The organism is Streptococcus suis, from assembly GCF_019856455.1.
In the GTDB taxonomy this organism is placed as follows: Bacteria; Bacillota; Bacilli; order Lactobacillales; family Streptococcaceae; genus Streptococcus; species Streptococcus suis_AE.
The window spans coordinates 748297-805967 of record NZ_CP082205.1; the positions used below are offsets into that span (position 1 = coordinate 748297).

Annotated in this window: 53 protein-coding genes and 2 pseudogenes (2 of these 55 only partly in view); 47 read left to right on the plus strand and 8 right to left on the minus strand. The window is 41.1% G+C overall.

The features are described from left to right. The 9 genes and pseudogenes from pbp2b to K6969_RS03805 form a co-directional block, all read left to right on the plus strand. On the plus strand, positions 1 to 300 hold the end of the coding sequence (gene pbp2b, locus K6969_RS03765; protein WP_171942726.1) for a penicillin-binding protein PBP2B. Its footprint begins 1773 nt before the window's first position; 300 of the gene's 2073 nt are visible here — the last part of the coding sequence; the start codon falls outside the window, past its left edge; the stop codon is at positions 298 to 300. Between the two features lie 8 nt (positions 301 to 308). Further along, positions 309 to 905 (plus strand): recombination mediator RecR, encoded by a 597-nt coding sequence (gene recR / locus K6969_RS03770; protein ID WP_002935848.1) that lies wholly within the window; start codon positions 309 to 311, stop codon positions 903 to 905. 104 nt (positions 906 to 1009) lie between these two features. Further along, on the plus strand, positions 1010 to 2056 hold the full coding sequence (locus tag K6969_RS03775) for a D-alanine--D-alanine ligase (protein ID WP_171942727.1): 1047 nt from the start codon (positions 1010 to 1012) through the stop codon (positions 2054 to 2056). Positions 2057 to 2143: 87 nt separating this feature from the next. Then, positions 2144 to 2524 (plus strand): OsmC family protein, encoded by a 381-nt coding sequence (locus tag K6969_RS03780; RefSeq protein WP_099807347.1) that lies wholly within the window; start codon positions 2144 to 2146, stop codon positions 2522 to 2524. A 1-nt stretch (position 2525) separates the two neighbouring features. Then, positions 2526 to 3602, plus strand: coding sequence for an ABC transporter permease (locus tag K6969_RS03785; RefSeq protein WP_099807348.1), 1077 nt, complete (start codon positions 2526 to 2528; stop codon positions 3600 to 3602). A gap of 9 nt (positions 3603 to 3611) precedes the next feature. Further along, the gene (locus K6969_RS03790; RefSeq protein ID WP_004298871.1) at positions 3612 to 4280 is read left to right on the plus strand and encodes an ABC transporter ATP-binding protein; all 669 of its coding nucleotides are present in this window, start codon (positions 3612 to 3614) and stop codon (positions 4278 to 4280) included. 368 nt (positions 4281 to 4648) lie between these two features. After that, positions 4649 to 6010, plus strand: a complete 1362-nt coding sequence (locus tag K6969_RS03795) for a UDP-N-acetylmuramoyl-tripeptide--D-alanyl-D-alanine ligase (protein WP_024376696.1) — start codon at positions 4649 to 4651, stop codon at positions 6008 to 6010. A gap of 276 nt (positions 6011 to 6286) precedes the next feature. After that, a pseudogene (locus tag K6969_RS03800) lies at positions 6287 to 7145 on the plus strand (IS630 family transposase); the annotation flags it as partial. A 60-nt stretch (positions 7146 to 7205) separates the two neighbouring features. Continuing rightward, positions 7206 to 7904 carry a TIGR02206 family membrane protein gene (locus K6969_RS03805; protein WP_024376697.1) on the plus strand — a complete coding sequence of 233 codons (699 nt, stop codon included), beginning with the start codon at positions 7206 to 7208 and terminating at the stop codon, positions 7902 to 7904. Between the two features lie 290 nt (positions 7905 to 8194). Here K6969_RS03805 and K6969_RS03810 read toward each other — a convergent pair whose 3' ends face one another. Continuing rightward, positions 8195 to 10531, minus strand: coding sequence for a cation-translocating P-type ATPase (locus tag K6969_RS03810; RefSeq protein ID WP_171942636.1), 2337 nt, complete (start codon positions 10529 to 10531; stop codon positions 8195 to 8197). A gap of 236 nt (positions 10532 to 10767) precedes the next feature. Here K6969_RS03810 and K6969_RS03815 point away from each other — a divergent pair, with 236 nt between their 5' ends. From K6969_RS03815 to K6969_RS03850, 8 genes are all read left to right on the plus strand, one after another. Continuing rightward, a complete protein-coding gene (locus K6969_RS03815; RefSeq protein WP_171942637.1) occupies positions 10768 to 12312 on the plus strand; it encodes a peptide chain release factor 3 in 1545 nt (514 codons plus the stop codon). Between the two features lie 375 nt (positions 12313 to 12687). Beyond that, positions 12688 to 14283, plus strand: coding sequence for an ATP-binding cassette domain-containing protein (locus K6969_RS03820; RefSeq protein ID WP_171942638.1), 1596 nt, complete (start codon positions 12688 to 12690; stop codon positions 14281 to 14283). Positions 14284 to 14351: 68 nt separating this feature from the next. Continuing rightward, the gene (locus tag K6969_RS03825; protein ID WP_171942639.1) at positions 14352 to 14735 is read left to right on the plus strand and encodes a PH domain-containing protein; all 384 of its coding nucleotides are present in this window, start codon (positions 14352 to 14354) and stop codon (positions 14733 to 14735) included. Between the two features lie 345 nt (positions 14736 to 15080). Next, a complete protein-coding gene (locus tag K6969_RS03830; RefSeq protein ID WP_171942640.1) occupies positions 15081 to 16652 on the plus strand; it encodes a DEAD/DEAH box helicase in 1572 nt (523 codons plus the stop codon). Between the two features lie 143 nt (positions 16653 to 16795). Then, on the plus strand, positions 16796 to 17074 hold the full coding sequence (locus K6969_RS03835) for an autorepressor SdpR family transcription factor (protein WP_171942641.1): 279 nt from the start codon (positions 16796 to 16798) through the stop codon (positions 17072 to 17074). Then, positions 17061 to 17660, plus strand: coding sequence for a DUF1648 domain-containing protein (locus tag K6969_RS03840; RefSeq protein ID WP_171942642.1), 600 nt, complete (start codon positions 17061 to 17063; stop codon positions 17658 to 17660). Before K6969_RS03835 ends, K6969_RS03840 begins: the two co-directional genes overlap by 14 nt. A 112-nt stretch (positions 17661 to 17772) precedes the next feature. Further along, positions 17773 to 18180 carry a GNAT family N-acetyltransferase gene (locus K6969_RS03845; RefSeq protein ID WP_171942643.1) on the plus strand — a complete coding sequence of 136 codons (408 nt, stop codon included), beginning with the start codon at positions 17773 to 17775 and terminating at the stop codon, positions 18178 to 18180. A gap of 133 nt (positions 18181 to 18313) precedes the next feature. Beyond that, a complete protein-coding gene (locus tag K6969_RS03850) occupies positions 18314 to 18925 on the plus strand; it encodes an FMN-dependent NADH-azoreductase (protein WP_171942644.1) in 612 nt (203 codons plus the stop codon). A 15-nt stretch (positions 18926 to 18940) separates the two neighbouring features. Here the strand turns inward: K6969_RS03850 and K6969_RS03855 are convergent, their stop codons facing one another. The 5 genes from K6969_RS03855 to K6969_RS03875 form a co-directional block, all read right to left on the minus strand. Continuing rightward, positions 18941 to 19213 (minus strand): GIY-YIG nuclease family protein, encoded by a 273-nt coding sequence (locus K6969_RS03855; protein WP_171942645.1) that lies wholly within the window; start codon positions 19211 to 19213, stop codon positions 18941 to 18943. After that, on the minus strand, positions 19203 to 19952 hold the full coding sequence (locus tag K6969_RS03860) for a tRNA1(Val) (adenine(37)-N6)-methyltransferase (RefSeq protein WP_171942646.1): 750 nt from the start codon (positions 19950 to 19952) through the stop codon (positions 19203 to 19205). The genes K6969_RS03855 and K6969_RS03860 overlap by 11 nt, the downstream gene beginning before the upstream one ends. Before the next feature lie 79 nt (positions 19953 to 20031). Further along, positions 20032 to 20283, minus strand: a complete 252-nt coding sequence (locus tag K6969_RS03865) for a hypothetical protein (RefSeq protein WP_024395032.1) — start codon at positions 20281 to 20283, stop codon at positions 20032 to 20034. 9 nt (positions 20284 to 20292) lie between these two features. After that, positions 20293 to 20547 (minus strand): hypothetical protein, encoded by a 255-nt coding sequence (locus tag K6969_RS03870; protein ID WP_171942647.1) that lies wholly within the window; start codon positions 20545 to 20547, stop codon positions 20293 to 20295. A 13-nt stretch (positions 20548 to 20560) separates the two neighbouring features. Further along, positions 20561 to 20692: a hypothetical protein gene (locus K6969_RS03875; RefSeq protein ID WP_255196807.1), complete on the minus strand. Its 132-nt coding sequence runs from the start codon at positions 20690 to 20692 to the stop codon at positions 20561 to 20563. Positions 20693 to 21029: 337 nt separating this feature from the next. Between K6969_RS03875 and K6969_RS03880 the strand changes: the two genes are divergently transcribed. Further along, on the plus strand, positions 21030 to 22121 hold the full coding sequence (locus K6969_RS03880) for a cystathionine gamma-synthase (RefSeq protein ID WP_029173561.1): 1092 nt from the start codon (positions 21030 to 21032) through the stop codon (positions 22119 to 22121). A gap of 1 nt (position 22122) precedes the next feature. Then, positions 22123 to 23283, plus strand: coding sequence for a MalY/PatB family protein (locus K6969_RS03885; RefSeq protein WP_171942648.1), 1161 nt, complete (start codon positions 22123 to 22125; stop codon positions 23281 to 23283). 31 nt (positions 23284 to 23314) lie between these two features. Here the strand turns inward: K6969_RS03885 and K6969_RS03890 are convergent, their stop codons facing one another. Further along, the gene (locus K6969_RS03890) at positions 23315 to 24154 is read right to left on the minus strand and encodes an AraC family transcriptional regulator (protein ID WP_029173563.1); all 840 of its coding nucleotides are present in this window, start codon (positions 24152 to 24154) and stop codon (positions 23315 to 23317) included. Positions 24155 to 24259: 105 nt separating this feature from the next. Here K6969_RS03890 and K6969_RS03895 point away from each other — a divergent pair, with 105 nt between their 5' ends. The 18 genes from K6969_RS03895 (at position 24260) to K6969_RS03980 (ending at position 43787) form a co-directional block, all read left to right on the plus strand. After that, positions 24260 to 26434 (plus strand): alpha-galactosidase, encoded by a 2175-nt coding sequence (locus tag K6969_RS03895; RefSeq protein WP_009910494.1) that lies wholly within the window; start codon positions 24260 to 24262, stop codon positions 26432 to 26434. A 13-nt stretch (positions 26435 to 26447) separates the two neighbouring features. After that, on the plus strand, positions 26448 to 27683 hold the full coding sequence (locus tag K6969_RS03900; RefSeq protein WP_024395034.1) for an extracellular solute-binding protein: 1236 nt from the start codon (positions 26448 to 26450) through the stop codon (positions 27681 to 27683). A 137-nt stretch (positions 27684 to 27820) separates the two neighbouring features. After that, complete coding sequence (locus tag K6969_RS03905; RefSeq protein ID WP_002937313.1) at positions 27821 to 28693, plus strand: carbohydrate ABC transporter permease; 873 nt, start codon at positions 27821 to 27823, stop codon at positions 28691 to 28693. A gap of 10 nt (positions 28694 to 28703) precedes the next feature. Beyond that, entirely contained in the window at positions 28704 to 29534 is an 831-nt protein-coding gene (locus tag K6969_RS03910; RefSeq protein WP_002937312.1) for a carbohydrate ABC transporter permease, read from the plus strand. Positions 29535 to 29603: 69 nt separating this feature from the next. Next, the gene (gene gtfA / locus K6969_RS03915; protein ID WP_171942649.1) at positions 29604 to 31052 is read left to right on the plus strand and encodes a sucrose phosphorylase; all 1449 of its coding nucleotides are present in this window, start codon (positions 29604 to 29606) and stop codon (positions 31050 to 31052) included. Between the two features lie 72 nt (positions 31053 to 31124). Further along, positions 31125 to 32741, plus strand: a complete 1617-nt coding sequence (locus K6969_RS03920) for a glycoside hydrolase family 13 protein (RefSeq protein WP_171942650.1) — start codon at positions 31125 to 31127, stop codon at positions 32739 to 32741. Positions 32742 to 32822: 81 nt separating this feature from the next. Continuing rightward, positions 32823 to 33452, plus strand: coding sequence for a uracil phosphoribosyltransferase (gene upp, locus K6969_RS03925; protein ID WP_002937309.1), 630 nt, complete (start codon positions 32823 to 32825; stop codon positions 33450 to 33452). Positions 33453 to 33578: 126 nt separating this feature from the next. Then, the gene (locus K6969_RS03930; protein WP_014638366.1) at positions 33579 to 34169 is read left to right on the plus strand and encodes an ATP-dependent Clp protease proteolytic subunit; all 591 of its coding nucleotides are present in this window, start codon (positions 33579 to 33581) and stop codon (positions 34167 to 34169) included. 126 nt (positions 34170 to 34295) lie between these two features. Then, a complete protein-coding gene (locus tag K6969_RS03935) occupies positions 34296 to 34568 on the plus strand; it encodes a YlbG family protein (protein ID WP_002937299.1) in 273 nt (90 codons plus the stop codon). 131 nt (positions 34569 to 34699) lie between these two features. Next, on the plus strand, positions 34700 to 35872 hold the full coding sequence (locus K6969_RS03940) for an ABC transporter substrate-binding protein (protein ID WP_171942651.1): 1173 nt from the start codon (positions 34700 to 34702) through the stop codon (positions 35870 to 35872). Between the two features lie 162 nt (positions 35873 to 36034). Next, positions 36035 to 36922, plus strand: coding sequence for a branched-chain amino acid ABC transporter permease (locus K6969_RS03945; RefSeq protein ID WP_029173565.1), 888 nt, complete (start codon positions 36035 to 36037; stop codon positions 36920 to 36922). 2 nt (positions 36923 to 36924) lie between these two features. After that, positions 36925 to 37872, plus strand: a complete 948-nt coding sequence (locus K6969_RS03950; protein ID WP_029175313.1) for a branched-chain amino acid ABC transporter permease — start codon at positions 36925 to 36927, stop codon at positions 37870 to 37872. Then, on the plus strand, positions 37872 to 38636 hold the full coding sequence (locus K6969_RS03955; protein WP_029175312.1) for an ABC transporter ATP-binding protein: 765 nt from the start codon (positions 37872 to 37874) through the stop codon (positions 38634 to 38636). Before K6969_RS03950 ends, K6969_RS03955 begins: the two co-directional genes overlap by 1 nt. Beyond that, positions 38636 to 39346, plus strand: coding sequence for an ABC transporter ATP-binding protein (locus K6969_RS03960; RefSeq protein WP_002937288.1), 711 nt, complete (start codon positions 38636 to 38638; stop codon positions 39344 to 39346). Before K6969_RS03955 ends, K6969_RS03960 begins: the two co-directional genes overlap by 1 nt. Positions 39347 to 40093: 747 nt before the next feature. Beyond that, a complete protein-coding gene (locus tag K6969_RS03965) occupies positions 40094 to 40849 on the plus strand; it encodes an epoxyqueuosine reductase QueH (protein ID WP_024376798.1) in 756 nt (251 codons plus the stop codon). An 83-nt stretch (positions 40850 to 40932) separates the two neighbouring features. Next, on the plus strand, positions 40933 to 41589 hold the full coding sequence (locus K6969_RS03970) for a CBS domain-containing protein (RefSeq protein WP_171942652.1): 657 nt from the start codon (positions 40933 to 40935) through the stop codon (positions 41587 to 41589). A gap of 93 nt (positions 41590 to 41682) precedes the next feature. After that, positions 41683 to 42510, plus strand: coding sequence for a hypothetical protein (locus tag K6969_RS03975; RefSeq protein ID WP_044777194.1), 828 nt, complete (start codon positions 41683 to 41685; stop codon positions 42508 to 42510). A gap of 5 nt (positions 42511 to 42515) precedes the next feature. Continuing rightward, positions 42516 to 43787 (plus strand): toxic anion resistance protein, encoded by a 1272-nt coding sequence (locus K6969_RS03980; RefSeq protein WP_044777195.1) that lies wholly within the window; start codon positions 42516 to 42518, stop codon positions 43785 to 43787. Between the two features lie 36 nt (positions 43788 to 43823). Here K6969_RS03980 and K6969_RS03985 read toward each other — a convergent pair whose 3' ends face one another. Continuing rightward, the gene (locus K6969_RS03985; protein ID WP_024377196.1) at positions 43824 to 44690 is read right to left on the minus strand and encodes a YitT family protein; all 867 of its coding nucleotides are present in this window, start codon (positions 44688 to 44690) and stop codon (positions 43824 to 43826) included. A gap of 174 nt (positions 44691 to 44864) precedes the next feature. On the opposite strand from K6969_RS03985, the gene tmk reads away from it, so the two are divergent. From tmk to K6969_RS04035, 10 genes and pseudogenes are all read left to right on the plus strand, one after another. Next, on the plus strand, positions 44865 to 45503 hold the full coding sequence (tmk, locus tag K6969_RS03990) for a dTMP kinase (protein WP_024418527.1): 639 nt from the start codon (positions 44865 to 44867) through the stop codon (positions 45501 to 45503). Next, positions 45500 to 46384, plus strand: a complete 885-nt coding sequence (locus K6969_RS03995) for a DNA polymerase III subunit delta' (protein ID WP_024418526.1) — start codon at positions 45500 to 45502, stop codon at positions 46382 to 46384. The genes tmk and K6969_RS03995 overlap by 4 nt, the downstream gene beginning before the upstream one ends. 19 nt (positions 46385 to 46403) lie before the next feature. Next, the gene (gene yabA / locus K6969_RS04000; RefSeq protein ID WP_004298942.1) at positions 46404 to 46721 is read left to right on the plus strand and encodes a DNA replication initiation control protein YabA; all 318 of its coding nucleotides are present in this window, start codon (positions 46404 to 46406) and stop codon (positions 46719 to 46721) included. A gap of 1 nt (position 46722) precedes the next feature. Next, a complete protein-coding gene (rsmI, locus tag K6969_RS04005; protein WP_029173572.1) occupies positions 46723 to 47586 on the plus strand; it encodes a 16S rRNA (cytidine(1402)-2'-O)-methyltransferase in 864 nt (287 codons plus the stop codon). A 119-nt stretch (positions 47587 to 47705) separates the two neighbouring features. Continuing rightward, positions 47706 to 48797 carry a 3-phosphoserine/phosphohydroxythreonine transaminase gene (serC, locus tag K6969_RS04010; RefSeq protein ID WP_029173573.1) on the plus strand — a complete coding sequence of 364 codons (1092 nt, stop codon included), beginning with the start codon at positions 47706 to 47708 and terminating at the stop codon, positions 48795 to 48797. Next, positions 48797 to 49355 (plus strand): annotated as a pseudogene (locus tag K6969_RS04015) (GNAT family N-acetyltransferase). The gene serC and the pseudogene K6969_RS04015 overlap by 1 nt, the downstream one beginning before the upstream one ends. Positions 49356 to 49724: 369 nt before the next feature. Then, positions 49725 to 50906, plus strand: coding sequence for a 3-phosphoglycerate dehydrogenase family protein (locus K6969_RS04020; protein ID WP_029173575.1), 1182 nt, complete (start codon positions 49725 to 49727; stop codon positions 50904 to 50906). A 2-nt stretch (positions 50907 to 50908) separates the two neighbouring features. Then, complete coding sequence (locus K6969_RS04025) at positions 50909 to 51403, plus strand: methylated-DNA--[protein]-cysteine S-methyltransferase (RefSeq protein ID WP_029173576.1); 495 nt, start codon at positions 50909 to 50911, stop codon at positions 51401 to 51403. Continuing rightward, the gene (locus tag K6969_RS04030; RefSeq protein WP_024409826.1) at positions 51400 to 51753 is read left to right on the plus strand and encodes an arsenate reductase family protein; all 354 of its coding nucleotides are present in this window, start codon (positions 51400 to 51402) and stop codon (positions 51751 to 51753) included. Before K6969_RS04025 ends, K6969_RS04030 begins: the two co-directional genes overlap by 4 nt. Before the next feature lie 342 nt (positions 51754 to 52095). Next, positions 52096 to 57671, plus strand: partial view of a SpaA isopeptide-forming pilin-related protein gene (locus tag K6969_RS04035; RefSeq protein WP_321537469.1) — the 5' portion only. It continues 4879 nt past the right edge of the window; only the first 5576 of its 10455 coding nucleotides appear in the window; its start codon is at positions 52096 to 52098; its stop codon lies off the right edge, out of view.

The window sequence follows — 57671 nt, forward strand, 5'->3', positions numbered from 1 at the left end:
CAAGGTTTCTACCAAGTTGTCAATGGTAGTGGGCGCTTTAATACAGGTAGTGCTATCGGTCGTGGTGCGGCCGTGACCATCAGTGCCAAGACTGGTAGAGCCGAAACCTATACAACGACAGCTTCTGGTGATGTGGTTACTGCGGTCAATACCAACGTTGTTGCTTATGCGCCTAGTGATAATCCTCAAATTGCGGTAGCAGTTGTCCTACCAAACTTGACCAATCAAAGTTCAACAAGTACTAATACAATTACTCAAGAAATTATCAATCTATATCAATCACTTCACCCAATGAATTAAGGAGGCTTATGCTTTACCCTACACCTATTGCCAAGTTAATTGATAGCTATTCTAAATTGCCAGGTATCGGTATAAAAACGGCTACCCGTTTAGCTTTTTATACTATTGGCATGGAGGATGATGTCGTTAATGAGTTTGCAAAAAATTTATTGGCAGCCAAGCGAGACCTATCTTATTGCTCTATTTGTGGTAATTTGACAGATCAAGACCCCTGTGCCATTTGCCAGGACTCAACGCGAGACCAATCTACTATATTGATTGTAGAGGATAGTCGAGATGTTACTGCCTTGGAAAATATTCAAGAATACCACGGTCTTTATCATGTCTTGCATGGCTTGATTTCTCCCATGAATGGTATCGGACCAGATGATATTAATTTGAAAACCCTCCTCACTCGCCTGATGGACAATGAGGTTACAGAAGTTATTGTGGCGACCAATGCAACAGCAGATGGAGAGGCTACATCCATGTATATCTCACGAGTCCTCAAACCAGCGGGAATCAAAGTAACCCGACTAGCTCGTGGCTTAGCGGTAGGCAGTGATATTGAATATGCAGATGAAGTGACCCTGTTGAGGGCTATTGAAAATCGTACAGAGCTATAGCAGTTCTGTAGTTAGAGACGTTCCTAATTTTAAGATAGGATAGATATGATTTGTTAAATTATGCTATACTAAGAGTAATAGCGTTGGTACAGGAAGGAAAATATATGTCAAAAGAAACCTTGATTTTACTATATGGTGGGCGTTCTGCAGAGCGTGAGGTATCTGTTCTATCTGCCGAAAGCGTCATGCGTGCCATCAACTATGATAAATTTTTTGTCAAAACCTATTTCATCACTCAAACTGGTGACTTTGTAAAGACGCAAGAGTTTTCTCAAACACCGTCTGCCGATGAAAAACTCATGACAAACGCGACGATTGTTGAAGAGCAAAAAATCCGTCCGAGCGATATTTATGAAGAAAAGGCGGTTGTTTTCCCTGTTCTTCATGGCCCAATGGGAGAAGACGGATCTATTCAAGGCTTCTTGGAAGTGCTTCGTATGCCGTATGTTGGTACTAATATCTTGTCTTCCAGCGTTGCCATGGACAAGATTACAACTAAGCGTATTTTGGAATCAGCAGGAATCTCCCAAGTACCTTATGTGGCAGTTATCGAGGGTGAAAATATCGACGATAAGATTGCAGAGATTGAAGGAAAATTGACTTATCCGGTCTTTGTAAAACCAGCTAATATGGGGTCAAGTGTCGGTATCTCAAAAGCTGAGGATTTAGCTGGTTTGCGTAAGGCACTTGATCTGGCCTTCAAGTATGATAGCCGTGTCCTCGTTGAGCAGGGTGTTAATGCGCGTGAGATTGAGGTCGGTCTTTTGGGAAATGCTGACGTGAAAACTACCCTTCCTGGCGAAGTAGTCAAAGACGTTGCTTTTTATGACTACGATGCCAAATACATCGACAACAAAATCACCATGGAAATCCCAGCTAAGATTGATGAGGCTATCATGGACACCATGCGTGATAATGCTGCCAAGGCCTTCCGTGCTATCGGTGGCTGTGGACTTTCTCGCTGTGATTTCTTCCTGACAGAAGACGGCGACATCTTCCTGAATGAGCTCAATACCATGCCAGGATTTACCCAGTGGTCTATGTATCCACTCCTTTGGGATAATATGGGCCTAGCTTATCCAGACTTGATTGAAGAGCTTGTTCGTTTGGCTAAGGAAATGTTTGAAAAACGCGAAAGTCACCTCATTTAATTATTATCAAGATTGGAATCATTCCAATCTTTTTTCTTGCAAAGGTTTGCAAAAAGGAATAAAATGGAACAAGTTCTGGAGGTGTTTATGTATCAAACGACAGTAAAAGGGGAAGGTCTGTTTCAGGCTCTTTCTCAAGGTTATGGCGAACCGGTTCGTACCTTTGGGGTAACGGAGAAGGGTGAGACTCCGGTTAGTCTAGTTAATATTGGCTTAGCTGCCTGTATCACCATGTGTGTGCAGGGCTACTATGCCAGCCAAGAAGGCAATAAAACCATGCCTGTTCAGGTGGAGAGTCGCTTGGACAATCAGCGTTTTGAGGTGTTGATTGGAATTGGTGAGTCGGTTTCGGAGCAGAAGCAGAAAGAGATTCTTGCTTATGTGGAAAAGAAATGTAAAGTCAAAGCTCTTTTGAGGGAAGACTTGCAGTTTGAGACAAGTTTTTATGTCTTAGAAAGTGTGGAGTAAGATGTTTTTAGCAATTGAAGAAATGCGACAAAATAAGCTGCGTTATGGCTTGATTTTAGGATTATTAATCCTGATTTCTTACTTGGTCTTTTTCCTGACTGGTTTGGCTTACGGACTCATGCAGGAAAATAGAACAGCAGTTGATAAATGGCAGGCAGATTATGTCTTGCTTAATTCAGAAAGCAATCGTTTGATTACAGCATCCAAAATTGATACAGCCTTGCTTGACCAAGTAGATGCTAGTGACAAGGCCTTGATTCGCCAACAAGCTGGAGTTGCCTATGTGGATGAAAATGCCACCTCAGGCGAAAAAGAAAAGGTAAACATCTTTGCTGTTGAATCAGATAGTTTTATCGTGCCGAATATTGTAGAAGGTCGTTTGTATGAAAAAACTGGAGAAGTCCTTGTAGACAAAACCTTGTCAGAGGTAGAAGGTTTTGGGCTAGGTGATGAAGTCTATCTGTCGGGTACTGACGAAAAAGTGACCATTGTAGGTTATACAGACAATGCTTATTTTGGTGTGGCACCTGTTGTATATATGGACTTTACGGCATTTGCAGAATTGATGCAGGCTGATAAACAACAAGCTGCAACGAGTAATCTTGCCAGTGCCATTGTCGTTCGTGGAGATGTCGCTTCTGTACCAGATGAGCTGGAAAAAGTTGCTATTGCAGACTTTATTGAAAATCTGCCAGGATATAAGGCACAAAATATGACCTTTGGCTTTATGATAGGATTCTTGATTGTCATCTCAGCCATTGTTATTGGTATTTTTATCTTTGTGTTGACAACACAGAAATCACCGATTTTTGGCCTGATGAAAATTCAAGGTCTTTCAAATGGCTATATTTCAGGCTCTGTATTGGCTCAAACCTTCCTACTGGCTGGTTTGGGAGCCGTCCTTGGATTGGCTGGAACTTATTTGTCATCCCTTGTCTTGCCAAGCGCTGTTCCATTTGAGAATAACTGGACCTTCTATATTGCAATCGGCCTAGCACTAGTTGTATTTGCCCTATTGGGTGCTAGTTTCTCTGTAGGTTCTATCTTTAAGGTAGATCCATTACGAAATCTATCTTAGGAGGTTGTTATGAAAACACTTATTTTTGAAAATATTAGTAAGACCTTCCAAGATGGCAGTCAAACCATTACGGCTCTTAAACCAACAAATTTTAGCATTGAAGAAGGCGAATTTGTTGCCATAATTGGACCATCTGGGTCTGGGAAGTCAACATTTTTGACCTTGGCAGGTGGTTTACAAACACCGACAACTGGTCGTGTTTTAATCAATCAATCGGACTATTCTGATTTACCTGAGAAAAAACGTGCCAAATTGCGCTATAAGGACATTGGTTTTGTCTTGCAGGCTTCCAATTTGATTCCATTTTTAACAGTCGAAAAACAATTAACCTTGGTTGATAAGGTCAATAAGAAAGCTGAACCGAGCAAGCGAAACGAACTCCTATCTGAATTGGGTGTGGACCATCTCAAAAACAAGTTCCCTAAGGATTTGTCAGGCGGAGAACGGCAGCGTGTAGCAATTGCACGTGCACTCTACAATGATCCAGCTTTGATTCTAGCTGATGAACCAACAGCCAGTCTAGACAGTAATCGCGCTTTTGAAGTGGTTGAGTTATTAGCTAAGGAAGCCAAAGAACGGAACAAATCCATCATCATGGTAACACATGACCAACGCATGATTGAAAAATGCGACAAGGTATATGAGATGAAAGATGGTGTCCTCACTCAAGTTCGATAAAAAGTGGTATAATGGGAGCGGGAAAGAACTCGAAAGGTCAAAAATAGAGTTCGTCAACAAGTCTTTATTTCTAGTTGTTGAGCTGAAACAGTCTATTCCCAGACTGTTTCACTCCCACCCCTGCACAGCTCAACCTGTCTGGGAGACAGTTTGAGGTTGGAAATAAAGCGAACACTGTTCGCATCAGTAGTTAGGACAGATTTGGAGTGTAATTACGAACAGCTGAAATTTACTTCGCAAATCCTATCTCCCACCTTTAATAGTCCACTGGACTATTAAAGCCAATCAACCACTGCGCTGAGATGTTGATGCAAATTTTGAGAAGCGGTGTGGGGGTGAAACTAGCCTTTAGTTTATTGGAGAAAACAATGAAATTAACCCTACACGAAGTCGCTCAGGTCTTGGGCGCAAAAAATGATATTAGTCTTTATCCTGATACAGCCCTTAACAAGGTCGAGTTTGACAGTCGCCTGATTACAGAAGGGGATCTTTTTGTTCCCCTCAAGGGAGCGCGTGACGGTCATGACTTTATTCCTGTGGCTTTTGAAAATGGCTGTGCGGTAACCCTGTCTGAAGTCAGCCTTGATGTTCCTCACATTCTAGTAGAGAACTGCTTGGCTGCGCTTCAACAATTAGCGGCCTACTACCTAGAGAAAACAGGGGTAGAAGTCATTGCCGTAACAGGATCAAACGGTAAAACGACCACCAAGGACATGATTCACGATGTTCTGGCGACGACTTACAAGACTTACAAGACACAAGGCAACTACAACAACGAAATTGGTCTACCTTACACCGTCCTCCACATGCCTGATGATACAGAAAAACTGGTCTTGGAAATGGGCCAAGACCACTTGGGAGACATTCATCTTCTATCCGAAATTGCCAAACCAAGTCTGTCAGTAATTACTCTATTTGGCGAAGCGCATCTGGAATTTTTCGGCTCACGAGCAGAGATTGCCAAAGGAAAATTACAAATTGCAGATGGAATGGAGCCAGGTAGTAAACTCTTGATCCCAGCAGATCCGATTGCGGATAAGCTCTTGCCGAGCCATGTAGAACTCATTCGTTTCGGTGAGCAGGCTGATTTGCAGGTGACCAGTCTGGTCGAGTCAAAAGATAGCCTGACCTTCACCGTCAATTTTATGGACGGCGACATTTTCCTCCCAGTGACAGGTAAGTATAACGCGACCAATGCTATAGTGGCAAGCTATGTGGGCAAGACCTTGGGTGTGCCTGATGAGGCAATTAAGTCAGCCCTAGCTGGTCTGAACTTGACCCGCAATCGTACCGAGTGGAAGAAGGCAGCAAACGGAGCAGATATTCTCAGTGATGTCTACAACGCCAACCCAACGGCTATGCGCTTGATTTTGGAAACTTTCTCTAGTATTCCAGCCAATGAAGGCGGCAAGAAAATCGCCGTTTTGGCAGATATGAAAGAATTGGGGAGCCAGTCCGTCGATCTCCACAATCAGATGATTCTGAGCCTGTCGCCTGATCTGCTAGACACCGTCATTTTCTACGGTCAGGACATTGAAGGTCTGGCCCAGTTGGCTAGTCAGATGTTCCCAATAGGAAAAGTCTATTTCTTTAGGAAAAATGCAGAGCAGGACCAATTTGAAGATCTGGTTAAACAGGTTAGGGAAAGTCTAGGAAAAGAGGACCAAATCCTCTTTAAAGGCTCTAATTCCATGAATCTTGGAAAAGTGGTTGAAGAAATAGAAAAGTAGAGAGGCAAGACCTCTCTTTTTTAGCAAGTCTTGTCAAAACATCGAAAAGTTGATATACTAATACTGTTCAAAAAACAAAAACTAACGTATAATAGATTTATGAAACTTACTATCGAACAAACAAACGAATTAAAAACTTATTTGAAAGATAAAACCTATTCCCCATTTCATAGACGACTTCAAGTAATCCTGTTCAGAGCCGAAGGTCTCAGTTATAGAGAAATCACTAACCTTATCGGCTATTCAAAGTATACAATCTGGTCCTTACAAGGCAAGTATGAGCTTGGTGGGATTTCAGCTCTAGTAAGAGAAACGCGAGGTGGACGGAACCGTCAATATTTAACCCTTCAAGAAGAGGAAGCATTTCTAAAAGAACAGTTAACAGCTTCACTAAATGGCGAATTTGTGACCATAAACTCTCTCTACGAAACTTATCAGAAACGGGTTGGACACCCTACGACCAAGGAAGGATTCTATGCCCTTCTGAAACGCCATGGTTGGCGCAAAGTGACGCCAAGACCAGAACACCCTAAAAAAGCAGACGCCGAAACGATTCTAGCGTCTAAAAATAAAATCTTCATTCACGAAAATAGGAAAGCGCTTCAAGAATAGTCGTCGCTATCATAAAGTCAGACTAATGTATCAAGATGAGGCGGGTTTCGGTCGGATTAGTAAAATTGGAAAGGCCTGGGCACCAAAAGGGGTGAGACCGCATGTACATAGCCACTATATTCGTGAGTATCGCTATTGCTATGGTGCTATTGATGCCCATACAGGAGAGTCCTTCTTCATTATCGCTGGGGGTTGCAATACAGATTGGATGAATGTTTTTCTCAAACAACTATCTGAAGCTTATCCTGACGATTATATTTTATTAGTGATGGACAATGCCGTTTGGCATAAATCAAGTACCTTAGAGAAACCACATAATATTGGTTTTGAGTTTATTCCTCCCTATACTCCTGAAATGAATCCAATTGAACAAGTTTGGGCTGAGATTCGAAAGAGAGGGTTTAAGAATAAAGCTTTTAAAACACTAGATGATGTGATAAACAAGCTTCAAGAAGTGATACGAGAGTTAGATTGGTCTATTTTAAAACCAATTGTTAGTAGACGATGGTTAAAAAACACTTGATTGGTTTGATTTTGATTTTTGTTGAGTATAACTTTTGGGGAAAGAGAGGAATTTAATAAGATGAGTGATTTTTTTAGCAATCAGATTTCTGAAGCACCGAACCTGAACGTATTGGAACACCTGTTTCTCATGATTATTTGGTTTTTCATGCTCTATCTTTGTTTTCGTTGTTATCAAAAAAGATGGTTTCATATTGTTTTTTGGTGGCTTCAATTTATACAGATTGTCTCCCTTTATACTTGGTATATCGTAGCTGATTTTCCTCTTTCTGAGAGTCTTCCTTTTTATCATTGTCGCTTGGCTATGCTTTTTATTCTTTGGGCGAAGCCTGGACCTTTGAAACGTTATTTTGCCTATCTGGGTCTTTTTGGATCGCTTTCAGCCTTTATTCATCCAGTATTTGACCCATTTGCATTTCCACATCTGACCTTCTTTACTTTTGTTATTGGTCACTACGCCTTGACGGTTAATTGTATGTTGTACCTGTTATCTGATTTAGAAGGAGAGATGTTGAAGGGAAAAGAGGTAGTGAAATATACGCTTATTATGAATATGCTGATTCTAGGAGTAGCTCTTTTAACTGGTGGAAATTATGGATTTTTGAGACAGACACCTTTAGTGAACAGTACCAATCTTCCTTTGAATTTCTTCTTGGTAACCTGCCTACTCTGTTTCTCTATTTTGAGTATACAAGCTATGTTAATTGCCTATTTGAAAAAAGAAAGCAAACAAATGGATTCGCAGATATTGAAAAAATAAGGGAGCGGGAAAGAACTCGACTGGTCAAAAAGAGTTCGTCAACAATTTTTCGTTTTAAGTTGTTGAGCTGAAACAGTCTATCCCCAGACTGTTTCACTCCCACCCCCGCATAGCTCCAAAGGTTTGGGGAACCTTTGGAGGTCGGAGATAGAGCGAACAGAGTTCGCATCAGTCGTATAGGTCAGATTTGGAGTGTAAAACACGAACAAATCTGCCAATCAACCACTGCGCTGAGATGTTGACACGAACCCTGAGAAGCGAGGTTGGTCTTTTTGCCCAGCCTCTTATTTTTAGTTTTTAAATGCGCCTTGTTTGTGGCTAATCCAGAAAAAGACAGGGATAAAAATGAGCATTAATCCAGAATAGATTGGCAATGTGTGACTGTTTAAGGGGTGGATTTCAATCAGACCATGTAGGAAATGGGAGCTGATGAAGAAACCGAAAACGGAATAAATAATAAGAGCCAGTCGAGCTTTTGTCAGTGGCAAACAGGCACGAATGACAGCCAGTAGACCTGTTGAACCAAGAACATAATAAGAGAGGGTTTGCATGTCATGCAAGTTTAAGTATCCAAATACTTGCATTAAATGGAAAATAAGGACACTGAGAACAACCATGAGAGCATTTGGTAGGGCTAAGAGAAGAGATTTTCTGAGAAAATGTTTTTCTACGGGGCGGATATTTCGTTCAAAAGTTAGGATAAAAGGAGGAAAACCTTCGACAAATTGACCAATGAGGGTCATTTGTACTTGAATAAATGGGAAAACTAACAAATATTCTGCTTTACCTAGGGCAATACTAGCGATACAGATAAGGCCAAGTAAGAAAGAGTAGATTGTTTTGATAAGAAAGATGGGAGCAATGTGGGAGATGTTATTAACAACGCGTCGCCCCTCAAAGAGAATCTCAGGAATATCGCGAAATTCAGAATCTAGGAGGACTAGATTAGCGATTTGTCTGGTAGCCGGATCGCCTTCAGCCATAACAATGGAACAATCAGCTTCACGTAGTGCAAGAATATCATTGACCCCATCACCGGTCATTGCAGTAGTATGTCCCTGTGCTTTGAGGGTTTGGATGAGCAATTTTTTCTGATGTGGGGATACGCGACCGAAAATGGCGGTTGTTTCAGCTCTGGCAATTAGTTCTTCGTCGTCAACTTTGGAACAATCGATATAGCTATCGTAGTCAGCAAATCCAGCTTCCCTGGCAATGTGTGAGACCGTCACAGGATTGTCACCAGAGATTATTTTTAGAGTCACTTCTTGCGAGCGAAGATAGGCTAGTGTTTCTGCGGCGTCTTCTCGGATTGGGTCGGCAATTTCTAATAGAGCTAGAGGTTCAATATTCTCAGGTAGCTGATTTTGAGAAGAAGGAAGGGACTGTTGGCTAAGCGCAAGAATCAGGACACGGGAACCACGAGCCTGTGCCTCAGAAACAGAAGGAGGATTTTGTGTTAGTAACATTTCTGGTGCCCCTAGAAAAATGTGACCAATGTTTTCTATTGTCATTGCCCCCCATTTTCTATCACTAGAAAATGGGATGATGTGACTAGCTTTATAGTGGTGCTCTAAATCACCATATTCTTTTCGAATGGCCTGAGCTGTTGAATTAGTATCCTCACTTGTCTGGATATAGGTAGCGAGTATCTGTTGGATAGTGTCAAGTGAATAATGGTTGGTTAAGGGGAGCAGGTTTTTGACGGTCATTTTCCCCTGAGTAATCGTTCCGGTCTTATCCAAACAAAGAACATCAACTCGGGCAAGTGTTTCGACGGAATACATTTCTTGTACGAGGACATTTTTCATTCCCAGTTTGATAACGGCAGTTAAGAGAGAAGTGATGGTCAGCAGAGCAATTCCCTTTGGTAACATACCTAGTAGGGCAGTAGAGCTGGTAATAACTGAGTCTTTTAAGGGAAGAAGTTTGATGAAAAGGGCTTCTAGAAAAAGAGCAAGTCCGAATGGAATGATAATTTTTCCTGTAAATTTAGCAATTTTATCCATATTGTAAAGAATACGAGAGACGATAGGTTTGTGAGTTTTCGCCTCAAGCATGAGCTTACTGGCATAGTTTTCTGCGCCAACATGGATGACTTTTGCATAAATCTGTCCGCTAACTAGATAGCTACCAGACAATAATTCAGCCCCAGTATTTTTCACAATCAAGTCGCTTTCACCGGTTAACATGGCCTCGTTTGCCTCGGCTATACCTTCTAAAACAATAGCATCACTAGGAACTTGTTCGCCAGCAGACAGCAAGAGAACATCATCTAAGACAATATCTTCTGGTGCAATAGAGATTGTCTCGCTGTCGCGAACAACTCGGATAAAATCCTTGTTCATCAGGTTGAGTTTGTCAATCATTCGTCGTGCTCGCCATTCTGTCAGCATTCCTGAAACAGCGTTGAGGACAATAACTCCGAAGAAGAAAAGGTTGGACCATGCCTGTACAGCTAGTAAGGCTAAGAAAATGGCAAAATTTAGTGCGTTAAAAGATGTAAACACATTTCGTCTGAAGATTTCCCAATTACTGGCACTGGTCTTTGTCTTAAAATGATTGGTTTGCTGGTTTTGAATACGTTTTTGTACTTCCTTGGTTGATAAACCTTTTATTTGTTTGTTCATTATTTTATCTTTCTTTTCTAGTATATAGAATACATCTCATACTTATTGTAACACATTTATAATACAATAGTATAGGTCTGTAGACCTATTCTTCAATAGTTTGAAAAATTCCCTTATTTCCGATATAATAAGAGAGTTGTCTAGTAAAGAATAAGGATGAATCCAATGTAAATCGAATAGGATAAGAGCTCAGCTCTGCTATGAATCAAAATACAAAAAAATGAAAAGGAAACATTATGTCACTACAAGAAGAAATCAAGAAACGCCGCACCTTTGCGATTATCTCTCACCCGGACGCGGGTAAAACCACCATTACCGAGCAGCTACTCTACTTTGGGGGTGAGATTCGTGAAGCAGGTACGGTCAAGGGGAAAAAGACTGGTAACTTTGCCAAATCTGACTGGATGGATATTGAGAAGCAACGTGGTATCTCTGTTACCTCATCTGTCATGCAGTTTGACTATGCAGGCAAGCGGGTCAATATCCTAGATACACCAGGGCACGAGGACTTCTCAGAAGACACTTATCGGACCTTGATGGCGGTGGACGCGGCTGTCATGGTAGTGGACTCTGCCAAGGGTATCGAGTCTCAGACCAAAAAGCTCTTTGAGGTCGTTAAGCACCGCAACATCCCAGTCTTTACCTTCATCAACAAGTTGGACCGTGACGGTCGTGAGCCACTTGATTTGTTGCAGGAGTTGGAAGAAGTCTTGGGCATTGCCAGCTATCCAATGAACTGGCCAATCGGTATGGGGAAATCCTTCGAGGGTCTCTATGACCTCCATAACAAACGCTTGGAACTCTACCGTGGTGACGAGCGGTTTGCAAGCTTGGACGAGGGTGACAAGCTCTTTGGTTCTAACCCCTTTTATGCACAAGTTCTGGATGATATTGAACTTCTGGCGGAAGCTGGGAATGAATTTTCAGAGCAGGCGATTTTGGACGGCGATTTGACCCCTGTTTTCTTCGGCTCAGCCCTGACCAACTTTGGTGTGCAGACCTTCCTGGATACCTTCTTGGAATTTGCTCCAGAGCCACATGGACACAAGACGACAACTGGTGATGTCATTGACCCGCTCAACAAAGACTTTTCAGGTTTTGTTTTCAAAATTCAAGCCAACATGGACCCGCGTCACCGCGACCGTATTGCCTTTGTCCGTGTGGTTTCAGGTGAATTTGAACGCGGTATGGCGGTCAACCTGCCTCGTACAGGCAAGGGAGCCAAGTTGTCCAATGTGACCCAGTTCATGGCAGAGTCCCGAGAGAATGTGGAAAATGCAGTGGCGGGGGACATTATCGGGGTTTACGATACAGGAACCTATCAGGTAGGAGATACCTTGACCGTAGGTAAGAACAAGTTTGAATTCGAACCGCTACCGACCTTCACCCCTGAAATTTTCATGAAAGTTTCTGCTAAAAACGTCATGAAACAAAAATCCTTCCACAAGGGAATTGAGCAACTGGTCCAAGAAGGAGCGATTCAGCTCTACAAGAACTACCAGACAGGCGAGTATATGCTGGGTGCCGTTGGTCAGCTCCAGTTTGAAGTTTTCAAACACCGCATGGAAGGCGAGTACAATGCTGAGGTAGTCATGACCCCAATGGGTAAAAAGACAGTCCGTTGGATTAAGCCAGAAGACCTGGATGAACGGATGTCTTCAAGCCGTAATATTCTTGCTAAAGACCGCTTTGACCAACCCGTCTTCCTCTTTGAAAACGACTTCGCCCTCCGCTGGTTTGCGGATAAATATCCGAATGTGGAGTTGGAAGAGAAGATGTAGCAAACATCTGGGAGATGTTTGCTATCGGGAGATGGGAACTGACGGTAGTCAGATTACAGCTGTTCAGCTTTGAAAATCAAGTTAAAACTTCGTTAAGTCGCTTCGATGAACCTTAAGTTCAATCTTCAGCTCCTTGCCTAGTTTTATTCTTGATTTTCTTTGTGTATTAAAGTCAGTATTCAGCTTCGAAAATCAAGCTAAAACTTTCTTAAGTCGCTTTGATGAACCTCAAGTTCAATCTTCGACCAATTCAATCCAATACCAATAAGAAGTCAGGCAAGTCCTGGCTTTTTTTAATTTTATTATCATTGCAAAAAAAGTATTATTATAATATACTATAGTTATATAAATGGAAATGGATTGGAGGTCTGAACTTTGTTTTACTACCTTAGAAAATGCAAGTTGGAGGTGCTGGCTTATGTCTCGGTAGCTCTTGTCTATGCTCTGATTTTGGCAGCAACAGGTTTTGTCTATGCTAGGGTTTCAGAGGCGGCTCTGTCCGGTGACCAGAAGGCATTTGTGACCGGTTCACTCATAGCGGTGGGCTTTTTCATCTGCGATACCTACTTTGACTACCTGCCTCGTTATCTCAAATCTAAGTTGGTCAATCGTATCATGGAAAGGGCTCGAAATCAACTGGTGGCTGTCTATGCAGCTGGTGATGATTCAGGAAATGATGACAAAAAGAGTGCTGACAAGATTCACATTTTGGTCAACCACATGGATGTCTTGGAAAATGGTTATCTAACACCGCTCTTGTCCATGTTGACAAGCCTCCTTGTTTTTACCTTTTCACTGATTGGTGCCCTTTATTTGCAAGGGACCATGACGCTGATTATGCTGGCTTTGTGCTTTATTCCTTTTCTCGCTCCCTTGATCAATAATCGTATCCTTGCTCATGCCACTCAGGATAGTCAGTCGGAGAAGAATGCCTACCTCAAGCTCTTTAGTGAGTTTGTTCATTCTCTGACCTTTATCCGAATCAGCACCATTACTCCGATTTTTGAGGAGAAACTCCAAGCATCCAGTCAGGAATATGCTAGGCGAGCCAACCATTTTTCCAAAAAACAATCTCAGACCTACGCCGTGTCCTACGGTTTGAGTAGTGTGGTCTATTCGGGTGCCTGGATTATTGGTGGTATCTTTGTCTTTCAAGGCCTGCTGAAGATTTCAGACCTGATTGCTATGACCACCCTCATGGGAACGGTGGCGGGGCCTATCCAGACCATGTCTGGACTGGTGACAGATTACCTGGCCAGTCGGACTGTTGTAGCAGATTTGACGACGATTTTACAAGGCCAATTCCAGGAAAATGAAGCCAAGGAAGAACTGACTGAAACCATTGACAGCATCAGCTTGGAAACGATTACCTATGAGCAGAATAATCACCGCCTCTTTGATAGGTTTTCCTATCGTTTTCTTGCTAATAGAAAATATGCGATTCTAGGTAAAAGTGGCAGTGGCAAGACGACCTTGCTCCGTCTGCTGCTGGGGGTTCAGAAAGCAGATGAGGGACGGGTCTTGGTCAACCAGACCAATCTTGCGGACCTAGAACAGACCTCGTTTTTTGGAAAAATCTATTATCTTCCTCAAAAAACGGCTATTTTCTCAGCTAGTATTGGGGAAAATCTGAGCCTGTTTGGTCCCTTGGATCAGAGAAAGGCTCTGACTTGCTTGAGCAGGGTTGGTCTGCTAGACTGGTTTGAACGACAGGAAAATGGTTTCGCTACCCTGCTATCCTCTGCCCAGCAATTATCGGGAGGGGAGGAGCGGCGGTTTGATATAGCTAGAGCTCTCTATCGTGATGCGGAAGTCTTGTTATTTGATGAGCCAACGACGGGCTTAGATACTAGAAATGAAAGTTTAATTGCGGAAACCTTGTCCAAGATTGAGGATAAGTTGGTCATCGTCGTCACCCATTCGCAGAATGAAGAATTTCTAGGCTTGTTTGACGAGAGGCTTGTATTATAGGCTGGTTTTTACTTTGTTTCCTGTAAGTTTTTCGGTAAAATATGGAAAAGTAAAAAAGGAGTAAACACATGGGTTTGTTTTCAGGTTTGATGGGCAATGCCTCGCAGATGAATAATGACAAGGTAGAGCAAGAGTTGGCAGATATCCTTTTGGATGCGGAACAGGTAGCAATGGCTTTCAGCTTGGTTCGTGATTTGATTGTTTTTACAGAATATCGATTGATTTTGGTCGATAAGCAAGGAATGACTGGGAAAAAGGTATCTTATAAATCGATTCCTTACCGCTCGATTTCACGCTTTACGGTAGAAACCTCTGGTCATTTTGACTTAGATGCCGAGCTGAAAATATGGATTTCCTCGGCTGTTGAACCTGCTGAAACCCTCCAATTTAAGAGTGATAAGAGTGTTATTCAGATCCAACAAGCACTTGCAGCAGCGGTATTGTTGAAATAATTTTCTGAAGAAGGGGAGCGAAAGCTCCTTTTTTCATGAAAACGCATTTTTTAAATTTTCAAGGCAAAAGCCGACCTTTATGCTTAGAATGTGTTATACTAGGTAAGTTGCAAGTCTGATACTGGTTAGTTCGCTGCCAGTGGAAATAATTGTTACAAAAAAAGTTAGATAAGGTAGCTTCGCACTGCCTTGTAAAAGAAAGGAAATGCGTTAGGAAACTAGCTCGGGAAGAGTATTCGAACCCGTGCTAAAAACTTCGTGAAAAAGATAGACTTCCTAGTGTGTACCCACACTGCGTTAGTCTCCTATTTTCACCTTGTTTTCTTAACGCACTTGGTATCATAATTGAAATTTACTGAATTAAACTTATCCGAAGACATTTTGCTTGCTGTTGAGAAGGCTGGTTTTGAAACGCCGTCACCTATCCAGGAGCAGACTATTCCTCTCGCTCTTGAGGGTAAAGATGTGATTGGTCAAGCCCAGACGGGTACTGGTAAAACAGCTGCCTTTGGTCTGCCCACCCTCAATAAAATTGACATCAATAATCAAGCTGTTCAAGCCCTAATTATTGCTCCAACGCGTGAGTTGGCGGTGCAAAGTCAAGAAGAACTCTTCAAATTTGGTCGTGAAAAGGGTGTGAAAGTCCGCTCTGTTTACGGTGGTTCTAGCATTGAAAAACAAATCAAGGCCCTTCGTTCTGGTGCTCACATTGTTGTTGGTACACCTGGTCGTCTCTTGGACTTGATCAAACGTAAAGCTCTCAAGCTTGACGGCGTTGAAACCCTTATTCTTGACGAGGCAGATGAAATGCTCAACATGGGCTTCTTGGATGACATTGAAGCCATTATCGAGCGTGTTCCTGAAAGTCGCCAGACTCTCCTATTTTCTGCGACTATGCCAGAGCCAATCAAGCGTATCGGTGTCAAATTCATGAAAGAGCCTGAGCACGTTAAGATTGCGGCCAAGGAATTGACCAATGTGAACGTGGACCAATACTATATCCGTGTCAAAGAACATGAAAAATTTGATACCATGACACGCCTCATGGACGTTGACCAGCCTGAATTATCTATCGTCTTCGGTCGTACCAAACGTCGTGTCGATGAATTGACTCGTGGTTTGAAACTGCGTGGCTTCCGTGCAGAGGGTATCCACGGAGATTTGGACCAGAACAAGCGCCTTCGTGTTATTCGTGATTTTAAAAATGACCAAATTGATGTCCTTGTTGCGACGGACGTTGCGGCGCGTGGTTTGGATATTTCAGGTGTAACGCATGTCTATAACTACGATATTCCACAGGATCCAGAAAGCTATGTTCACCGTATCGGTCGTACCGGTCGTGCGGGTCAATCAGGTCAGTCTATTACCTTTGTTTCGCCAAACGAGATGGGCTACTTGGCCATCATCGAAGATTTGACCAAGAAACGTATGAAAGGACTTAAGCCGGCAACTGCCGAAGAGGCCTTTGAAGCCAAGAAAAAAGTTGCTTTGAAGAAGATTGAACGTGACTTCGCAGACGAGACCATTCGTGGAAACTTTGATAAGTTTAAGAAAGATGCAATCAAGCTGGCGACTGAATTTACGCCTGAAGAGCTTGCTCTCTACGTACTTAGTCTGACCGTACAAGATCCAGATAGCTTGCCAGAAGTGGAAATCGCGCGTGAAAAACCACTGCCATTCAAGTTTGCACCTGGTCAAGCCAAGGGCAAGGGTGGCCGTGGTGGTCGCGACCGTGATCGTGGTGGTCGTCGTGATGGTGACCGCAACCGAGACCGTGGAGGACGCCGTGGTGACCGCAATCGTCGCGATGACAAGTTCAAACGTGACAACCGCCGTCAAGATAACAAAAAACCACACCAACGCACATCAAGTGAAAAGAAAACAGGCTTTGTGATTCGCAATAAAGGGGAGAGATAAGCCGTATTTGACAGACCATAAAGAGTGGTCTGTTTTTTTGAAATCTATTTAGAAAATAATCGAAATAGTTCTTGACAAACAATAAAAACAGAGTATAATTCTATTTAGAAATATTTCTAAATAGATGGACAAGGAGGCTTATTATGGGATTGTCTGAAACCTTGAAGGCAATTTCTGCTCCTATTCGTAGGCAAATTCTAGATAGTCTTAAGTCGGGGCCGAAGTCTGCTGGGGAAATTGTAGAACAATTTCAATTAACAGGAGCAACAGTTTCTCATCATTTATCCACTTTGAAAAAAGCTGGATTAATTTTGGAGGAAAAGCAGAAAAATTTTATTTATTATCGTCTAAACTATACGGTCTTTGAAGAAGTCTTGGTTTGGATTGCAAGTTTTGGAGGGAAACAAGATGAAGAAAATTGACATAAAAACATTATTAGCAACTTCTAGTATATTTCTACTGATTGCTGTATTGACGATTTGTTACTATGGAGCCTTGCCAGACACCATGGTGACACATTTTTCGGTAAATGGTGAGCCAAATGGCTCTATGGCCAAGTATATGATGATTTTGACACCGCTATCATTCTTTTGTGTTCACCTATTCATTTGTGTACTTTATGATGTGAAAGGGATAGGGAAAACACCAGTCATTCGAGTGGTCAAATGGTTTTTTCCGCTACTGTTTCTTATCGTTCAAGTTTCTTTACTCTGGTATAATTTAGGAGTAGAATTGGATTATCGGAGACTTGTCATTGGACTGCTGGCTGTCTATTATATGGTGATAGGAAATTATTTACCCAAGGAGGAATTGGACAGCAAGACCAACGAAATAGAACGAAAGGGAAGAAAGCAGTCAGGCTATCTCTTGATGATTGGTGGGTTGTTACAGTTAGTAAGTTTGTTAGGTTCACCAACCCTATCTATCCTTGTAATGATATTGGTTGGAATTTCTGTTGTAAGTCTTAGCATCTACTATGCTTATCTGCATTTTAAAACCGCTTCATAATTGGAGCGGTTTTTGTTATACTAGAGGTAGCAAAACAGGAGGTACGACCATGGGTATTTTAACAATGGACAAAGCCTTTGTATTCTAAAATAATAATACAAAGGAGAACATCATGATTACTTACAGACAAAATCCTCAACTTGATTTTCAAGCAGTCCTTGAAATCTATGAATCAGTTGGTTGGACAAATTATACTGACCGGCCTACCATGTTACAGAAGGCCTTGGAACATAGTCTGCTCGTTCTTGCTGCCTTTGACGGTGACCGTCTAGTGGGTCTTTTGCGGGCAGTTGGTGATGGTTATTCTATCATCTTCATTCAGGATATTTTGGTCCTCCCCGCCTATCAGCGTCAGGGAATTGGTCGCAATCTTTTAGAGCAGGCCATTGCCTACTTCTCAGGTATTTATCAGCTTCATCTCTTGACGGACAATACTGAGAAAACACGTTCTTTCTATGAGGCAATTGGCTTTACAGCCGTTGATAGCCTGGACTGTGTCGCTTACACCTATTTAAAATAATAAAACAATCTAAAAAAGCAAAAGGCTGGTTGGCCAGCCTTTTGCTTTGAGCAAATGATTTGAATTTCAAATCAAAAAGAGTAGAATATATTTATCGATAATTAGTAATAACGGATGATAAAGGAGATGAACAATGGCAACTGTATTAATTGTAAAGGCTCACCCCCTCGACGCACAAAAGTCCTACGCCTTGCGGGCTTTGGAAGAGTTTCAAACTCGGTACGCCAGTTTGTACCCAGAAGATCGGATTGAAATAGTAGATGTTTTTGAAGACCAGATTCCAGCTTTGGATAAGCCTTTGTTAGAGGCTATGGGAGCAGCTAAAAAAGGCGAAGCTATCAGCCCTGAACAAGCAGAGCAGTTGGACCGCTACAATGCCTTGACCCAACAATTTCTTGCAGCAGATAAGATTGTCGTCGTCAATCCTCTTTGGAACCTCAATGTGCCTAGCCAGCTCGTTTCATGGATTAACACCATCAATGTAGCAGGCCTGACCTTCAAGTATGGACCTGAGGGGTCTATCGGCTTGGTCAAGGATAAAAAACTCCTACACATCCAGTCCAATGGTGGTGTTTATGCAGGTCAAGATCCAGCTGCCCAGTACATCAAGTCTATCTTTGAATTTTTAGGCTTTGAAGACATTCATCAGGTCTTTATCGAGGGGCAATCGGCTGATCCAAGTCAGGCTCAGGCTATTTTTGAAGAAGCTATGGGGAAAATTGATACAATTTTGGAAGCATTTTAAATAAAAAGCCTCGTACTATTTTGTACGAGGTTTTTTTGTCATTTCTGCGATATAATCTAACTTACTCTGCCGACTGCGTTTCTTAAACAAAGCCTCGGCAGACATGGCTTCTTGCTTGCTGTCAAAGGCTTCCTGATAGAGCAGGCTGACAGGCAGGCGTGCGCGGGTGTACTTGGCCCCTTTCCCACGATTATGGGTAGCAAGCCGCTTCTCCACATCAGTCGTATAGCCAGTATAAAGACTCCCATCGGCACATTCCAAAACATAAAAGTAGGCCTTATTTTCCATAATAAATCTCACGAATAGCCGGAGTGTAGTCGCCGTTTTCCTCATGGACAACCAGAGGTGGCAGGATGTGCAGCCCATCTACCGATCCGTCCTTGATCGCTTCAATCAGCAACATATTGGCCTCCTTGCTGGCCTTGGGATAGACAAACTGGATGCGTTTGGGAGCTAGTTTGTAGGTTCTCAGCGTGTCCAAAATATCTAAAAATCGATCGGGCCTGTGAACCATGGCCAAGCGACCATTGGACTTGAGCACCTGTTGGGCCACCTGACAAATACTATCTAGGTTGGTTGCAATCTCATGTCTGGCTAGGAGATAATGCTCGCTTTCATTGAGGTTTGACTCTTTATCTACCTTGAAATAGGGAGGATTGCAGAGCATCAAATCAACCTTGGACCGTAAATTATACTGGGGCAGGTTTGCCAAGTCGTCATTGATAATCGAAACCTGCTCCTCCAGACCATTGAGGGCAATGGAACGGCGGTTCATATCAGCTAGTCGCTCCTGCAACTCGACCTGAATAATCTGAGCCTTGGTGCGTGTAGAGGCAAAGAGGCCCACCGCCCCATTTCCGCTACAAAGATCGACAATCAGCCCCTTCTGAGCAGGAATTTTTGGAAACCGCGAAAGAAGAACGCTGTCAATCGAGTAGCTAAAAACCTCTCGATTTTGAATAATCTGAACATCTGTCGAGAAGAGCTGGTCAATCCGCTCTCCGTCTAATAACTCAATTTTTTGCATAGGTATATTATACCATCTTTGAATGAAAATCACTGTATATTTTGAAACAAAAAGAGAGCGAATACTTCGCCCTCAATCCTTAAATAAAAAATTCTACCCAAGCCCCAACTAGCAAGAATGCGATGCAGAGATAGATTTGCCAATTTGCCCTCAACATCCATTCTTTAGACCAAAAGGCACTGCGGGCTGTACCGACAGAAGCAAAAAGCAAGAGCCCAAGCCAGAGGGTAGGCCCCTTGTCCAACCATTCTCCAATGCTACCAAGCAACAACAATATCATCAAATAAAAGTTAAAACTCCGATAAAATTCTTTATTAAATTCTTTAAACATATAAAATCCTCACAGTACAAAGAAGGAAATGATTGTCCAACTAGTAATCAATCCAATCGTCAGATAAATTTGCCATGTTTTTTTAATCCAGCTACGTGACTTAAAGAAAGCTAGATAACCAGCATAAAGTCCGAGTCCAAGCTTGAGAAAATGGATAAACCAAAACGGTCCATTTACAGCAGCAGAAATCACTTGTAGGATACAGGCAAGAGACAAGTAAAATTCCCAGGTCCGATAGAATGCTTTATTGAATTTTTTAGACATAGTAAGCTCCTTTCTATTTACCCAAAATAAATTTCAGATAGATAATCACCACGATCAATCCGATATAGAAGATGTAGCCCATGCGAGTGAGTTCTTTTTCTTCCTTGAAGAAAAAGGTTCGAATGGCATGAATTAAAATAATCATAGAGGCCAATAGGCTATACCATGCAGGCGTTTGGGAAGGATCTAGCAATATGTCTGACAGAAAAAAACAAGTCCAAAAAATCATAGAATAGAAGGCGCTATAACGATAGAAATGCTTGTTAAACTGGAATTTCATGACAAATCACCTCTCTTTCTTTTATTATATCAAATAATGTATAGGTTTAAAAGTATTTATTGGTAAATCCAGTATGATTATTGTTATAAAGAAAAACTATAGCAAAGCTTGCTATTTTTCTATAAGTATTTTTGGATATTTTTCACACCAAATCTCCTATTTCATGCTAGACTATATTGTAAGTTAGATTGGAGTAGATGTTATGACAGATTATAAGATTGATACGATTTTAGCGCATACGGGCATCAATAGCGATGAGAGAACAGGTGCCTTGATTTCCCCTATCCACCTTTCGACGACCTATCAACACCCTGAGTTTGGTCAATCGACAGGTTATGACTACACGAGAACAAAAAATCCGACACGTGCCAGTCTAGAGACGACTTTGGCAGCTATTGAAAAGGCCGACTATGCCCTAGCAACGAGCTCGGGAATGGCTGCTCTGGTCTTACTTTTTAATGGTTTTCCTGTAGGGAGTCAAGTGGTAGCGGCGCGTGATTTGTACGGTGGTTCCTTCCGCTGGTTCAATGAGCAAGAGAGTATCGGTAGATTTCAATTTACCTATGCAAACACCGAGGAGGAGCTGATTGCAGCCATCACCGAAGAGACAGACTATGTTTATCTGGAGACACCGACTAACCCACTCATGGTGGAGTTTGACATCGCTAAGGTTTCGGCTATCGCCCATGCCAAAGGTGCTAAGGTGATTGTCGATAACACTTTTTACAGCCCTATCTACCAAAATCCACTTGTTCTAGGAGCGGATGTTGTCCTACATTCAGCAACCAAGTACCTATCTGGGCATAATGATGTACTAGCTGGCGCTTTGATGACCAATGATCAAGCCCTATATGATAAGCTCTTTTATGACCAAAATACATCGGGTCCAACCCTATCTCCACTGGATTCTTACTTACTCATGCGTGGACTTAAAACCCTCTCGCTTCGAATGGAGCGGGCAACACAAAATGCACAGAAAATTGTAGCGTATTTGGAGAAGAGTCCAGCAGTCAAGCAAGTTTACTACACAGGAAACGGTGGGATGATTTCGGTTAAGGTGGTAGATGAAAGTCGGATTCCCCATATTCTCAACACCCTGAAAGTCTTTACCTTTGCTGAAAGTCTGGGTGGAGTAGAGAGTCTGATTACCTATCCAGCCACTCAGACCCACGCAGACATTCCAGTTGAAATCCGTCATTCTTACGGTTTGACAGATGATTTGCTTCGTCTGTCTATTGGTATAGAGAATGCGGAAGACTTGATTGCAGATTTGAAAACAGCCTTGGAGGGATAATATGACCCAGTATAATTTTATAGATAGTCCGAATCGTCTATCCCAGCATGCGGAAAAATGGAAAAAAGTGGAGGCTGATCCTGAACTCTTACCTTTATGGATTGCAGATATGGACTTTGAGCCTCTACCAGAAATTCGCCAAGTTATCCGTGACTACGCAGATCATCATATTTTTGGTTATCCTTATGCTAGTGACAGCCTCTATCAGTCTATTATTGACTGGGAAGATAGACAGCATGGCTACAAGATTGAAAGAGAGTCCATCCTGCTCATCGAAGGAGTTGTTCCTGCTTTATCTGTGGCTATTCAAGCTTTGACAGAAGAAGGGGATGCAGTCCTAATTAATACACCTGTCTATCCACCCTTTGCGCGGACTGTCAAATTAAACAATCGTCAGCTAGTCACCAATTCACTAGTTGATGTGGATGGTATTTTTAGGATTGATTTTGACCAGCTTGAAAAGGACATTGTAGAGAATCAAGTGAAACTCTATATTTTCTGTAATCCCCACAACCCAGGTGGTAGAGTTTGGACAAGAGAGGAAGTGTTGGCTATTGGACGTCTTTGTCAGAAACATGGTGTTATCCTTGTCTCAGATGAAATACATCAAGATTTGACCTTGTATGGTCACAAGCATTATTCCTTTAACACGGTGGATGAAAATTTCAAAGATTTTTCAATTGTCTTATCATCTGCAACTAAAACATTTAACATTGCTGGAACGAAAAATAGCTTTGCTATTATTGAAAATCCAAGCATTCGTAAGACTTTTGCCAAGCGTCAATTGGCAAACAATCAGCATGAAGTTCCAACAATTGGTTTGTTAACCACAGAAGCTGCCTTCACTTATGGAGATGAGTGGTTGAAGGAGTTGAAGGTTATTTTGGAGAGAAATATAGACTTTGTTGAGGAGTATTTGGCAACCCATACAAGGATCAAGGTCATGAAGCCCCAGGGAACCTACCTCATCTGGCTTGATTTTTCTGCCTATGAATTAGAGCATGCGGAGCTCTTTGATATTCTTCATTGTAAAGCGAAGTTGATTTTGAATGATGGTTTGACCTTTGGTAAGGAAGGTAAGCATCATGCGCGTCTGAATGTAGCAGCTCCATTTGATGTCATTGAAGAAGCCTGTCAGCGACTTGGTAAGGTTTTTGGATAAAGAAATAAGGACTAGGTGTGAGTAAAATCACCTAATCCTTATTTTTTTGTATTTTTCTAAATTTTGTCGGGCTCATATGGAAATAATTTTTGAAGGCCGCACTGAAGGTGAGAGGGTCTTGGTATCCGACAGAATAGGCGATTTCAGTGATACTCCGAGAAGCATCTTCTAATAGTTGACAAGAACGATTCATTTTTACTTGTAAAATATAATCTTTGATAGAATAGCCAGTTTCCTGCTTAAAAATTTTATAGAGATAGCTTCGGCTTAAAGCTAGAAAATCTGCTATTTCAGAAACTTTAATTGGATGGGCATAGTGGTTATGGATCATCTTGATGGCTTGCTGAACATAGTGCTTGGTTTGTGTTTCAGGCTTAATTAATGTTTCACTGGGAAATTCCTCGATGAGTGCTGCTAAGAGTTGGTTGAGGTAGCCAATTAAGACCAATTCTGTGATAGAGGGGATGGGATGCATCTGAACATGGTTAATCTGATGCATGTAGCCTAGAATTGGTGACTCTAGATTGGAGTGGAGGTAGTAGTTTTCTAGCAGTTGACTTTGATTAAGTAGGTCTTTTGCTCGTGAACCACTAAAACCAACCCATATATAGGTCCACGGGTCTATATCATCAGCTTGATAGAAAATGGAAACATCCTTTGGAAGAATAAACAAATCGCCTGCAGCAAGGTAGCTTGTTTTTCCGTCAACAAGAATTTTCCCTTTTCCTTTTGTAATAAAATGCAGGACAAAATTATCACGGATAGTAGGACCGAAGGAATAGCCCTTGTCACATTGTTCGGCACCGTAATGGTCTACATTTAGGTCAAAGTTGTGACTATCAAGCTCGTTATAGATATTCAGAATATTCATTTCAATCCTCCTTAGGAAACATTATAACATGTTTTAAATACAAAAGACCATTAAATAAAGCGTTTTCATTTTGTAAAATAATAGCATAAAGAAGAGATGGGAGAGATGAATGTGATTGAGATTTATAATGAAAAACAGATTTTTCACCTGAAAACAAGAGAATTCTCTTATATCATCCAAGTGTTGGAAACAGGCGATCTGGTTCATCGTTATTTTGGGAAAAAAATCGAAAAATTTAGCGATGGAAACAAAATAACATATTTAGATCGATCGTTTTCTCCGAGTCCAATTACTGGGGATAGGACATACTCATTGGATGTCCTCCCACTCGAATATTCCAGCAATGGTCTGGGAGATTTTAGAACCTCAGCATTAGATGTTCGGAACGAATTTGGAGTCACTCTTGACCTAAAATACAAAGAGTATCGATTATACAAGGGGAAAAAAGAACTGAGGGGATTACCAGCAAGTTTTGGAAATCAAGAAGAGGTAGAGAGTCTTGAAATTGATCTTTACGATCAGTTGACAGATGTTACCGTAACACTTCAGTATTCTGTTTTTGAAGAAGCTTCCTATCTCGCACGGTCAGCTACAATTCAAACTGGCAAATATCCATGCAAACTAGAGAAGGTCTTGTCTGCAACGCTTGATTTTCCACATCAAGATTTCATTGTTCACAGCTTGGCAGGACGTTATGCTTATGAAAAAGAGTGGACACAGACCCCATTGACAAAAGGTCAGTATTCGATTGGTAGCATTCGAGGTGCTTCAAGTCACTCAAGAACACCCTTCTTAGCACTAGCCTCACCCGATGCAAGTGAGGACAAGGGCGATGTTTATGCAGCCCACCTTGTCTATAGCGGCAACTTTACAGCATTTGTCGAAACGACAGCCATGGAAACCAGTCGATTGGGACTAGGATTGGAAAGTCACTATTTCTCATGGCAATTGGATAAGGATGACCGGTTTCAAACTCCAGAAGTTCTCTTATCATACACTGATAAAGGATTTACTGGTATGACACAAAATAGTCATCACTTTATCACAAAACACCTCATTCGATCATCGTTTGTAAACAAACCAAGGCCCATTTTAATCAACAACTGGGAAGCAACCTATTTTGAATTTACAGAAGAAAAGATTTTACAGTTAGCTCAGGTTGCAAGTCGAGCTGGTATTGAATTGTTTGTTCTGGATGATGGTTGGTTTGGTAAACGAAACAATGATGAAAGTTCATTGGGCGATTGGAAAGTCAATTTGGATAAGTTGCCAAATGGTTTGAATGGTTTAGCAGACCGAATAAATGAGCTTGGCATGAAATTTGGACTGTGGTTTGAACCAGAGATGATTTCTATTGATAGCGATCTTTATCGTGAGCATCCTGATTGGGCAATTCGCACAGAAGGACGCTTACCAATCTACAGCCGAGAACAATTAGTTTTGGATTTGACCAAGCAGGAAGTCTGTGACTACATCATTGATAGCGTCTCTTCCATATTAGAATCAGCCAATATTTCTTATGTAAAATGGGATATGAACCGTAATATCACCAATATCCCTGAAGGTTTAGCAAATGACCAGCGCTTTGAGTTCCACCATCGTTACATGCTAGGTCTCTACCGTGTATTAGACCACCTCACAAAGCGGTTCCCGGATATTCTTTTCGAATCCTGTGCAGGCGGTGGAGGTCGTAATGATTTGGGAATCATGTATTACATGCCACAAGCTTGGGCAAGTGATGATACAGATGCGATTGAGCGCTTATCTATTCAAGAAGGTACTAGTTTGATTTATCCCCCTTCCTCAATTGGTGCACATGTTTCTGCCGTTCCGAACCATCAGGTTGGTCGGATCACACCTCTTGCTACACGAGGCAATGTGGCAATGATGGGAGGAGCATTTGGTTACGAGCTGGATTTAACGAAACTTTCGGAAAAGGAATTGGATGAAATCAGTCAGCAAATCGAAACCTATCACTCCATTCGTGAAACTATCCAATTCGGTCAGCTCTACCGTCTGAAAAAGACGAGCAATACCTGGGCTGCCAATTATGTTGGTCAAGATAAGAATCAAGTGGTCTTTACATTTGTAAAAATTCTTGCCAAGCCAGAAGCGCCTTTGCTTTATGTTCGGTTGAAGGGGCTAGACCCAGCTGCCCTATATGAATGCCCTCAATTAGGGGAAACTTTCTACGGGGATGAATTGATGAACATTGGACTCACCATGCCCCATGTTCAAAATGATTATTTTAGTGTACAATATATTTTTAACAAAATCTAGGAGGATTTTATATATGAAAATGAAAACATTTTTAAAATGTGCGTCAGTTTGTGCCTTTGCCAGCTTCTTGGTTGCTTGTGGGAATGCAAGTAGTAGCGATAAGGTAGAAATAGAATATTTCTCACAAAAACCTGAAATGCAGGCTACTCTTCAGGAAATTATTGATGATTTCGAAAAAGAAAATCCTACGATTGATGTTAAATTTTCAAATGTACCAGATGCAGGAACTGTTCTGAAAACCCGTATGGCAAATAACGAAGCGCCAGATGTCATCAACATTTATCCACAAAATGCGGACTTCAAAGCATACGCAGCGGATGGTCGTTTCCTAGAAATTGGAGATGATGCAGGTCTCAGTCATCTAAAAGATGGTGCTGTAACGCCATATCTTGTTAATGAAAAAAATTACACCCTTCCTTTGACAGCAAATGCCTATGGTATTTACTATAATAAGGATAAGTTCAAAGAATTGGGGCTCGAAGTTCCAACTACCTATGCAGAATTTGTGGCTTTGGTAGACAAAATCAAGGCTGATGGCAGTGCAGCACCGTTTGCTCTTTCATTGAACGATGCTTGGTCATTGAACGGCTACCATCAGTTAGCTTGGGTAACTGTTGCGGGTGGATTTGATGGTGCAGAAGATATTCTGATTCGTAGTGCAAAGGGAGCGATTCAAGATGATGCGACAACAAAAGCAGTTTTAGAACGCTTACAATTGTTGAAAGACAATGGACAAAAAGGGGCAACAGGCGCGCTCTATGCAGATGCGGTGGCAGCCTTTGCAGCAGGTGATGCTCTCATGCTTCCACAAGGTACATGGGCAGCTACAGCTGTAAACCAACAAGAACCAGAATTTGAATATGGTATGTTTACCTTCCCTGGCGATAAAGAAGGTGGCGACTATACCATCGGTGCAGCTGACCTTGCTCTATCTATTTCAGCAGATACAGAGCACCCAGAAGAGTCTAAAAAATTCCTAGAATACCTTTCTCGTCCAGAAGTTATCCAGAAATACTATGATGTAGATGGCTCACCAACTTCAGTTGAAGGTGTAGATACAGAAGGTAAGTTTGAAGAAACTGCTGGAGTGACACAATATGCCTTCACTGACAAACACGTAGTTTGGTTGCAATCTGAATGGGAATCAGAAGATGAGTTCTGGAATATCACTGTTGAAATGGTTAAAAATCCAAACTCAGCAGAATTAGTGAAAAAACTGAATGCATTCTTTGATCCGATGAAAAAATAATTCAAGAAAACTATAAGGAGGGCTAGAACAGCCTAGCTCTTCTTTATAGTTGCTTAGGGTCAGTTTGAATCCCCCCTAACCACTCCATTCAAACTGTCCCTAAGCAACTATACATTATAGAAAAAAGGAGTATCATGATGAATCAAAAAGGTTTTATTGCCAAATATTGGCCCTATCTATTTGTTGCCATACCAATTGGTCTACAGTTAATCTTTTTCTTCTATCCCTTATTAACGGGAATCTATTATAGTCTGACGGATTGGAATGGATTGACATCAGATTTCAGCTTGATTGGCGTTCAAAACTATCTAGATATCTTGAAGAATCCTGATTTTTATACGTCTATGACTTTTACCATTATCTTCACCATTGGTTTGGTCATCGGAGAAATTGTTATAGGGATTTGGTTGGCTAGTCTCCTCAATCGTAAGATTAAGGCGGTTGGTTTCTTTAGAACATGGTATTTCTTCCCAGCAGTGCTATCCACAGTCACTTTAGGCTTGATTTTTGTTCAATTGTTCAACTATGGTTTTACACAGATTGGAGAAATCCTTCATATCGATTGGTTGATGGAAAACTTATTGGTACAAGAAAATACTGTAATTCCAGCCGTACTCTTTGTTGCTCTCTGGCAAGGGTTGGCTATGCCAGTCATCATCTTCTTGTCTGGTTTACAAAGTATTCCAGAAGATGTGAAAGAAGCAGCTGCAATCGATGGTGCAACACGCTCTCAACAATTCTTCAATATTGAACTTCCATTCTTATTACCATCTATCAGTATGGTTTTTATCTTGGCAATGAAGTCAGGTTTGACAGCATTTGACCTTATCTTTGCACTGACAAGTGGTGGCCCAGACGGCAAAACAGAATCCTTGGGTTTACTCGTTTACAACTATGCCTTTGTAGACAACAAATTCTCTTATGCCAATGCTTTGGCTGTAGTACTCTTCATCTTCATTATTGTCATCTCATTGATTCAGATGAGAATTTCGAAGAAATTTGAAATTTAGGAGGACAGACATGAATACTCAAAAACAGAAAAATTGGTGGGTCTATCTCGTGCTCTTCAGCGGTATTCTCTTCATGTTTATTCCGCTACTTGTGACGATTATAAGTTCATTCAAACCAACCAAGGAAATCACGAGCAACTTCTTTGGTCTTCCTGAAAATTTCACCTTAAATAACTACGAACGCCTGTTTAATGATGGGATTGTACAATATTTTGGCAATTCTGCCTTGATTACAATTGTAGCTGTTGGCTTGATTCTACTTGTTATTCCAATGGCAGCTTTCGCAGTAGCCCGTCAAATGAAACGCCAGACAGTGTTTAACTTTATCTACTTTTTCTTGATTATTGGGATTTTTGTACCTTTCCAAGTGATTATGCTCCCAATGACCAAATTAATGTCAAGCCTTGGTTTGAACAATATTGTCGGTTTGATTATTCTATATTTGACCTATGCAGTTCCTCAGGCCCTCTTCCTCTACGTCGGTTATATTAAGACCATTGTTCCTGAAGAAATGGATGAGGCTGCAGCTATTGATGGCTGTGATAAATTTACTATGTACTGGAAAATCATTTTCCCGCTCATGAAACCCATGCACGCAACCGTTTTGATTATCAATGCCCTCTGGGTCTGGAATGATTTTCTCTTACCGCTCTTGGTTTTGAATCGTGATCAAAGCATGTGGACGTTACCTCTTTTCCAATACAATTACCAAGGCATGTATTTCAGTGATTATGGACCATCATTTGCTTCATATGTTGTGGGAATTATCCCAATCCTACTTGTCTACCTCATCTTCCAAAAACATATTATTTCAGGTATGACAAGTGGTTCTGTCAAATAATTACAAAGGTTGACTTGTTCAACCTTTTCTAAAAAATAAAAAAGAAAAGGCTTACAAAGGAGAATGTCGATGAAAATTAAAAACCAAGCTATGTTGATTACCTATTCTGATAGTTTAGGCAAGAATCTCAAGGATTTGAAAAAAGTTCTTGAGGGACCATTAAAGGATGTTGTGGGAGGTATTCACATTCTACCATTCTTCCCATCATCAGGTGACCGTGGGTTTGCACCAATGGATTATACAAAGGTAGACCCTGCATTTGGAGATTGGTCAGATATTGAAGCATTGAGTAAGGACTACTATCTGATGTTCGATTTTATGATCAATCATATTTCAGCCAAGTCACCGTATTTCCTTGATTTTCTTGAAAAGAAAGATGAATCAGCTTATGCGGATTTGTTCATTCGCTATAAAAACTTTTGGCCAAATGGTGAGCCAACGCAAGAAGATGTTGATTTGATCTATAAGCGTAAACCTCGTGCGCCATATCGTATTGCAACATTTGCTGATGGTAGCGAGGAGAAGGTATGGTGTACCTTTGATGAGCAGCAGATTGATTTAGATGTGACAACGGAGACAACCCGTCGTTTCATCCAAGAAAATTTGGAACAGTTGGCAGAGCATGGTGCTTCGATCATTCGTTTGGACGCCTTTGCTTATGCCAATAAAAAAATAGGAACCAATTGTTTCTTTGTGGAGCCTGATATTTGGGAAATGCTACATTTTCCACGTCAGTTATTGGCGCCAAAAGATGTAGAAATCTTACCAGAAATTCATGAACACTATACCATTCAGCAGAAAATTGCCGAGCAAGATTATTATGTTTATGATTTTGCCTTGCCAATGCTGGTTCTCCACGCTTTGTATTCTGGTCATGTCAATCGCCTGGTGCACTGGATGGAGATTTGCCCTCGCAAGCAATTTACAACTCTTGATACACATGATGGAATCGGTGTTGTGGATGTTAAGGATTTGCTGACGGATGAAGAGACAGAGGAGACACGTGAAGCCTTGTATGCACAAGGTGCCAATGTCAAGAAAATTTATAGTACAGAAGCCTACAATAATTTGGATATTTATCAGATTAACTGTACTTATTATTCTGCCCTTGGCAATAACGATCAAGCTTACCTATTAGCGCGTGTTCTTCAATGTTTTGCACCAGGTATCCCACAGATTTACTATGTTGGTTTACTTGCAGGTGAAAATGATATTGAACTTTTGGAATCAAGCAAGGAAGGCCGCAATATCAATCGCCATTACTATGATTTAGAAGAAATTGAGCAGGAAGTACAACGTCCTGTGGTACAATCCTTGTTCAAACTCCTTAAATTCCGCAATACAAGTCCAGCTTTCGACGGAGAGTTCTCTGTTAAGATGTTGGATGAAACAAGTATGGAAATTTTCTGGAATAATCAAGATGCAGGGGTAACTGCCCGCCTAACAGCGAATCTAAAAGAAAAATCCTTTGAGATTGTTGAAATAGAAGAGGGCAAAATTACCACAATTGAGTTATAATATAATTATATAGAAAGAGGGGGATTCCTCTTTTTCTTGCGTAAATAAGATTGCACAGAAAGGATTAATCAAATGCCAGAAATACAAAAAACAGATTGGTGGAAGAAGTCCGTCATTTACCAAATTTATCCTCGTAGTTTTCAAGATTCAAATGGAGATGGAGTAGGGGATATTCGAGGGATTATCAGCCGATTAGATTATCTCCATGAGCTTGGAATTGATGCTATTTGGCTCAGTCCTGTTTATCAGTCCCCCATGGATGACAATGGTTACGATATCAGTGACTACCAAGGAATTGCTCCAGAATTTGGGACCATGGAAGATATGGAAGAGCTGATTGCAGAAGGCCATAAACGCAATATTAAAATTATCATGGATTTGGTGCTCAATCATACCTCGGATGAACATTTCTGGTTTCAAGAAGCCCTCAAAGGACCAGATAATCCCTATTATGATTATTATGTTTGGGCTGATGAGCCGAATGAATTACGCTCGACCTTTTCAGGCTCTGCTTGGGAATACGTTCCACATCTGAACAAATACTATCTCCACCAATTCTCTGTTAAGCAACCAGATCTGAACTGGAAAAATCCTGCTCTGAAACAAGAAATCTGGGATATGATCAATTTTTGGATTGAAAAAGGTGTCGGCGGTTTCAGGCTAGATGTAATTGATTTGATTGGAAAAGAACCAGAAAAATTAATTACAGCCGATGGACCGACTCTCCATCCACTTATTCAGGAATTAAATGAGAAAACCTTTGGTGCATACGACTTAGTGACTGTTGGGGAAACCTGGAGTGCCAATCCAGAAAATGCTCAGTTATATTCGCATCCTGACCGAAAAGAATTTTCGATGATTTTCCAATTTGAACATGTCGGACTTGATCAGCAGGAAGGGAAAGAAAAGTGGGATTTGGCACCGCTTGACCCAGCTCGTTTACATCATGTTCTATCCAAATGGCAGACTGAACTGGTTGGTAAAGGCTGGAATTCACTTTTCTGGAATAACCACGATTTACCTCGTGCCATTTCTCGCTTCGGTGATGATCGACCTGCATTTCGTGAGCTAAGTGGTAAAATGTTGGCTATCTATCTTCATTTTATGTCAGGGACACCTTATATCTACCAAGGTGAGGAAATTGGTATGATTAACACACCAATTACTGATATTAGCCAAGCGGACGATATTGAAACACGTCGCATGTATGCGGAACGGATTGAAAATGGCTTCACCAAGGAGGAATTGATTACTTCTATAAATGCCAAAGGTCGTGATAATGCTCGTCGTCCAATACAATGGACAGGAGCAAAAGGAGCCGGCTTCAGTACAGGTCAAGCCTGGCTGGCTTTGGGAGATACTGTCAAAGACATCAACGTTGAAAAAGCACTTGCAGACAAACAATCACTTTTTTATACCTATCAAAAATTAATTGCTCTTCGGAAAGAGTATCCGTGTATGTCTGAAGGAAAATATGAAGTGATTGAGACAGGGAACAACTTAGTAATGGCCTACCGTAAATATGATGAACAGGATGATTTCATCATTCTGGTAAATTTCACAAGTGATGAGCAAGCCTTCGATGTATCAAGTGAAGGGTATTCCATGTTTATGCATAATTACGAAAATGGTGTCAATTTGGATGAGAATGTTCTGAGACCTTTCGAGGCGATAGTTTTTAAAAAATAAGTTACTCAGTTTTTCTTTTCCCATGCTTTTTCATGAATTTTTGGTAAAATAGAAAAAACAAAAAAGAGAGGTTTTATCATCATGGGTAAATTCCAAGTCATTTCACACCCACTCATTCAGCATAAGTTGTCTATCCTTCGTCGTACATCTACTTCAACAAAGGATTTTCGTGAGTTGGTTAATGAAATCGCGATGCTGATGGGTTACGAAGTTTTGCGTGACTTGCCACTTGAAGATGTGGAGATTGAAACGCCAATCACTAAAACAGTTCAGAAACAAATTGCAGGTAAAAAATTAGCTATCGTACCAATTCTTCGTGCAGGTGTTGGTATGGTTGATGGTTTGCTAAGCTTGGTACCAGCAGCTAAAGTTGGTCACATCGGTATGTACCGCGATGAAGAAACCCTTCAACCCGTTGAGTATCTTGTGAAATTACCAGAAGATATCGACCAACGCCATATTTTTGTAGTAGACCCAATGCTTGCCACAGGTGGTTCAGCAATCTTGGCTGTTGATTCCTTGAAAAAACGTGGCGCTTCAAATATCAAATTTGTTGCCCTAGTTTCAGCTCCAGAAGGAGTCAAAGCTCTTCAAGAAGCTCATCCAGATATTGATATCTACACGGCAGCTTTGGATGAAAAACTCAATGAAAAAGGCTACATTGTTCCAGGTCTCGGTGATGCTGGGGATCGTTTGTTCGGTACAAAATAATGTCTTTGAGAAATCAGCTTTGCTGGTTTCTTTTTGATTTCCAGAAATCGTGTTTTTTATTTGACCAATTTTGACTAATTCTATATAATGGGTTCATACTTGTTATTGAAATAAAGGAGGATTCGTATGATTCCAGTAGTTATTGAACAAACTAGCCGTGGTGAACGTTCTTATGATATTTATTCACGCCTATTGAAAGATCGTATTATCATGTTGACAGGACCAGTTGAGGATAATATGGCAAATTCAATCATTGCCCAGTTGCTTTTCCTTGATGCCCAAGACCCAACCAAAGATATTTACCTTTATGTAAATACACCTGGTGGATCTGTATCAGCTGGTCTAGCTATTGTAGATACTATGAATTTTATCAAGGCTGATGTACAAACAATCGTCATGGGGACAGCTGCCAGCATGGGTACAATTATCGCTTCAAGTGGTGCCAAAGGCAAACGTTTCATGTTGCCAAATGCAGAATACATGATTCACCAACCAATGGGTGGAACAGGTGGCGGTACACAGCAAACGGATATGGCCATTGCAGCAGAACACTTGCTCAAAACTCGTAACAAATTGGAAAAAATCTTGGCTGACAATTCAGGAAAAACAGTGAAACAAATCCATAAGGATGCAGAACGCGATTACTGGATGACAGCAGAAGAAACGCTAGCTTACGGATTTATTGACCAAATTATGGACAATACGAAAGTCAAATAAGCAGTGACAAATATGTAATAACACTGACTATTCCTATTAGCTCCAACTCTTTTACAGGTAGTTGGAGCTTTTCATTTATCATTGAAAACGGTATAATATAGAAAGAGAATTTTTAGAGGAGAAGACATGTTTGAGAAGAAAAATCGTACTTGCTTAACTGTCTATTTACACTACAATCGTGATGCACGTAAACTCAGCCAATATGGAGATATTGTTTACCATTCCAAACGCTTGCGATATGTTTTGGTGTATATGGATCAAGAACTAGTAGAAGCTACCATATTAAAATTGAAAAAGGAACGTTTTGTAAAAAAAGTGGTTCCTTCATACATTAAGGAATTAGACCAAAACTTTGTAGGTAATCTATGGAGAGATGAAGAACCATCAGTCGTAGGATAGTCGGAATTAGCAGGTATGTATCTCCTGCTAATTTTTTATTTTTAAAATTTTTTCTTTTTTTGTTGACAATTTTCAGATAATTCAGTATATTGGATACATCGTAAAATTTAAGAAAGATTTAAGGAGTTTTCATGAAAACAAGAAAATTTGCAGTAGCGCTTGCTACATTTGCCTCTGCAGCTCTACTCGCTGCATGTGGTAATGTTTCGACAACCAATACTTCAGCCGCAGGTTCTTCTGTAGGTGATACATTTAAAATCGGCTACAACTTGGAGTTGTCAGGTGCTGTCTCATCTTATGGTCAAACAGAGGAAAAAGGCGCCAACCTTGCCGTGAAAGAAATCAATGCTGCGGGTGGTATTGACGGTAAAAAAATCGAAGTGATCACAAAAGACAACAAGTCTGAAACAGCAGAGGCAGCTACTGTTGCAACAAGCTTGGCAAGTGAAGGGGCAAACGTTGTGATTGGCCCAGCTACATCAGGAGCTTCAGCAGCCTCTATTCCAGCATTGACATCTGCTGGTGTTCCTATGATTACTCCTTCAGGAACTCAAACAAACTTGGTTGTGAACGATAAAGGTGAGGTCCAAGAATATTTCTTCCGTACAACCTTTACAGATGGGTATCAAGGTCAAATTATGGCTAAATACGCTACTGAGAACTTGTCAGCTAAGAAAGTTGTTCTTTACTTTGACAACTCTTCTGATTATGGTAAGGGTGTAGCAGAGGCGTTCAAGAAAGCATACACAGGAGAAATCGTTTCAGAAATCACATTTGCTTCTGGCGATAAAGATTTCCAAGCTGCTTTGACAAAATTGAAAGATAAGGAATTTGATGCTATCATCATGCCTGGTTACTACAATGAAACAGGTACAATTGTGAAGCAAGCTCGTGGACTTGGCTTGAATCAACCAATTCTTGGTTCAGATGGTTTTGACTCACCACAATTTACTGAATTGGCAACTGCATCAGCAGCATCAAATGTTTACTACCTTTCTGCATTTGTAACATCAGCAAGTGAAAAAGCCAAAGCATTCTATGATGCATATAAGAAAGAATACAATGAAGAGCCATCAATGTTCTCAGCTCTAGCTTACGACTCAGTTTACATGGCAGCAGAAGCAGCAAAAGGTACAGCTGATTCAGCAGCAGTGAAGGCTAATCTTGCAGCTCTGAAAGACTTTGAAGGTGTGACTGGTACAATGTCTGTTGACAAAGAGCACAATGTTGTTAAATCAGTTTATGTAGTAGGTTTGACAGACGGTAAGCAATCTTCAGTTGATACTGTATCAATTTCAGAATAATCGAGGGGGCTGGTTTATCCAGCCTTCTCTGCGTTTTTCCCAAGTTTGAAAATGTTTAGGAATTATTAAAAAATATCAAGTAACTTGCTTATTTTCAGAAAATTTTGTATAATGTAACAATGCTATTGAGCTCGAAAAATATTTAGAAAGATTGGTGAACCTATGCTTCAACAACTTGTCAATGGTTTGATTCTTGGTTCTGTTTATGCCCTTTTGGCCCTTGGTTATACCATGGTGTACGGAATTATCAAACTCATTAACTTCGCCCATGGTGATTTGTATATGATGGGTGCTTTTATGGGGTACTTCCTATTAAATAATTTAACTTTTATTGCAGATGGTGGAACGCGTTTCTTTGTTGCTCTCATTCTAGCGATGGTAGGGACGGCTATTCTCGGTGTCGTTATAGAGTTTTTAGCCTATCGTCCTTTGCGTAATTCAACGCGTATAGCAGCTTTGATTACGGCTATCGGTGTATCCTTCTTCTTGGAATACACTATGGTCAAATTCTTTACAGCAGACGTAAAAGCCTTTCCACAAGCAATCGAAGCTGTGACTTTTAACCTTGGTCCAGTTTCTGTTACCAATATCCAGTTGATTATTCTTGGTGTATCGCTTGTGTTGATGGTCGCTCTTCAATTAATTGTCAAACGTACAAAAATGGGAAAAGCCATGCGTGCGGTCTCTGTAGATAGCGATGCAGCTCAGCTAATGGGGATCAATGTAAACCGTACAATCAGCTTTACTTTTGCTCTTGGTTCAGCTCTTGCGGGGGCAGCGGGTGTTCTCCTAGGTCTCTACTATAACCAGATAGAGCCTTTGATGGGGATGACGCCAGGTCTGAAAGCCTTTGTTGCGGCAGTATTGGGCGGTATCGGTATTATTCCAGGTGCTGCGCTTGGTGGATTTGTTATCGGTATTATTGAGACATTTACATATGTAGTCGGTTTGGATACTTTCCGTGATGCGATTGTTTATGCTGTATTGATCATCATCCTCCTTGTTCGTCCAAGTGGTATTCTTGGTAAAAATGTGAAAGAGAAGGTGTAACCATGAAGCAAAATTTAAAAGTCAATGCAATTTGGTTGGCAATCTTATTAGCTGGCTTTGGAATCATTCAGGGACTTGTTTCAGCTGGTATTTTAAATTTTTACTATGTTCAAATTGTACAACAAATCGGTATTCAAATTATCTTGGCAGTTGGTTTAAACTTGATTGTTGGTTTCTCAGGTCAATTTTCACTTGGTCATGCTGGTTTTATGGCTATTGGTGCTTATGCAGTAGGTATTCTTGGGAAAATGATGCCATCTTATGGTGGTTTTGCTATTGCCTTGCTTGTTGGTATGTTGGTTGCTGGTGGTGTAGCCCTCTTAGTAGGTCTTCCAACATTGCGTTTGAAAGGAGACTACCTTGCCATTGCGACCCTTGGTGTTGCAGAGATTATTCGTATTTTAATTATCAATGGTGGTAGTGTAACGAATGGTGCAGCAGGTATTATGTCTATTCCACTCTTTACAAGCTGGCCTTTAGTTTATATTTTTGTAATCATCACAACCTTGGTGACAGTTAACTTCCTATGTAGTCCAATGGGACGTGCTACAATTTCTGTTCGTGAGGATGAAATTGCGGCAGAATCTGTAGGTGTCAATCCAACATTTGTTAAAGTTTCAGCCTTTGTATTTGGTGCTATGACGGCAGCCATTGCAGGTGGTCTCCATGCAGGATACGTTGGGACAATTGTTCCGAAAGACTTTGCCTTTATGACCTCCGTTAACGTTTTGATTATCATCGTATTGGGTGGTTTGGGCTCTATCACAGGTACCTTTGTAGCAGCCATTGTACTTGGTATTTTGAACGTATTCCTCAAGAGTTACTCTGATATTTCAATGATTATCTATTCATTAGCTCTTATTCTCTTGATGATTTTCCGTCCTGGAGGTCTTTTGGGAACGAAGGAATTCAGCGTAGCAGCTCTACTCAAGAAGAAGGAGGTTAAGTAATGGCATTACTTGAAGTAAAAGATTTAACCAAGAACTTCGGTGGCCTGACTGCCGTTGGTGACGTGACCATGGAACTTCATGAAGGAGAATTGGTTGGTCTTATCGGTCCAAATGGTGCTGGTAAAACGACTCTTTTCAACCTCTTAACAGGTGTTTATGAGCCAAGCGAGGGGACAATTTCTCTTGCAGGGACTATTTTGAACGGTAAAGCACCATCAAAAATTGCTTCGCTTGGTCTAGGTCGTACTTTCCAGAACATTCGTTTGTTCAAAAATATGACCGTTTTGGAAAATGTTTTGATTGGTCTTGGCAACCATGGTAAATCAGAAGTATTTGCAAGTTTCTTCCGTCTTCCAGCATTCTATAAGAATGAAGAAGCGTTGAAAACAAAAGCGATTGAACTTTTGAAAATCTTCTATTTGGATGGAGATGCAGATACATTAGCTAAAAACCTTCCTTACGGTCAACAACGACGTTTGGAAATCGTTCGTGCCCTTGCGACTGAACCCAAAATTCTTTTCTTGGATGAGCCAGCGGCTGGTATGAACCCACAAGAAACGGCAGAATTGACCCAACTCATCCGTAAAATCAAAGAAGAATTTGGCATTACTATCATCTTGATCGAACACGATATGAGCTTGGTTATGGAAGTAACGGAGCGGATATACGTATTGGAGTACGGTCGTTTGATTGCCCATGGTACACCAGAAGAAATTCGTAATAACAAGCGTGTAATTGAAGCCTACCTTGGAGGTGAAGCTTAATGGCAATGTTAGAAGTAAAAAATCTTTCCGTTAACTACGGTGTTATCGAAGCTGTTAAAGATGTTAGCTTTGAGGTTAATGAAGGTGAAGTTGTAACACTTATCGGCGCTAATGGTGCTGGTAAAACCTCTATCCTTCGTACTATTTCAGGACTTGTTCGTCCATCAGCTGGAACGATCTCTTTCCTTGGAAATGAGATTCAAAAAGTTCCTGCTCGTAAAATCGTTGCGGACGGTTTGTCACAAGTTCCAGAAGGTCGTCATGTCTTTGCAGGCTTGACGGTTATGGAGAACTTGGAAATGGGTGCCTTCCTTCGTAACAATCGTGAAGAAAACCAAGCAAACTTGAAAAAAATATTTGCTCGTTTTCCACGTTTGGAAGAACGTAAAAACCAGGATGCAGCTACCCTTTCAGGTGGGGAGCAACAGATGTTGGCAATGGGACGTGCCCTAATGAGCCAACCAAAGCTCCTGCTCCTTGATGAACCATCAATGGGCTTGGCGCCAATCTTCATTCAAGAAATTTTTGATATTATCCAAGATATCCAAAAACAAGGAACAACCGTACTCTTGATTGAGCAAAATGCCAACAAAGCCCTTGCTATCGCAGATCGTGGCTATGTTCTAGAAACAGGAAAAGTTGTCCTCTCAGGAACAGGAAAAGAACTCCTCGCCTCAGAAGAAGTCAAAAAAGCATATCTGGGTGGTTAAAACGTGGGTTACCCCACGTTTTAAGTTGGAAATGAGAACCGCTGGTAAGCGGTTTTCTTTATAAGTGGGTTACCCCACGTTTTAAGTTGGAGATGAGAAACGCCGGGAGGCGTTTTTCTTTATATCAAGGTCTGGGGGACCTTTTTAAGTTGGAAATGGGAGCGGGAAAGAACTCGACTGGTCAAAAAAAGAGTTCGTCAACAAGTCTTTATTTCTAGTTGTTGAGCTGAAACAGTCACTACTCTGACTGTTTCACTCCCACCCCCGCATAGCTCCAACAGTCAGAGTAGTGACTGTTGGAGGTTGGAAATGAAGCGAACTCTGTTCGCATCAGTCGTAATGGTCAGATTTGGAGTGTAAAACACGAACAAATCTGCCAATCAACCACTGCGCTGAGATGTTGACACGAACCCTGAGAAGCGAGGTTGGTCTTTTTGCCCAGCCTCTTTATAAGTGGGTTACCCCACGTTTTAAGTTGAAAATGAGAACTGCCGGCAGGCAGTTTTTTTATATTCGGATAGGCTGTTTTAATCGGGAGATAGGAAAACCAGCAATGCATGTTGCTGGTTTGTCCCCACCTTGACGGGTTGTTTTAGGTTGGAAATAGGAAACGCCGGCAGGCGTTTTTCTTTATATCAAGGTCCGGGGTACCTTTTTAGGTGGAAATGGGGAGTGTTCTCTCATGTTATTGCTATCTATGCAGTGGTCTTCAAATATAGTATAATGAATGTATATTTGGAGGTTTGTATGATTAAAGTTGAAGAGATTTTATCGACTCTATCACCGAATCAAAAGGTTAACTATGATAAAGTGTTTCAAAAAATGGCAAGCACGTGGCAGGAAGCTGGGCTTCGACCGAACATTCTCATGCATGTCTGTTGTGCCCCATGCTCGACCTATACATTGGAGTACTTGACTCAATATGCAGATGTAACCATCTATTTTGCGAATTCCAATATTCATCCAAAGGCGGAATACCAGCGGCGGGCAGCCGTGACGGCCCAGTTTGTCAAAGAATTTAATCAGAAAACTGGACAGTCGGTAGGCTACCTAGAAGCTGACTATAGCCCTCAGGAATTTTTCAAAAAAACTCAGCATCTTGCCAATGAGCCAGAGGGTGGAGATCGGTGTAAGGTTTGCTATGATTATCGGTTGGATAAGACTGCGGAGAAGGCAGTTGAGCTTGGTTTTGACTATTTTGGTTCGGCTTTGACAATCAGTCCACATAAGAATTCGCAGACCATCAATGCTGTTGGGATTGAGGTGCAGAAATTATACGATACCCAGTATCTTCCGAGTGACTTTAAGAAAAATGGAGGCTATCAGCGTTCAGTTCAAATGTGTGAAGAGTATGACATTTATCGCCAGTGCTATTGTGGCTGTGTCTATGGAGCCAATGCCCAAGGTGTCAATCTCGTACAGGTAAAAAAAGAAGCCTTGGAATTTTTAAAAACGCACAGAGATTATTCCCACATTCCTTTCAAGGTATTGGATAAGAATTGATTTTCATTTCTTTTCACAAAATATTAAAATCGTTTTCGGATTTGTGGTATAATAAAGTATGATTTACCAAAGGAGGAAGTCCTATGTCAGTTAAAGATTTTATGACCCGTAAAGTTGTTTACATTTCACCAGATACAACCATTGCACACGCTGCAGATATTATGCGTGAACAGGATTTGCACCGTCTACCTGTTATTGAAAATGATAAGTTGGTTGGTTTGGTCACTGAGGGAACGATCGCAGAAGCTAGTCCATCGAAGGCAACTAGCCTATCTATTTACGAGATGAACTACCTTTTGAATAAGACTAAGGTCAAGGATGTGATGATTAATAATGTTATCACAGTCTCAGGTTATGCTAGTCTTGAAGATGCTGCTTATCTCATGTACAAAAACAAGGTCGGTATCTTACCAGTCGTGGATAATGGTCAACTCTATGGAGTTATTACTGATCGTGATATTTTTGCAGCTTTTCTTCATGTCTCGGGTTATGGAGAAGAAGGAGTACGCGCTCGGTTCCTTGTTGAAAATAAGGCAGGGGAGTTAGAAAAAATTATTCGATTGGTGGCAGATAAGGATTATAATATTGTATCTACTGTGCAACTTGCTACCAAGTCTGGAAAAGTTGTCATCGAAGTGCAGATTGACGGAAAAGTTGATGTTGAAGAAGTTCGAACTCTTTTCGAGGGTGCAGGTATCCAAGTGGATAGCTTGGTTCCGACTGTTGCTAAAAACATTTAAAAACCGAGATTTCTCGGTTTTTTTCTTTAGCTATCATTCTAGTATTTTAGGGGAATGTGATATAATAAAGTATATCACGTATGAGGAGGCTCTATGGGGTACAAATATAAAAAGTATAAGAAATATGGTAAAAATAATTCAGGACTTGTGGCCCTCCTTGTTTTATTGGCAATCGGTTTTGTCATGAGTTTCTGGTATATCTTATTGCCCATTGGGCTCTTAATTGGCTATTTTTACAAGAGAGAGGCTATCCAGCGTTTTTTGAATGGAGATTCTATAAAACGCTTGCAGGCATTAACGCTATCTATTCGTTCGGGCTATGAAAAGCATCAAGAGCTCTTGGTGGAAAAGGGTAAGGATAAGGTTGTGTTACAGTTGCGAAACAGACTGTTAGGACAATTATTTGAATTAGATCAGCTCTATCAAAAAGTTGGAAAATATCTGGATGGATATGAAAGTAAAGAAGTTGTAGATACCTTGCAACTAAAATATCATTTAAAACTGCCAGAAGCTAAAACAGAAAAAAATACTGACACACAGGTTTCTACTGGTGGTAATGCTGTGATGGATGAACAAGGCATGATAGCGGATTTAGCTCCTGAAATTCTAGAAACCTATTGTAATATTCAAAGAGACAATCTTGTTATTCTTGAAAAGCTGGAAAAGGCGACAGATAAGCGGGAAGAATTGACAGCTATCCATGAGGCCAATATGAATCGGTTTAACGATATTTTACAGGGGTATTTGAAAATCAAAAAATCACCGAAAGATTATTTCAACGCAGAAGAACGGTTGGTGCAGGCAAAATCAGCCATGGAAATGTTTGATAAGGATTTGGATGATACCATCAAACAATTTAACGAAGCGGATATGAAAGATTTTGAAGTCAGTCTGCGTATGATGAAAAGAGAAGAGGAATAGAGAAGATGTCAGGATTTAATTTCGATATTGATCAGATTGCTAATAATAGTTTATCAACCAAAGATAAGACAACAGAGCTTATTCAAGCGACTCCGACTGAAGATAATTCAAAAGTGTCTTTCTTGGCACAGTTGACACCGGAACAACAAACAGGTATTCGTGCCAAGGCTCCCCAATTGGTGGATAATTTCTTAGCTAATCAAAATGCCCTCTTGGATTTTGGTAAGGAAGCGGTAGAAGAAGTCAATGCCACGGTCAATCATATTTTGTCAGAACAGAAGAAGATTGAAATTCCACAGGTGGATGAGCTTTTGGCCAATACCAACCGTGAATTGAATGGTTTTGTGGCTAAGTATAAGGACATTTCCACAACTGCTGAATTAGAAAAGAAACCAGGTTTCTTCCAACGCCTGTTCAAGCAGACCAAAAATGATTTGCAGGAATTTTATTTCGATTCACAGACCATTGAAAAGAAAATGGATAGCATGGCAGCCAGTGTGGTCAAGCAGGAAGAGGTGTTGGCGCGCAATATTGTTTCTGCGGAGCTTTTGATTGAAAATAATACCAAGTCTATCGAGAATTTGGTGGGGGTCATCGCCTTTATTGAAGCGACTGGTCAGGAAGCTGCAGAGCGTGCAAAATTGGCACAAGAAAACCTCGCAACTTTAGTACCAACTACAGTCGATTATCAAGTAGCTTCTGAGAAGTTAGCACGTGTAACAGAGGTTGCTAATATCCTCGAACAACAACATTCTGAGTATATGAGTCGCTTGTATGTCGCGTGGACAACGACACCGCAGATGCGTAATCTGGTCAAGGTTTCTTCGGATATGAAACAGCGCCTTGGGATGTTACGTCGCAATACTATTCCAACAATGAAATTGTCTATTGCACAGTTGGGCATCTTACAACAATCTATCAAGTCTAGCCAGACGGCAGATGCGATTGTCAATGCTAATAATGCTGCCCTTCAAATGCTTGCGGATACATCAAAAGAAGCCATCCCGATGATGGAACGCACAGCTCAGAATCCGACCCTTTCAGTAGCATCTGTTACCAAATTGGCAGAAAGTTTGGTTGCCCAAAATAATGGCATTATTGCAGCTATAGATGAAGGGCGTCAGAAACGTCGTGAGCTGGAAGCGGCTATTATCCGTTCGGCTGAAACCATCAATGATTCTGTTAAGCTACGCGATCAAAAAATCATTGCTGCTTTGCTGGAGCAAGGCAAAGAAGCACAGTCTGAGGCAGAGCAACCACTTGAAACCAATCAATAATATAAAACCTGCAGTTCAGCGAAACTGCAGGTTTGTTTAATGGCGTTCTATTGGTTTTTTATCTCGATCTAAAGTAAATCCCTCACCGAGTACTTCATGTGCGTCTGTAATGGTGATAAATGCGTGGGGGTCAATGCGATGAATAAGCTCCTTCATCTCTTGGAGTTGGCTCTTGTATATGACCGAGTAAATCATGTTGACATCGGCTTTGCTGTAGAAACCTTGTGCTTTGATAAAGGTGACACCACGCTCGATTTCACAATCAATAGCCTGAGCCAATTGGTCAGATTTTTGAGAAACAATCATAACACCCTTGCTACCATATCCGCCCTCCGTGACAAAGTCAATAACCTTGGAAGCAATAGCAACCATCATTAAAGTATATAGAACTGTTCGGAGGTCTTTAAAAACAATAACAATCAGAGTTAGGATGAGGATGTCAACTGCAAGAATGATTTGTCCAATGGAGTAAGGTAGGAATTTATGACCTATACGAGCAATAATATCGCTTCCCCCAGTCGTTCCGCCAGCACGGAAGATGGTTCCTAAACCTAGTCCCATAAGAATCCCACCAAGGATACTAACGAGTATCAAATCTTGTTGTAGATTGATTGAAAAATGGATTTTTTCAAAAATGGCCAACCAAAAGGTAACGCTAAAGGTTCCTAAGATACTGAGATAGAGAGTCTTCTTTCCGAGTATTTTCCACCCGAGGATGAACAATGGAATATTAATCACAATGTTCATTATCCAAGGTTGAATATGAAGAAGGTAGTAAATAATCAGCGTCAATCCCGTTGCGCCACCCTCGAATAGACGATTGGGCATGATTAAATAATTTAGCCCAAAGGCAAATAGCCCTGCACCAAGCAAAATAAGTAAAATATTTTTCAAACGAACCATAAGCACCTCCGAATATGTGTGTATATCAATTTTAAAAGATTTTCTCCATAAAAACAAGTCAATTTTCAAGTGATTTTTTGACTAATTTTTGGTAAAATGGAATGAATATCTAAGAACCAGTCTTCACAAGTGAAGTGCTGGACTGTGCATACTGGTACTAAGAGCGAGGGAAAGATGAGAAACGGTTTTTTTATTACATTTGAAGGTCCAGATGGGGCAGGGAAAACGACGGTATTGCAACAGTTATTGCCAGCCTTGCAGGAATTGGGGCCAGAAGTAGTCACAACTAGAGAGCCAGGTGGGGTGGCGATTGCAGAAGAAATTCGCAATATAATTCTCAATCCTGCCAATACAGCGATGGATGATAAGACGGAGCTGTTATTGTTCATTGCAGCACGACGTCAGCATTTGAAAGAAAAGATTCTTCCACCCTTGGCACAGGGGAAATTGCTCTTGATTGATCGTTTTATCGATTCCTCTATTGCCTATCAAGGATTTGGACGGGGCTTGGATATAGATGACATCCATTGGCTCAACCAGTTTGCAACAGATGGTTTAAAGCCAGATTTAACCCTCTATTTTGATATTGATACAGAGGAGGGGCTGGCTCGAATTGCCCGCAATGCTGACCGTGATGTGGATCGCTTGGATATGGAAAAAGCAGATATGCATAGACGGGTGCGTCAAGGCTATCTTAGTATTTTAGAGCAGGAACCAGAGCGGTTTGTAAAGATTGATGCCAGTCAGCCACTAGAGGCTGTTGTTGCAGATGCTCTGGTGGTCATTAAGAAACGGTTTGCAGAAAGAACATGAAGATTGAAGAACTTAGAAACTTACAACCCAGTGTATTTCAACGTTTTGTGACAATTTTAGAGCAGAGACGTTTGGCACATGCCTATCTATTTTCAGGTGACTTTGCTAGTTTTGATATGGCAATTTTTCTCAGTCAATCGTTATTTTGTCAGGAGAAAGAAGGCGTCCTTCCTTGTCAGAAGTGTCGGTCTTGTCGCCTAATTGAAGCAAATGAGTTTTCAGATCTTACTGTTATTGCACCGCAGGGAAATGTTATCAAAACAGACACGATACGTGAATTAGTTAAGAATTTTTCACAATCTGGATTTGAATCCAATAAGCAGGTTTTCATTATTCGTGATGCTGAGAAAATGCATGCTAACGCAGCCAACTCTTTGCTAAAAGTGATTGAAGAACCTCAGTCAGCTATTCACATCTTCTTATTGACCAATCAGGAAGAAGCTGTCCTTCCTACTATCAAGAGTCGGACACAGATTATAGGTTTTCCTAAAAATATTCCGGCCATGGAGCGAATGTTAGAAGAGGAGGGCTTGTTAAAAACACAAGCGAATCTCTTAGCTCAACTGGTTTCAAGTCAAGAAGAAGCGAAAAAGTTAGCAGAAAATAAAAACTTTTTAGATTTGATGGGACAGGCAAAGAAATTTACAGACTTGCTCTTGGTGGAGCCTACACGTGCATATTTGCAAGTTGGAATCCTAGTGTCTTTAGCTGTGGAAAAAGCTGAGCAGGGGCGTTTGTTTGACCTTCTGAGTCTGATATTATCTGAGAAAATGATGGAATCGGCAAATGTACGTGAAAAAATGGATGCTGTTCTTAAGGCTAAGAAGATGTGGCAGGCAAACGTAAGTCTACAAAATAGTCTAGAGTATATAACTCTGTAAAATAAAAGAAAGGGAGATAATGGATAAAAAAGAAATTTTTGATGCCCTAGATGATTTTTCGCAGAATCTTCTAACCACGTTGGCAGAAGTGGATGCTATCAAAAAGCATTTACAGGGAGTTATTGATGAAAATACGACCCTCCGTTTGGAAAATTCCAAGTTGCGCGAACGTTTGGAAAAAGATGATAAGACAGGCCATAAATCTTCCAACTTTGGTAAGGAGAATTTGGAGAATATTTACGAAGATGGTTTCCATATTTGTACCTTCTCTTATGGTCAACGTAGGGATAATGATGAACCTTGTATGTTCTGTGTAGAATTATTGAATCGAGATTAGGATGAAAGTACAAAAATCATTTAAGGGACAGACGAGTTTTGGGACTTTATACCTGGTGCCAACGCCAATTGGAAACTTACAGGATATGACATTCCGAGCTGTTCAGATTTTGAAAGAAGTGGATATAATTGCAGCGGAAGATACGAGAAATACAGGCCTCCTACTCAAACATTTTGAAGTAGAAACCAAGCAAATATCCTTTCATGAACACAATGCCCATGAAAAAATTCCAGTTTTGATTGATTGGCTCAAATCTGGTCAGTCCATTGCGCAAGTTTCTGATGCAGGTTTGCCTTCCATTTCGGATCCTGGTCATGACCTGGTAGGGGCAGCGATTGCGGAAGATATTCCTGTTGTAGCACTTCCAGGAGCATCGGCGGGAATTACAGCCTTGATTGCATCTGGTTTGGCACCCCAACCACATATTTTTTATGGATTTTTACCGAGAAAATCGGGGCAGCAAAAAGAATTTTTCCAAGAAAAAAAGACCTATCCTGAGACGCAAATTTTCTATGAATCTCCATATCGTGTGGCAGATACCTTAGAAAATATGTTGACAGTTTATGGTGATCGTCAGGTAACAGTTGTTCGAGAGTTGACCAAGTTATACGAAGAATACCAGAGAGGAAGCATTTCCGAATTACTAGAGTATTTGGAAGAAAATCCACTTAAGGGAGAATGCTTGATTATTGTCGAGGGTGCTGGTGAGGTAGTCTATCCTTCTGCTGACGAAGTAGACTTGAAGGCTGAGGTAGAAAGGGAAATTGCAAGTGGCATAAAACCTAATCAGGCTATCAAAGAAGTGGCCAAACGCTACCAACTCAAAAAACAAGAAGTATACGATATTTATCATGGACTAGGCTAATGCTTGGTCTTTTTGGTTTTTAGGTATTTTCCGTACCTTTTCTGAGAACTCAGCATATTTTATGGAATTGTCTGAATATTTGTGATATAATGAACAGACTAACTTAATGGAGGGATTTTATGACAATCTACAACTTCTCTGCAGGTCCTGCAGTATTGCCAAAACCAGTGCTTGAACGTGCTCAAGCTGAATTCTTGGACTACAATGGTTCGGGAATGAGTGTTTTGGAGATGTCCCATCGCTCCAAGGACTTCGATGATATTATTAAAGGTGCTGAAGCGACGCTTCGTGAATTGATGGCCATTCCAGATAACTACAAGGTGTTGTTCTTACAAGGTGGAGCATCTTTGGAATTTACTATGATTCCTCTCAACTTTGCCCAAGGTAAAAAAGCCTACTATCTTGTCGGTGGCTCATGGGGTAAAAAAGCCTATACTGAGGCTGTGAAGCTATCTAAGACTATTGACTTTGAACCAATCTTGCTTGGCTCTACAGAAGATATCACCTATGCAGAATTGCCAACCTTCGATAAAAATGATATTGATCCAACTGCTGCTTACGTGCATTTGACAACAAATAACACTATTGAAGGAACAGCAGTTTATGAAATTCCTGACACCAATGGTGTGCCAGTCATTGCCGACATGTCTTCGAACATCTTAGCGGCTCGCTATAATGTTGAAGATTTTGCCATGATTTATGCTGGCGCTCAGAAAAATATTGGTCCTGCTGGTGTGACGGTGGTGATTGTTCGTGAGGACTTCCTCAATGATCAACCAATGCTTTCAAGCATGTTGGACTACCGTATTCAAGCAGAAAATGACTCTCTTTATAATACGCCACCAGCTTATTCTATCTATATTTCTAAACTCGTCTTTGAATGGGTAAAAGAAATCGGTGGTGTGGACGAAATGGAAAAAATCAACCGTGAAAAAGCAGGTCTGCTCTACGATTACATTGACGCGTCAGCTTTTTACAGCAACCCTGTTCGTAAAAAAGAAGAGCGTTCAGTAGCGAACATTCCTTTTGTATCTCCAAGTGAGGAATTGGATGCCAAATTTGTCAAGGAAGCGACAGCAGCAGGCTTCAAGAACATCAAGGGACACCGCTCTGTTGGCGGTATGCGAGCGTCACTCTACAATGCCTTCCCACGTCAAGGTGTGGTCGACTTGATTGATTTTATGAAAAAATTTGCAGCGGAGAATGCTTAATGGAAATTAGATTAGCACATCCAAATGAGATGGAGGCTATTGTCGATATTCTTGAAGATGCTCGTGCATTTCTAGCAACCTCCGGTATCAATCAATGGCAGGGAGAGTATCCAAATAAAGAGGATATCTTTGATGACATTCTTTCTGGCAGAGGTTACGTTGGTCTAGTTGACGGTAAGGTGGCAGTTTATGCCGCCGTTCATCGTGGTCAAGAAGCAGAATATGAGGCCATATATGAAGGAAAATGGCAGCACAATCATCCTGTATATACAACATTTCATAGAATTGCAGCAGCTGACGAATTTCGTGGTCAAGGAATCATACAAACTTTTTTTGCAAGGTTTAATTGAAGGTCAAAAAGGACCGGATTTCCGCTGTGATACCCACGAGCAGAATAAGACAATGCAGCACATTCTAAAAAAATTAGGTTATGTCTATTGTGGTAAAGTCCCAATAGACGGAGAACGTCTAGCCTATCAAAAAATCAAGCATAAGAGCGAGCGAAGTCTTTACCAGGAAATCAGTGAAGACGACCGTTGGTTGCTTGGGAATAACTAAAAAAAAACGAAAGCAAAGGGACGAGGCAACAGCTCATTACTACTTCTCAAGGTTCGAGTCAACATCTCAGCACAGTGGTTGATTGGGTTTAACAGTCCAGTGGACTGTTAAAGGTTGGAGATAAGATTTGCGAAGCAAATCTCAGCAGTTCGTATTTTATACTCCAAATCTGACCTTTACGACGGATACGAACTGAGTTCGCCTTATTTCCAACCTCCAACAGTCACTACTCTGACTGCTGGAGCTGTGTGGGGGTGGGACTAAAATAGTCCAGTGGACTATTTTAGCCCGAACCTACGATTTGGAAGTAAGACGAACTCTTCTGTAGTTAGGTGAGTTCTTTCCCACTCCCCTTTTTAGGTAAAAATAATGGTATTTAGTGTACGAACATTTAACAATATTAACCAAGTTGGTCTCAAGGAATTGGGCAATAAATTCCAGATTGACGGAGATCATGCAGCAAATCCAGATGCCTTTATCATCCGTTCTGAAAACTTGCATGGCTTTGATTTTCCCGAAAATCTGAAAGCCATTGCCCGTGCTGGTGCAGGGACTAATAATATTCCAATCGAAGAGGCAACTGAGAAAGGGATCGTGGTCTTCAACACTCCAGGTGCCAATGCCAATGCCGTAAAAGAGGCAGTCATTGCTTCCATCCTCTTGTCAGCACGTGACTATATCGGAGCGACGGCGTGGGCAAATACATTGTCAGGAGATGATGTACCTAAGCAGGTTGAAGCAGGTAAGAAGCAGTTTGCTGGGACAGAGATTTCAGGCAAAACTTTGGGCGTTATCGGGTTGGGTGCTATCGGTGCGCGTATTGCCAACGATGCTCGCCGTCTGGGTATGAATGTGCTTGGTTACGACCCTTATGTATCAGTAGAAACTGCATGGACCATTTCCAGCCATGTCAAACGTGTGGATGATTTGAAAGAAATCTTTAGCAATGCTGACTATATCACAGTCCATGTTCCTTTGACAGACAAGACCCGTGATTTGTTCAATGCGGACAGTTTTGGCCAAATGAAGAAAGGAACGACTTTGATTAACTTCGCCCGCGGTGAGTTGGTCAATAACGCTGACCTGTTTGAAGCTATCGAAGCAGGAGTTATTAAGAACTACATCACTGACTTTGGTACAGAAGAAGTGTTGAATAAAGATAATATCATTGTCTTCCCACACGTTGGTGGGTCAACAGAGGAAGCAGAGCTCAACTGTGCCATTGCAGCTGGTCAGACCATTCGTCGTTTTATGGAGACTGGTGAAATCATCAACTCAGTTAACTTCCCAAATGTGAAACAGTTCTTGGATGCTCCCTATCGGATTACTCTCATCAACAAAAACATTCCAAACATGGTGGCAAAAATCACCACTGCCGTGTCTGAATTGGGCATCAACATTGACAACATTATCAATAAGTCTAAAGGTGGCTATGCTTATACCTTGCTGGATTTGGATGAGGCAGATAAGAGTAAAATTGACGCTTTGGTTGCTAATTTTGAAGCAACGGATGCTATTGTCAAGGTTCGTGTTATCAAAAATAAAAATTAGGTATGTATGTAAAAACAATCTACCAGAGTCCGCTAGGGGCAATGTCCCTAGTGGCCGGTGATAAAGGCTTGCGCGGAGCCTGGTTTGAGGACCAGAAGTTTTTTGAACGAGGCTTGAATGAGAAAGCTATTTTAGCCCCCCATCCCATTTTAGACCAGACCAGTCTCTTGCTGGATGCTTATTTTTCAGGTGAGGAGGTGGATTTTACTAGCCTGCCTCTTGAAGCTATTGGGACTGAATTTCAGGAAAAAGTCTGGGCTTTATTGAAAGAAATCCCTCATGGTCAGACGACTAGCTATGGGCAACTTGCCCAGCAACTGGACATTCGTTCTGGTCAGGCAGTAGGAGGAGCAGTTGGGCGCAATCCCTATTCTATTATTGTTCCTTGTCACCGTGTTCTCAATCAAAAAGGACAGTTGACAGGTTATGCAGGTGGACTGGATAAGAAAATCTGGCTCTTGCAACATGAAAATCCGAGATTTGAGGTGAAGAAATGATCTTATTTTATGAATATCCTAAATGTTCGACTTGTCGGGCAGCAAAAGCAGAGCTGAAGAGTTTGGGCTTGGAATTTGAAGCTATTGACATTAAGTCAACACCGCCTAGCGCTGAAGAGCTAAAAGCTTGGATGGAAGCAACAGGTCTTGAATTGAAAAAGTATTTTAATACTTCAGGAAATAGTTACCGCGAACTTGGTCTGAAGGATAAATTTGAAAGTTTAACGGTGGATCAAGCATTAGACTTATTAGCTAATGATGGTATGCTGATTAAACGTCCTCTCTTGATTCAAGATGGGAAAATCTTACAGATTGGTTATCGAACAAAATATGAAAATCTCGGCCTATAAGGTCGGGATTTTTTATTGAGTATAAAAGTCTAAATAAAAGGCAATAGTTACCAATCATGAAATGAGTATAAATAGACATAATAAACATATATGAAAGCTATATATATTTGTATGATTGAAACCAAGAAAATTTCAAAAACTTTTTCAGTGCTCTCTGCAAAACTGCTGAAAAAATCGCATTTGCATATATATATATATCAGTGGAATTTGTTTATTTTTTTGCTGTAAACTACTTTTATTTTTTGAAAAATTTGGTATAATCAACTGAAACGCCAAATTAGGTGAAATGACAACGTGATAAAGAATAAATATGCATATAAGTATATGAAATGGAGAAAAGTTATGAAAAAGGTAAGATACTTTCTTAGTTCTTTCTTATTACTTGTTCTATGTCTGGATATTATTCGGTTACCGATAACAATTTTTTCGGAATCAGTTAGTGCTACAACGCCACTAACCATTCGGACTAAGTATATAGAACATCTGAAGGAAGATGGTCAAAAGCTGGCCATTAAGCTAGATACCAGTCAAAAGCAGCTCGATAGGCTAGATGTGATTGTCCAGATTGAAGAGGGAGTAGACATCAGCAAGGGGCTTAGCTTGGTATTCCAGAATGAGCTGGAACTGGAAAGTCAGCTGGATGAGCAAGGGTTTCCAAAGGAAAAACTTCCACCAGGTTTTGTCAAGGATGAAGACTATCGTGAAGAAGATGTGCCCAAGGAATTTCCTGAGCAGGAAGTTGCCCCAACTGTTGCAACACAGGATCCTCTAGAAGCTCCCTTGCCTGTATATGGTCTAGGCTATTACTCCATCAAAATCAAGCCAGGGCCTGAACGCCATATAGAGTGGAAGGTAGATGAAGAGAAGCCTGAGCGGAGATACGAGGAAATTCTGCTACGCTTGAAGATAAAGAAGCCGCTACAAACTGGTCAATTTATGGCCGTTCTGTCATCAGATTATAAGACTATCTTAACAGAAGACTGGAAAACATTTGAAGAATTGGTCAAAAGGAATAGTATAGAGATGGTGACTGATTCCGTAGCCTCCGATATCGAGCAGCCAATTCCAGAAACTTCTGAATCTACTTCTGACAACACGCAGTCTAATCCAGTACCTGAAGGCGAAGAGGTGATACAAGAAGAACAAGCTTTAGCCATTCAAACAGCTAATCTACGCTTGGTATTACGAGAACATGAAGAAGGTGTCTTGCAACCTAGCAAGCCCATCGCAGGTGCGGAGTTTTCTATTAGCTCTGTAGAAAATCCAGAAATAAGTTATAACGGCCGCACTGATGAGCAGGGGATTTTAGACTGGAAAGACTTACCTTTGGGTGAGTACCAAATCAGTCAATTGTCAACAGCTCAAGGTTACGAAGTAGAGAAACAGCTGCCAGTCATTCAGTTGCAAGAAAGTGGAGCCGAAAAAATAATCCATGTCACCAATGCTAAAAAGAATGGGTTGGAAGGACGGATTGGTAGTATGTTGCGCTCTGCTCGGACTAGGAGGGCTATTACAGAAACGAATACGGATAGAACAACGACCATTATCAATAATCCGAATGGAACAACCACTACTGTTACACGAGAAGAGGAAATCACCAAGGATATTTTTGACCCGATTCGGATTGAGATTCCGGGGGTAACACGTCATTTTAGACAGGGAGGAGATTTACGCAAGAAAGAAATTCAGGTTACCTCTACTGGTGAAAAGAAGATTATTTGGGAATATATTACAACTGTTACTGGAGCAAATGATAGATATATCAAACAAATTGCAAATACTTTTATGGTACCAGTTGACTCAGGACTTGGAGCACCTAAGATTACATCTATTATCCACAACCAAGGACAAACGATTGGAAATCCTGAGACGAGTCGGTATAGTGATTCTGGTAGATTTGATTCTGTTACAAATCAGTTGCCGATTCAAGATGGCACATATGTGTACACCATTGAAACACCGATTCTTCTTCCAAGTGAGAACTACACACTGGATTATTATTCGGATGTTAAGGTGCAAGCGCCGGTACGTTCCCGTTTGACACAAAATGGGCAAACGATTGAATTAACTAGGGAGGAGGAGCGGAATATTAAAAGTGCAGGTAGTTTGACCTTGCCAAGTGATCAAACCACCTCACCTTATGATACACCCAAATTATCAGATACTATTCGAGTGAATGGTCGCTATCGCGAGTCTAATAATAAGGTGATTGAGTGGTATACCTCTCGTCTCAATACGACAGATAGTGTACAAACGTATACATTTGACGTTGCTGAAGATAAGAATACACAAGCAGTTCATTCAAAGATTGTCTATGTCTATGAACCTACTGAGGGAGGGAATTATAGGCTAAAGAGTACGCAAACAGTTGATAAAACGCAAAATCAAATTACCGTAAATGATGTTCCAGTAGGAGGCATTGCAGTTGTCGAAACCATCACCAACGTGACAAATGAAAAAGCCAATCATACGATTACGGGTGCATCGCTAGAAGCTCTAAAAGGTGATATTACAATACATAAAAAATGGGCAACTGGTACGGAGAAGACCGCTGTCACTTTTTCTGTCAATGGTGGAAGTTATCGAGACCATAAAGTAACCTTGCAAGCAAATCAGTCACAGGTAACAGTTCCAAATGTCGAAAAGTTTTCTGGAACAGGCAGTACTGCCACAAAAACACGAATATACTATGAAGTGACTGAAGATGTTCCAGATGGCTATGCGCTTTCTACTGCACAGATGGATTGGAAAAACTTGCAGTATGTCTTTACGAATAAAAAGGATACTAGCCAACCTATCACACCTAAGCCACCAGGTTCTTGCGAATCATACGGTGTCACACATGTTGAGCCAGTTAATATCAACTGGTTGATTTGGGAACGTAATGGAAACAAATGGGGAGGATTCCACGGGTCGTTAAAATTCTACTTCAAATTACCAGCTTTTGCTAAAGAAGGTGATAGCTTTACAATTGAATTGCCAAGAGAATTAAAACTCGAACACTTAGCAAATCCATCTGTCGAATGGACACCTGTTTATAAATCAGGTACAAATGAAATCCTTGCTCGGACCTACCATGTAGAAGATAGAAAATTAAAATTTGTTCTGACATCTGCTGCTTACTCTGTGACCGAATACAGTGGGTGGTTTGAAATTGGGAGTGACCAAAGTTCAGGTCTAGTCCAGATTAACAATGATAGGAACGTAGCTGGGAGAAAATATTTGACTGGTGTGCGTCCAGAAGTACCTGTCTGGTATTCTTTTGATCTTGAAAATCCAATCAATACACAGTCTAACATTGTAAATAAAAAGTTGAAGTATAAGACTAGCTATAAAGGCGGAAATTTTGACTGTAGTTATACGGTAATTGGTGACGGGACGCTAAATGCGACTGAAAACGGTAGCGGTGGTCTACAAGGGAGTTTACGTCAATTTTCTTCCGTCCACAAACAAGCCATCAATCAGACGGCTGATTCTGTGACCTGGGAGTTGGTTTATAACGGAGAAAGAAACGATATTACTGGAGGCGTTGGGCATGATTCCCGTAAGATTTGGGATCGAATTCATGAAAATAGCTCTTTGTATGATGGTGATGTTCATACAAGTATACCAAGAAACATAAAAGTATTCGTGGCAGATGGGAACCCTGCGGCTTCTTATACGGAGTCGGAGATGGTACGTCTATCCTTGGTGGCTACCTCAAGAAGTGGAGAGCAGACAACATATCATTATGGAATTAATGGTGTGACGAATATGGGGCTGGCAATTCTACTGAAACGTGAGAGTTGGTATGATGCACAATTTAATTATCGGTCAAACTATACTCTTGAGTTTTACCATGAAGGGGCAGGTTGGGGACGAAAGACGATTGTTGCCCGAATCAAGCAACGAAAAAATGGAAATACAACACTGAGAAATGCAGTCAGTCTTAATTGGAACAGTGTAGTTCTCGGTGGAGATAAGAGTCCGAATAATTTCTTTGTTGCTGGAGACACGGTTGCCAGTGGTGGTGCCTATCCGACAGGTTGGTATGGCTTCCAGCTTAAGAAAGTAGATCAGCAAAAACGTCCGTTAGAAGGTGCAGTCTTTACTCTCTACGACTCACAACAGCGCCCTTATCAAACCATTCGTTCAAATGAACAAGGTATTCTTGAATTTACAAATATCTTAGGAGGAGAGTACACTTTCAAAGAAGTTGAAGCACCAGCGGGTTATACGTTAGATACGACAGTCCATAGATTGAACATCAGAAATTCAGAAAACATAACGATTAATGGAAAACTATATACTGCACAAGCACCGTTTGAAATTATAAACAAGAAGGATGCGAAACTCAGCCTCAAACTCAAGAAAAAAGATTTGGCAAATACTCCATTGAAAGGTGCTGTTTTCCGCCTGAGAAAAACAGATGGTGGTCAGCCATATGATGAGACGCTCGGAGATACATTTGAATCAGACGAGTTCCTCTTTAATGAGTTGACAGCAGGGAACTACACGCTGGAGGAAGTGAGAGCACCCACAGGCTATCGTGGAATGGGGCAGATCAACTTAACGGTTTATGAAGAAAATGGAACGCTTAAACTGCGTAAACAGGCAGATGCGGCTAACAGCCAGACCAGTACTCCTCAACTGAACAATGGTGTGGTGACTCTGGACATCTATAATCAACCGCTTGAACTAACGTTTACGAAGCAAAATACTCAGGGACAACCATTGGAAAATGCAATCTTTGAATTGCGTCAAATACACTCAACTGGCTTTACAGTTGTACGAACAAACCTCTTCTCTAAAGCCAATGGACAATTTGTCCTGAAAGGTCTCTTGCCAAATACCACCTATGAACTGTGGGAAACTCGTGCACCAGATGGCTATGCAAAACCAACTCAAGCAGTGGTTCAGTTTACTGTAAACGAAGATGGAGCAGCCCACTTTACTCGTGGCAGTTCGACTATCGTTAACTCTCCACCGAAATTTAAGGTTAAGATTGTAAAAATCGATGCGGAGACAGGACAACCGATTACGGAAGGCGTCAACGATACCGCCCCACGTTTCACGGTGACAAATGCTACAGGAGACACGCTTAATGGTCAAATTGCCAATCTGCAAAATGGTATGTATACATTTACAAATGGAAGCGGTGCTAATTCTGGATTTGAAGCAGGAACCTACTATCTTAAAGAAATCCGAGCACCGCAAGGGTATACACGACTGACAAACTTAATACCATTTACAATCCACTCAGATGGACGTGTAACAGTGAGTGAAGAGTTTGCGGATGGAGTAGCCACCAGTGCAACATCTCCAGATACAGTACAAATCAAAGTCAAAAACGACCGATTAAAAACCTTGCGTATTTCCAAACGCATTAAGGGATTGGAAGATTTGCCGAGTCTTATCACAGGACAGATGACCTTTACGCTGTCAAAAGACAACGATGTAAGTTTCCAACCAGTGACTGTCACACAAGCTGCGAATACAGACTTCGTGTTTAATAACCTGACCTACGGTTCTTATACCCTTGTTGAAACAGCGCCACCAGCGGGCTATATGGTGGAACCGATTGTTTATAAAGTTGCGGTCAGTCGAGCAGGAGTATCCCTTTATCGAACGAGTGACCAAGTGACACCAAGTCGAGTCGAAGGGGTGAGCCTAATCACATCTCCTGATTTGAGTAATATTCAGAGTGGTCCTGAGAGCAATGCCATTGATGGAAGTGAAACAACTTCTGTGACCTATCATAATTTCAATGGTCAGGGAAATACTATCCCAGTCGGTGCCTATCTAGGTGTTGACCTCCAAAGCGTCAAACGAGTTCGAAATATTTTCTACTTACAAGGAAATCAGAATAATGTAACGGATAGGATGAATCGCTACACAGTAGAATACTCAATAGATGGTGAGACCTACTACCCAATCGC

Coding starts and splice junctions, on each gene's coding strand:
- K6969_RS03885 (WP_171942648.1), top strand. CDS start 22,123: ATGACCCAGTATAATTTTATAGATAGTCCGAATCGTCTATCCCAGCAT.
- rsmI (WP_029173572.1), top strand. CDS start 46,723: ATGAAAGTACAAAAATCATTTAAGGGACAGACGAGTTTTGGGACTTTA.
- K6969_RS03905 (WP_002937313.1), top strand. CDS start 27,821: ATGAATCAAAAAGGTTTTATTGCCAAATATTGGCCCTATCTATTTGTT.
- K6969_RS03790 (WP_004298871.1), top strand. CDS start 3,612: ATGAAAACACTTATTTTTGAAAATATTAGTAAGACCTTCCAAGATGGC.
- K6969_RS03860 (WP_171942646.1), bottom strand. CDS start 19,952: ATGCAAAAAATTGAGTTATTAGACGGAGAGCGGATTGACCAGCTCTTC.
- K6969_RS03825 (WP_171942639.1), top strand. CDS start 14,352: ATGGGTTTGTTTTCAGGTTTGATGGGCAATGCCTCGCAGATGAATAAT.
- K6969_RS03795 (WP_024376696.1), top strand. CDS start 4,649: ATGAAATTAACCCTACACGAAGTCGCTCAGGTCTTGGGCGCAAAAAAT.
- K6969_RS03785 (WP_099807348.1), top strand. CDS start 2,526: ATGTTTTTAGCAATTGAAGAAATGCGACAAAATAAGCTGCGTTATGGC.
- K6969_RS03970 (WP_171942652.1), top strand. CDS start 40,933: ATGTCAGTTAAAGATTTTATGACCCGTAAAGTTGTTTACATTTCACCA.
- K6969_RS03940 (WP_171942651.1), top strand. CDS start 34,700: ATGAAAACAAGAAAATTTGCAGTAGCGCTTGCTACATTTGCCTCTGCA.
- K6969_RS03965 (WP_024376798.1), top strand. CDS start 40,094: ATGATTAAAGTTGAAGAGATTTTATCGACTCTATCACCGAATCAAAAG.
- K6969_RS03880 (WP_029173561.1), top strand. CDS start 21,030: ATGACAGATTATAAGATTGATACGATTTTAGCGCATACGGGCATCAAT.
- K6969_RS03835 (WP_171942641.1), top strand. CDS start 16,796: ATGGGATTGTCTGAAACCTTGAAGGCAATTTCTGCTCCTATTCGTAGG.
- K6969_RS03865 (WP_024395032.1), bottom strand. CDS start 20,283: ATGTTTAAAGAATTTAATAAAGAATTTTATCGGAGTTTTAACTTTTAT.
- recR (WP_002935848.1), top strand. CDS start 309: ATGCTTTACCCTACACCTATTGCCAAGTTAATTGATAGCTATTCTAAA.
- K6969_RS03930 (WP_014638366.1), top strand. CDS start 33,579: ATGATTCCAGTAGTTATTGAACAAACTAGCCGTGGTGAACGTTCTTAT.
- K6969_RS04030 (WP_024409826.1), top strand. CDS start 51,400: ATGATCTTATTTTATGAATATCCTAAATGTTCGACTTGTCGGGCAGCA.
- serC (WP_029173573.1), top strand. CDS start 47,706: ATGACAATCTACAACTTCTCTGCAGGTCCTGCAGTATTGCCAAAACCA.
- K6969_RS04020 (WP_029173575.1), top strand. CDS start 49,725: ATGGTATTTAGTGTACGAACATTTAACAATATTAACCAAGTTGGTCTC.
- K6969_RS03955 (WP_029175312.1), top strand. CDS start 37,872: ATGGCATTACTTGAAGTAAAAGATTTAACCAAGAACTTCGGTGGCCTG.
- K6969_RS03780 (WP_099807347.1), top strand. CDS start 2,144: ATGTATCAAACGACAGTAAAAGGGGAAGGTCTGTTTCAGGCTCTTTCT.
- K6969_RS03920 (WP_171942650.1), top strand. CDS start 31,125: ATGCCAGAAATACAAAAAACAGATTGGTGGAAGAAGTCCGTCATTTAC.
- K6969_RS03775 (WP_171942727.1), top strand. CDS start 1,010: ATGTCAAAAGAAACCTTGATTTTACTATATGGTGGGCGTTCTGCAGAG.
- gtfA (WP_171942649.1), top strand. CDS start 29,604: ATGAAAATTAAAAACCAAGCTATGTTGATTACCTATTCTGATAGTTTA.
- K6969_RS03855 (WP_171942645.1), bottom strand. CDS start 19,213: ATGGAAAATAAGGCCTACTTTTATGTTTTGGAATGTGCCGATGGGAGT.
- K6969_RS03975 (WP_044777194.1), top strand. CDS start 41,683: ATGGGGTACAAATATAAAAAGTATAAGAAATATGGTAAAAATAATTCA.
- K6969_RS03900 (WP_024395034.1), top strand. CDS start 26,448: ATGAAAATGAAAACATTTTTAAAATGTGCGTCAGTTTGTGCCTTTGCC.
- K6969_RS03995 (WP_024418526.1), top strand. CDS start 45,500: ATGAAGATTGAAGAACTTAGAAACTTACAACCCAGTGTATTTCAACGT.
- K6969_RS03945 (WP_029173565.1), top strand. CDS start 36,035: ATGCTTCAACAACTTGTCAATGGTTTGATTCTTGGTTCTGTTTATGCC.
- yabA (WP_004298942.1), top strand. CDS start 46,404: ATGGATAAAAAAGAAATTTTTGATGCCCTAGATGATTTTTCGCAGAAT.
- K6969_RS04025 (WP_029173576.1), top strand. CDS start 50,909: ATGTATGTAAAAACAATCTACCAGAGTCCGCTAGGGGCAATGTCCCTA.
- tmk (WP_024418527.1), top strand. CDS start 44,865: ATGAGAAACGGTTTTTTTATTACATTTGAAGGTCCAGATGGGGCAGGG.
- K6969_RS03895 (WP_009910494.1), top strand. CDS start 24,260: ATGAATGTGATTGAGATTTATAATGAAAAACAGATTTTTCACCTGAAA.
- K6969_RS03950 (WP_029175313.1), top strand. CDS start 36,925: ATGAAGCAAAATTTAAAAGTCAATGCAATTTGGTTGGCAATCTTATTA.
- K6969_RS03815 (WP_171942637.1), top strand. CDS start 10,768: ATGTCACTACAAGAAGAAATCAAGAAACGCCGCACCTTTGCGATTATC.
- upp (WP_002937309.1), top strand. CDS start 32,823: ATGGGTAAATTCCAAGTCATTTCACACCCACTCATTCAGCATAAGTTG.
- K6969_RS03850 (WP_171942644.1), top strand. CDS start 18,314: ATGGCAACTGTATTAATTGTAAAGGCTCACCCCCTCGACGCACAAAAG.
- K6969_RS03875 (WP_255196807.1), bottom strand. CDS start 20,692: ATGATTATTTTAATTCATGCCATTCGAACCTTTTTCTTCAAGGAAGAA.
- K6969_RS03805 (WP_024376697.1), top strand. CDS start 7,206: ATGAGTGATTTTTTTAGCAATCAGATTTCTGAAGCACCGAACCTGAAC.
- K6969_RS03845 (WP_171942643.1), top strand. CDS start 17,773: ATGATTACTTACAGACAAAATCCTCAACTTGATTTTCAAGCAGTCCTT.
- K6969_RS03980 (WP_044777195.1), top strand. CDS start 42,516: ATGTCAGGATTTAATTTCGATATTGATCAGATTGCTAATAATAGTTTA.
- K6969_RS03890 (WP_029173563.1), bottom strand. CDS start 24,154: ATGAATATTCTGAATATCTATAACGAGCTTGATAGTCACAACTTTGAC.
- K6969_RS03960 (WP_002937288.1), top strand. CDS start 38,636: ATGGCAATGTTAGAAGTAAAAAATCTTTCCGTTAACTACGGTGTTATC.
- K6969_RS03810 (WP_171942636.1), bottom strand. CDS start 10,531: ATGAACAAACAAATAAAAGGTTTATCAACCAAGGAAGTACAAAAACGT.
- K6969_RS03840 (WP_171942642.1), top strand. CDS start 17,061: ATGAAGAAAATTGACATAAAAACATTATTAGCAACTTCTAGTATATTT.
- K6969_RS03935 (WP_002937299.1), top strand. CDS start 34,296: ATGTTTGAGAAGAAAAATCGTACTTGCTTAACTGTCTATTTACACTAC.
- K6969_RS03985 (WP_024377196.1), bottom strand. CDS start 44,690: ATGGTTCGTTTGAAAAATATTTTACTTATTTTGCTTGGTGCAGGGCTA.
- K6969_RS03910 (WP_002937312.1), top strand. CDS start 28,704: ATGAATACTCAAAAACAGAAAAATTGGTGGGTCTATCTCGTGCTCTTC.
- K6969_RS03870 (WP_171942647.1), bottom strand. CDS start 20,547: ATGTCTAAAAAATTCAATAAAGCATTCTATCGGACCTGGGAATTTTAC.